This is a genomic window from Bacillus cereus group sp. N24 (assembly GCF_016483345.1).
In the GTDB taxonomy this organism is placed as follows: Bacteria; Bacillota; Bacilli; order Bacillales; family Bacillaceae_G; genus Bacillus_A; species Bacillus_A toyonensis.
The window spans coordinates 346,027-402,381 of sequence record NZ_JAEHCA010000002.1; the positions used below are offsets into that span (position 1 = coordinate 346,027).

A 56,355-nucleotide genomic window follows, 5' to 3' on the forward strand; every position below is an offset into this window, starting at 1 on the left:
TACTGGCATTTTACGTGTATGCCCTACTGATATCGTTGCAATCGCTATCTAATTCTGTTCTTTATCCTCGATAGTAAGCTAATAAGATTTACTTTTCTTATAGAAAAAACCTGAGACCGATTTCAAATCGACTCAGGTTTTTTTATGATTATATGCTTTTAACTAATTCAACAACTTCTTCAGCAGTTGACATTGTTAATGCTTTTTCTGCTAATGTTTCCATTTCTGCTTTTGACAACTTGCTTAGTTGTGTTCTTGCAGGAAGGATAGATGTTGCACTCATACTGAACTCATCTAAGCCTAATCCTAATAATAATGGGATAGCAAGTGAATCTCCCGCCATCTCACCACACATACCAGCCCATTTGCCCTCTTTATGAGCAGCATCGATAACCATTTTTACAAGACATAAAATAGATGGGTTATATGGTTGGTATAAGTAAGCTACACGCTCGTTCATACGGTCTGCAGCCATTGTGTATTGGATTAAGTCATTTGTTCCGATAGAGAAGAAATCAACTTCTTTTGCGAATTGATCTGCTAATACTGCTGAAGCTGGAATTTCAACCATCATACCCACTTCAATAGAATCAGAAACAGTTGTACCCGCTTCTACAAGCTTTGCTTTCTCTTCTAATAAGATCGCTTTCGCTTGACGGAACTCATCAAGAGTTGCAATCATTGGGAACATAATTTTTAAGTTACCGTATACGCTAGCACGAAGTAATGCACGAAGTTGTGTACGGAACACATCTTGTTCATCAAGACATAAGCGAATTGCACGGTATCCTAAGAATGGGTTCATTTCTTTTGGTAAATGTAAGTATGGAAGCTCTTTATCTCCACCGATGTCAAGTGTACGAACAACGACAGGTTGACCTTCTTTTACACCTTGAAGAACTGCTTTATACGCCTCGAACTGCTCTTCTTCTGTTGGAAGATTGTCACGGCCCATGTATAAGAATTCTGTACGGTATAAACCAACGCCTTCTCCGCCATTATCGATAATACCTTGTACATCATTTGGTGTTCCGATATTAGCAACAAGCTCAACGTGATGTCCATCGCTTGTTACAGTAGCTTGGTCTTTTAATTTTGCCCATATTGCTTTTTGCTCTTCAAATTTCGCTTTCTTTTCTTCAAAAGAACGAAGAGTTTCTTCCGATGGGTTTACAATTACTTCTCCATCTAAACCATCGATGATTACGATATCGCCGTTTTGGATTTTCTCCATAACAACTTTCGTACCAACAACTGCAGGAATTTCCATAGAACGAGCCATAATTGCAGAGTGAGATGTACGTCCACCGATATCAGTCGTGAAACCTTTTGCATACTTACGGTTTAACTGAGCTGTATCAGATGGTGTTAAATCTTCAGCAATAATGATTACTTCTTCAGAAATTGTACCAGGGTTTGAGAAGTTAATTCCTAGTAAATGTGCAAGAACGCGTTTTGTTACGTCACGAATGTCCGCAGCACGTTCTTTCATATATTCGTTATCCATGTTTTCAAACATAGAAATAAACATTGATGCAACTTCATCCATTGCAAATTCAGCATTTACTTTTTCGCTATTTACTTTATCTTTTACCGGATTTACTAGTTCTGGATCATTTAATACTAATAAATGTGCTTCAAAGATCGCAGCTTTATCAGCACCCAGCTCAGCAAAAGCGTGGTCCTTAATTGCTTCTAATTCAGTTTTTGCTTTCTCAAGCGCAGCGTCTAAGCGTGCAATTTCAGCAGCTTCGTTTGTAATTGATTTCTTTTCAATGTTAAATTCAGGATTCTCAAGTCTGAAAGCCTTTGCAATAGCAATCCCACTTGATGCAGCGATCCCTTGAATATTAAGAGTCATTATTCTCCTAATCCTTCGTTTTTCATAGTTTCTTCGATAGCTGCTAGTGCTTGAGCTGCATCATCACCATTTGCAGTGATTTTAATTTCTGCGTTTTGTTGAATGCCTAAAGACATAACGCCCATGATTGATTTTAAGTTAACGTTTTTTCCGTTATACTCTAAGTTAATGTCAGAACCAAATTTGCTTGCAGTGTTTACAAGTAGAGTTGCTGGACGTGCATGAATTCCTGAGTCGCTAGTTACTTTAAAGATTTTTTCCATGATAATTTATCTCCTTTAAATTACAGTTTTTTTAGTTGTATAGACGTGAGTACTACATCATCTATTGTATATAATAGGCGATGTTCGGTCAACCACATCGCCTATTATAATTATAAACATTTTGCGTCAAATTCCTACTGAATGTCAATAATAGCGTTTTCGCCCTTCTTAACATTTCCATCTTTTTTCAATTCGACTTGTTGCCCTTGTTGTAAATTTGTAAATACAATTGGCGTAATAATAGATGGTGCATTTTCTTTTACGAATGCAAGATCTACTTTTAATAATGGCTGTCCTTGTTTCACTTTGTCGCCTTGCGCTACAAGTGCCTCAAATCCTTCACCATTTAATTTTACAGTATCAATACCAAAGTGAATTAATATCTCTTTTCCACCCTCAGATTGAATACCAATCGCATGCTTTGTAGGGAATACATTGACGATCTCACCATTAACTGGAGAAACTACTGTTCCTTCTGTTGGCTCGATTGCAAATCCGTCTCCCATCATTTTTCCTGAGAATACTTGATCAGGTACTTCTGTAATCGGTAAGATTTTCCCTTCAATTGGTGATACGATTGTTTCATTTTCATCAACTTTTTGAGGAGTTTCTTCTACCTTTACAGGCTCTTCTTTTTCAATATGAGGTGTACGACCTGACATAATATCATGAATTTGTGATTTTAATGTGTCAGATTTTGGTCCGAAAATAGCTTGAATGTTATTTCCAACTTCAAGTACACCAGCCGCTCCAAGTTCTTTTAAGCGGTCTTTGTTTACATTCTTTTGTTCGTTAACTTGAACACGTAAACGAGTAATACAAGCATCTAAAGAAGCAATGTTTTCTTTACCACCAAGTGCTACTAATACTTCTCGAGGAAGTTCACCTGCTTCTGTTTTTCCTGCGCCGTCATTCGCATTTGCTACTTCACGACCAGGTGTTTTTAAATTCCATTTACGGATTGCAAAGCGGAATCCGAAGTAGTAAATAACTGCTAGTACAAGACCAACAATAATTACCCACCACCATGCTGTACGGCCTGGTAATACACCGAATAACATAAAGTCGATTAAACCACCAGAGAATGTCATACCAATTTTAACACCTAAAATTTGCATTGTCATAAATGATAGACCAGCAAATACAGCGTGAATTCCGAATAATACTGGTGCTACGAATAAGAATGAAAATTCAAGTGGTTCTGTAATACCTGTTAAGAAAGATGTTAATGCAGCAGAACCTAAAATACCAGCTGCTAATTTTTTATTTTCTGGACGTGCTTCATGGTACATTGCTAAAGCTGCTGCTGGAAGACCGAACATCATGAACGGATACTTACCAGTTGTAAATGTACCTGCTGTTAATTCTACACCATCTTTTAACTGTGCCATAAAGATTTTTTGGTCACCGCGGATTAATTCGCCAGCCGCATTTGTGTACTGACCAAATTCGAACCAGAACGGTGAATAGAAAATGTGATGTAATCCAAATGGAATTAATGAACGTTCAATTAAACCAAAAATAAATGCTGCTAATGTTCTATTCGCATCAATCATTTGATGTGAGAACGTATTTAAGCCACCTTGAATGTATGGCCAAATGAAGCACATGATAATACCTACTACTAAAGAGAATGTTGCAGTTGCGATCGGTACGAAACGCTTACCTGCAAAGAAACCTAAGTATGAAGGTAATTCAATATTGAAGTATTTATTATAGCAATATGCCGCTACTATACCGACGATAATACCACCAAATACTCCTGTTTGTAGCGTTGGAATTCCTAATACATTCGCATATGCTGGATCTGCAAATCCAATTTTCACTGGGTCTGCTCCAGAACTTGTTACTTTTACTAACTTATCTACTTCTAAGAACACACTCATCGTTTTGTTCATAATTAGGTAGCCAACGAATGCTGCTAAACCAGCTACTCCGTCTCCACCCGCTAAACCAATTGCTACCCCAACTGCGAATAATAATGCAAGGTTAGCGAAAATAATATCACCAGATTGTTCCATAATTTTTGCAACCATTACGAACCAATCTGCTTTTAAAGCAGGAATAACATTTGTTAACTGTGGATTTTGAAATGCATTACCAAATCCAAGTAAAATACCTGCTGCCGGTAAAATCGCTACTGGAAGCATTAACGCTTTCCCGACTTTTTGAAGAACACCAAAGATCTTCTTAAACATGGAAACCCTTCCTCTCTTATCTATATTGATACCTTCCGACAAACGCCAAAAAGGCATGAGGAAAAAAAGATAGAACGATAGCTATACAAAGGGTAGTATATCCCTTTCTCTAGCTTACATTCCTGGCTTTTCTCCACTCATGCCTGATCGAATCAGTAACACGTGTCAAAAATAGGTTTACGTATAAGTTCACTATAATTAAGGCAAACGTTTTCGTTACTTACCTTAATGTGTTTGTCGAAATTTGTATAACTTTGCAATAGTTATTATACATAACTATTGTAAGCGATTCAATGATTTTTTTTAACGTTTTCATTTTAGACAAAAATATATGTCTTTTTACACATGCTCCGCTTTCACTAATCGTTGCAAGTGCATTGTTAAATAAATACTTTCAGCTTCATATACAGGCAATTGCAATTCTTTTTGCATGACCTTAACTAGCTTCCAGGCTAAATTATAACAGACGGGATATTCTGCCTTTAATAAATCAGCAAAGCTTTGTGATTCCTCAACTTTTTCTCCCTTTTTCACCCGTTCAATAGCATATTGCAAATGACGAATAAGGCGCAAATAGTGAATACTTTCTTGGTCTAATGTAATTTGTAAGCTTGTTTCAATTAAAGATACAAGTTGTGCGATGAGACGGGAGTTTTGATTAACTGAAGATAAATCTGAATTTGTAAGTGAACTGTAAATATGGAGTGCAATAAAACCAATTTCTCCTTCTGGCAATGTAATTTGCAAACGAGAATTTAAAAGGTCTACAACACCTTCAGCAATTTCATATTCTTCTGGATACAGCATTTTCGTTTCAACCAGAAAAGGATTATCTATTGTAAGTCCTTGTTTTAACCGCTTAACTGCAAAAGAAATATGATCTGTTAAAGCGATGTGAATATGTTCATTTAATGGCGATTTTGCCTTGTCTTGAATGTAGAACATAATGTCATTCATTAATTCAATTAATTTTTCACTCACATGCGGCACTAACAGTTTGTATTGTTCTCGATCACGTTCATTTTTTAAAACAAACATTTTTTCAATTTGTTCTTGCTCCAATACATCTTTCGCTTTTTTTCCAAATCCAATTCCTTTACCAATCACTACTACTTCCTCGTGTTCAGGATGGCTAGCAATGATGACATTATTATTTAAAACTTTTTTAATTTCTAGATAATTACTCATATAACACCACCCTCGTACTTAAATAGCCTGCTTTTATGTTACAGAATATTCTTCTTTGTCGTCAATGTAAAACATCTACCATTTAATAAAAATTCATTTTTTAGACATGTTTGTATATGATGCGTATAATGTAAGGGCAACTGTACATAGAAAGGAGATTGCAACATGATTAAAATGTTTGTAAGTGATATTGATGGAACAATGATGCAACACGGAGGTTTTATCGACGAACAAGATGTTATCGCTTTGCGCAGCTTAGCTGAACAAAATGTAATTCTTTGTTTCGCTTCTGGAAGACTTGATAATGAAATTGCAGACTTAATGAGAGCGGTTAATACAAATTTCCATCGTATTAGTGTAAATGGTGTTTTTGTATATACACATGAAAATAAGAAGCTATTATCTGCAACTTTCGATTCCAGCATTCTTCCAGATTTGTTAGCTATGACAAATGAAGACCCTTATTTCCGTTATGTAAGTGATGAACATAACTACTACATTGAAGAAAAAACACCGTTTATTCATGAACTTGAACAACAAGTAACGATGACTTCTGTTGAAGAACCTAATCTATTACAGAAAATTGATGATACAATTTTTCCAAATAAAATTTCTGTCGGTGGAACGAAGGAAAGCTTACAACTCCTTCAGAAAAAAATTGATGAAAAATTTCATGGGAAAGTTAGCACCTTCATTTCAGCAGAACAATGTTTAGATGTAATGCCACCTAATATTAGTAAAGGTTCTGCTATTTCTATTTTATTAAAAGAATTCCAAATACAACCAGAGGAAATTGCTTGCATAGGGGATTCTTATAATGATATTCCAATGTTCTCTTTAACTCCTCACAGTTTTGCTATGTCTCAAGCAGATGACGCAGTAAAAGAGCACGCTCACTATGTAGTAAATACGGTTAAAGATGCTGTTAACCACGTAATTACTCATAATAAAAATACGACTCACTCCTTATAAGGATGAGTCGTATTTTTATTTCTTTACATGTTAAACACTTTAAAATTCACTGTACTTTACAAACTGAAATATATTATTTGTTACGTGCGATGTTTGTAATAAATTTATAACGATCCCCACGATAAATACATTTCACATACTCTAACGGTATCTCACCTTCTGAATATGACCATTGGCGCATTACAAGCACAGGCGCCTTTTTAGGAATATGCAGATGTTCAGCTTCATTATCCGTTGCAATGGAAGCTTCAATTGATTGAGTAGCGCTAACAAGCTTAAAGCCCAGTTTTTTCTCTAAATGTTCATATAAAGATTGTTGCAATATTTCTTCGTTAATATCTTTTACAAGAGCTGGCGACAAATATGTCGTCTCAAAAGCAATCGGTTCATCATCAGCTAAGCGAATACGCCTCACTTCATAAACCGACTCCCCCTCCTGTATTCTCAACCGGTCTGCTATTTTCGCAGTAGCTGGAACGAGGCGGAAACTAAGTAATTGACTACTTGGGTTCATCCCGCGAGAAATCATATCTTCTGTGAATCCCGTCATTCCTTGCAATTTTTGTTCCACTTTCGGAAGTTGGACAAACGTTCCAATTCCACGTTTCCGATATAAATAGCCTTGTTCCACTAAATTATTAATCGCCTGTCTGATTGTCATACGACTCACTTCGAACTTATCACAAAGTTCATTCTCAGATGGGATTTTGTCTCCCGGCTTCCATTCGCCGTCCTCAATTAGCTGTTTCACCCACTCTTGAATCTGATAATAGATCGGAAATGGTGAATACTTGTCGATGTTCATCAGCAATCGCCTCACTGCATAAAGATAGAGCTTCTTGATCAGCGATTACGGTTACATTCGGATGACGTTGTAAAACTGTAGCAGGACACGCTTCACTATATTCACCTTGCAATAACTCTTTAAGTGCTTCTGCCTTTTTAGGCCCCATAGCAACAAGTAGAATTTGTTTTGCTTTCATAATGCTTCCAATTCCCATTGTAATCGCATGAGTTGGCACATCTTCTTCTTTTTCGAAGAAACGAAGGTTTGCTTGGCGTGTAGATTCTGTTAATTCAACAATGTTAGTTGGAGAATTAAATGCTGTTCCTGGCTCGTTAAATCCGATGTGACCGTTTTCACCGATTCCAAGAATCTGTAGGTCAACTGGGTTAGCAGCTAGAATGCTCTCGTAACGTGTGCACTCTTCCTCTAAATCACTTGCCATCCCGTTTGGTACATAAGTTTGTTTAAATGGAAGATAATCAAACAACTGTTCTTGCATGAAATAGTGATAGCTGTTTTTATCTTCGTGTGGTAAATTTACGTACTCATCTAAGTTTACAGTGGTTACATGACTTGTATCAAGTTTATTTTTTCGCATTTCTGCATAAATACCTAATGGAGAGCTTCCTGTAGCCATTCCTAATGTTGGATTTTCTTTTGATTTTACAACTTCTTCAATTAATTTATAACCTGCTTCTGCTAATTCTTCTGGAGTTTTTACAACAAGAATATTCATTTAATTACTTCCCTTCCTTCATATGAATTCCTAAACGAACGGTATCATATACATGTAAATTTTCAGTCATCACAACAAAGTCTGCATCTTTCCCTACCGCTAACGCACCTTTATTATTTAATCCAAACTCTTCTGCCTGGTTAACTGATGTCATACGTACTGCGTCTTCGATTGAACATCCTGTAAATTCAATTACATTTCGGAAAGCTTGATCCATTTTTAGAATACTACCAGCTAACGTTCCATCTTCTAATCGAGCACTACCATCTTTTACATGTACTGGCTGTCCGCCAAGTTCATATAATCCATCTTCAAGACCTTTTGCTCGCATTGCGTCAGTAATGACACTTACTTTTTTCGGTCCTTTTAATTTATATGCTAATTTCACCATATCAGGGTGAATATGAATGCCATCTGTAATTACTTCAACCATTACATCTGGATTTAATAACACATGACCAACAACTCCTGGTTCACGGTGATGTAATCCACGCATTTGATTGTACAAATGTGTTGCATGTGTAATGTTTCTATTTTTTAGTTGCGCATCAATTGCATCTGTATGCCCCATTGTGCCAACAACACCAGTTTCAGCAAGATACTGTTCAAACTCTAATGCTCCTTCTTCCTCTGGTGCATATGTTACTAACTTAATTAAATTACCGCTTGCTTCCTGCCATTGTTTAAACTGTTCAATATTCGCAGGAACGATATGTTCTAGTGGTTGTGCACCTGCACGTTTTTTTGAAACATACGGTCCTTCTAAATGAATATATTCGAAATGTGCTCCTTTTTCTTTCGCTTCCTTTGCAGCACTTAGTGCCGCTTCTATTGCTTCTGGAGCTTGTGTCATTGTTGTCGGGAAGTAAGTTGTAACCCCTTCTTTTAACATTTCTTTACCTAGAGTTACTAATCCATCGCTATTTGCATCCATCGCATCAATATCGTATCCACCATGAATATGAACATCAATCATACCTGGAATTACAATCTTCCCTGTAGCATCAATAACAGTTTCATCTTCTTGTGGTACATATTGAGCCATCAAACCAATTTCTTTAATTGTTTCTGCGTAACGAATAAATCCGTTTCCCACTACTTCTTGACCTGTGTAAATTTTGGCATTGATGACAATTTGCGTTTTCATTTTCATCGACCCTTTCCCATAAACTTTCCTACTTGTTCTTATTACCTTATTCGCCTAATTCCATCTTAATATACGCACGAGTAGTTGTCTATACATTCTAATGAAATTTCCATTTTGTTTAACGAAACATATATTATAATTACGTCTCTCGTAATTATAATATATGTTATTCATTTTTTCCAAAAAGGGACGGTCTCCATCTCTAATGTATGAATTACTTCAATAATGGCATTAATCCACTAGACCCTATCATAATATGTTCCCCATCTGTATTCACTTCTACAGTGCGTTTATTTGTTCCATATATCATTATACCGTGCCGTTTCAATCTCCTTAATACACTTTGGTGAGGATGGCCATACGGATTGCTACTCCCATACGAAAGAATAGCGAACTGTGGTTCTACTTTTTTTATAAACGTTTCACTTGTTGAAGTATATGAGCCATGATGCCCAACTTTTAATATATCTGCATGTACATCAAATTGCTTTAATATCTCATGTTCCGTCCGTACATCAGCATCGCCCATCAATAAAAAGTCAGCCTTTCCATATCGAACCTTTAAAACAATTGAGGATTCATTATTTTCATCTTTCGATTTCCCATTGTTTAATACCTGTATAGAAACATGTGGATCTAGCGGTATATATTGTCCTTCCTTTACCGAAACAAAAGGTATTCCCCTTTTCTTAATATTATTTCGATACGTATGATATGTAAAAGAGCTATATGTTTTTCCACTATCTAGTATAAGTGAGACCGGCATTTGCTCTACAATCGGAATTAGTCCACCAATATGATCCATATCAGGATGCGTACTAACAATAACATCTAAATGGTTTATCCCTTTTTCGATTAGTTTTTGAATGATAACCTCTCCTGCTTCATAAGGTCCTCCATCAATTAACATTGTTTGTCCATTTGGCAATACAATAAGTGTTGCATCACCTTGTCCAACTTTTAAAAAGTTCACTTGCATTTTACTAAGATGTTGCCGCTGCATATGTAAAGGAGACGTAGCATGAATAGACATCATATATCTTTTAGCCGAGGTACTATTTAAAGAAAAACATAATAAAACAGAAATTAACAACAAAATACTTCGTATACCCTTCATAACTCGTCTCCTTTTTTTCACTTAGTATGGCACGGGATATAATTGATATACAAAAAAAGCTTAGCAAAATGCTAAGCTTTTATTTTGATATTTCTTGTAAAGAACCGAAGAATAAATCTGCTTCATTCATTTGTTCACTCTCTTCAGAAAGTAGCGGTAAATCATCTAATGTTTTCAATCCAAATGTGTCCAAAAATTCTTTTGTCGTTCCATATAAAATAGGACGCCCTGGACCTTCTGCTCGGCCAGTTTCTTTTATAAGTAAGTGTGAAACTAACGTTTGTAGTGCCTTGTCCGTTTTTACCCCTCGAATCTCTTCCATTTCTGTCCTTGTAATCGGTTGACGATATGCAACGATCGCTAACGTTTCAAGAGCAGCTTGAGAGAGTGAGGCAGCTGTTGGGATATCTATTAATTTCTGATAGTACGAAGCATGTTCTTTCTTTGTAGCAAAGCGATATACTTTTGCATATTGTACAATTTGCAAACCGCGATGTGCACCTTCATATTCTTTTTGCATTTCTTCTAAAATATCTATTACTTCATTCACTTCAATTTCAAGAACTTTCGCTATTTGTTCTGGATAAATCCCTTCATCACCAGAAACAAACAAAAGCCCTTCAATGATTGATTTTTGTTCTTTTCTATCCATTGTCCGAGCTCCTTCCTCCTATTTTCTCATTAAAAATACACATCAAAAAACCGAATCACAATCAATGCGTTCGGTTCAATATTTCTTTTCTTGTTCCAAACGATTCATTAAAACGTAACATGAGATAAACTGTTTCTCTATCCCATTTCCCATACAAGCTCTATGCGGATTTATTAGAACTCGATACAAAAATTTCATCAAAATTATGTTCTTGCTCAATGCTAATTTGTTGTTTTTTCATAAGCTCAAGAACCGCTAAAAATGTTACAACCATTATTTCACGTTCTTCATCAGCAAACAAATCATAAAAACTTTGACGGCCACCTTTTATTTCTAACTGTTTTAGAATATCAGTCATTCTTTGTTCAATTGGTATTTCTTGACGAGTAACTCGTGCTGTTACAGGTTTCTTTGCTTTTTTACGGCGCATTAATTTTTGAAATGCCGCTAGCATATCATATAACGTAACATCAAGAGGTAAGCTTGTCTCCTCTTCTTGTTGCAACGATGTAAAATCAATTGGCGGACGTGTATATAGCTGTGCTCTTTCTTGTTCTCTTTCTTTTAACTCAGTAGCAACTTGCTTATATTTCTTATATTCAATTAACCTCTCCATCAATTCTTGACGAGGGTCATCTATAAAGTCATCACCATTATCAAGTACATCTTCTTCATGTTTCGGCAACAACATTTTACTTTTAATTTGCAATAACGTTGCAGCCATTACTAAATACTCACTTGCAACATCTAATTGTAGTTCTTTCATCGTATGGACATAAGACAAATATTGTTCTGTAATATCCGCTACAGGAATATTATATATATCAATTTCATAACGATGTATTAAATGTAACAATAGATCTAAAGGCCCTTCAAAAGCCTCTACTTTAAAATTATACTGCACAAAGCATCCCACCACATTTTTTCTATAACAACATAAGTATAGAGCATACTCATGTTCTATCCAACCTTTTTAAGAAATTTAATTAAAAATAGACCTATGCCTATGTCATCATGCCCACAGCTTCATATGATAACAGTGTAGTAAGAACAATGTAGGAGGTCAAAAAACTATGGGTCACGTTGATTGCGGTTTTAGCGGTGGGTTCGCATTACTTGTTGTACTGTTTATTTTACTAATTATTGTAGGGGCAGCTTGCTTCTGCTAACATGAACAATAAACGACTAGGGAAAATCCCCTAGTCGTTTATTGTTCATATTTCTATGATACACTTGTATTTATAATCGTTAGATAGGGGCGAAAAATATGTATCCTACCGAATACATACAATTTTTAATTCATTTTCACGGAGACTATGACTATTTTGAATGTCACGAAATATTGGAAGAGTATTGGAAAACCAAACCGAGAGGAAATCGTGATGATTACTTAGTCGGTCTCATTCAAGTGGCAGTTTCTTTATACCACCAAAGACGCACTAACTGGAATGGCGCCACAAAGATGATGAAAAGTGCAATCACAATTTTAGAAAAAAACAGTGCACTTTTACAACGTTTAGGAATCAATCAAGCGCAACTTCTACCCTTACTCAATGAAAGAGTGCAATCTATACAAAAAAAAGAAAGTTTTGTACCGTTATTTTTACCATTATCGGACACATCATTGGAAAAGAAATGTATGCAGTTATGTCAGAAACAAAACCTTCCGTGGAAAGATATGAACGCTACTCCTAGTGAATATATCCTACACAAGCACACATTACGTGATCGAACAGAAGTCATCACTGAACGCAAAGAACAATTACAAAAAAGAAAGCAGAGATAATAAACTACTTATCCCTGCTTTCATGAATGTATATTTTGTTCAAGCCCTTTACACTTTTCGCAAAAACTAGCTGTTTGCTCATTTCCGCAAATTGTAAACTCAAGAAATTTGCTCTTTAACTCTTGAACCATCATCGTCCCAATTCCCATATGACGATGAGACGGGTTCACACTCAAATGCTGAATTTCTAATACTTGATTCTCTTTTTTTACAATCCCCATTATTCCAACAAAATCTTCATTTTGCTTCCACAAATACAATTGCCAATCCTCTTTCGCTTCATACTCTTTCATTGTCAATTGTAATGTTTTCACATCTTTTTCAGTTGGCATAAACGAAAGAAGCCCCATTGCAATTTTTTCATAACTTTTTTTAAAACGAATTAACATAACCCTTATCCCTTCTTACAAAAGTTACAAACTATGAATCCCCTCAATCACTCTTTTCATATCACATTCATTTTACAATATTTTCAACAGAGTGAGAAGAGCCTAAAACAACTTGATAATCATACAAAGCGAAAAGAAGAAAGTCAAATATATGTTTCAGTACTATTTCTTTCTAAGTAGATTTTAATAAAAGACAATGCTATATGATAGTTAAAAGTAACATCCGCTACTCATTACCGCTTCATTATTAGTCACCATAGAGCAACTTAATTCTAGCAAAATTAATATAATAAAAAATGTTTATTGAAACATATAATCTAGTGTATTCTATGTAATTTGTTAAAAGTTTGTTCTCATAAGTCATATATTTTAGCAACAATTACAGTACAGTTTGTATCATGTACTGTAAAGAAAATACTCATTCCTATTTAAAAAATAAAAAAGAGAGCAAAAGCTCCCTTTTTCCATAACTTACTCTTCCCAAACTTTAACTTCTTTCATCACATCGCCTTGACGCATGTTTAATACTGTTTCAATACCGCTTGTCGCTTTACCAAATACAGTATGTACGCCATCTAAATGCGGTTGTGGCTCATGAACAACAAAGAATTGGCTACCACCTGTGTTACGGCCAGCATGTGCCATAGAAAGTGATCCTACAAGGTGTCTATGAGGATTTCCATCCGTCTCACATGGGATAGAGTAACCTGGGCCACCTGCACCTGTTCCTGTTGGGTCTCCACCTTGGCTTACGAAGCCAGGAATAACGCGGTGGAATGTCACACCATCATAAAATCCTTGCTCTGCTAATTTTTTAAAGTTTTCTACTGTTTTCGGTGCTTCTTCTGGGAAAAATTCCAATTCGATTTTTTCACCATTTTCCATTAATATGTATCCTAAAGTTTTCATATGTATATGTCTCCTTTCAAGTATCTCAGCACTATATTACCACATTCATGACTAGAAACAAAAAAGAATCCGACAATCTACATACTTCTTTTTCGAAATGTGGACAAAGCTAGGTGACAAATAAGAAATATATACTATAATAACTGTGTTGCCCGAAAATTTTAGAAAGAGAAAGGGAGCGATTTTTCGTGAAAACGAAATTACTAGCTCTGCTATTAGCTGTAACGGTATTTATGATGCCAACAGCTTCATTTGCAGACATCATTGAGGGAGAATCAATTGTTACACTAGGAGAAAACTTATCTGAACAACAAAAACAAGATCTGTTAAAAGAAATGAAAGCACCGAAAGATGCTACAATTATTACTGTGTCTAATGCGGAAGAACATAAATTTCTAGAAGGAATTGTTCCAAAAGCACAAATTGGTACGCGAGCAATTTCCTCTTCTATGATTACATACACAAAGCCAGGATCTGGTCTCATTGTACGTTCAAAAAACATTAATTCAATAACAGATGCAATGTACACAAACGCACTTATTACAGCAGGTGTGAAAGATGCAGAGATTCAAATTACTGCACCATTTAAAGTTTCAGGAACTGCTGCTTTAACAGGTTTAATGAAGGCCTATGAAACAACATCGAACAAAGCAATTCCTGAGGAAGTAAAAAAAGTAGCCAATGAAGAGATGGTGCAAACGGCCCAGCTCGGCGATAAAATTGGTGAAGAAAAAGCAGTTCAACTTGTTGCAAAAATTAAAGAAGAGATTGCAAAAGAGCAGCCAAAAACAACGGAAGATTTACGTTCATTAATTAAAAAAATTGCTGATCAACTCGGCATTACATTAACGGATGAACAGTTGGATAACTTAGTAGCGTTATTTGATAAAATGAAAAATCTTAATATCGATTGGAATCAAGTTGGCAGTCAGTTAAATAAAGCAAAAGAACACGTTTCTGCCTTTTTAGGGTCTGAAGAAGGGCAAAGTTTCCTAGATAAAGTTAAAGATTTCTTCTCAAGTATCATTGATTTTGTTAAATCTTTATTCAAGTAAAAAGAAGCTCGTCAGTGACGAGCTTCTTTTTTATACAAGTAACGGTAATTTCATAACAGCTTCTTCAACCGAACGAACAACATAATTTGCTTTCTCCTTCACATATGGATGAGCATGATGAAGAGTAAATGAATGCGGGGTTACTTCAAACATTGAAATGTCATTAAAAGAATCTCCAATGCAGGCAACTTCATTTGCTTCAATTTTTAAATGTTCCATTAGTCGCCTTAAAGCACTCCCCTTACTTACACCCCTTGGCATAATATCAACATAACGTTTACCTGATATAAAAACTTCCGCTTCACTGTGAAACGTATTTCGTAACTCTTGATCTAATGCTACAATTTTCTCTTCTTCTCCAAATACAAATAATTTCGCTGGATGTACAGTCTTACCAAATTCTTCTTCTAACGCTTCTATTTCAGCAATATGTACCCCCATATACTCTTCAAAAGTATGATGATTTTCATTTTTTCTTTTTGTATATCGCTGCTCATTTGCACAAACAATATCTGCTAGTCCTTTGTTATGTATATATCGATATATTTCCTGGGCAACACTATCTTCAAAACTTGATTCATGAAATATTTTACCGTCCGGCAGTAACATTGTCGCCCCATTTAAACCTGTTGTGTAATACGGGAATGAAAACTTTTTTACGACTTCATCAATTCGGTGAGTAAAGCGGCCAGAGGCAAAACAAATATTTGTCCCTTTTTCAGCTAGCCAACAAAGTGCACGTTCATCTTCTTTTTGCATATCATTCACATTGTAAACGAGCGTGTCATCTAAATCACTTACAAATAATTTAATCATGTCCTCTTCCCCTTTCATACACAATATCTACTCTAAGTGTACACAAAAAATGTTTGGTTTTTGTTAAAAAAAAAATAAATTTTCAATAAAAAAATAAACGGGAGCATAATCCCGTTTATTTTTGTCTTCTTACATTTTGAGGTCGCACAATACTAGGACGCACTTTTAAACTAGACATAGTTGGTCGGAGTAAAATTTTCGTTAACGCGCCCCAATCAAATGGTAGAAACGGCCATAAATACGGTGTTTGTAAACTTTTTATAGACGTTAAAAATAAAATCAATATCGTCATTCCAATTACAAACCCTATCTCATGGAAGAGACCTGTTAAAATAATTACAAACAATTTCCCAACCTTATTTCCTAGTCCTAATTCATAGCTCGGTGTTGCATATGCCCCAATCATCGAAACAGCTACATATAAAATAACTTCTGGTACAAACAACCCTACATCAATGGCAATTTGACCAATTAATATAGCAGAAATTAACCCCGCCGCAGACGATAACGACGTCGGAGTGTGAATGGCAGCCATTCTTAAAAACTCAAGTCCGACCTCTGCCATTAACACTTGTAATAAAATTGGTAAATGCGTCATCTTAGTCGGTCCAATAAAAGCAAGATTCGGTGGCAAAAGAGTTGGATCAAATACAAATACTAACCAAAATGGTAATAAAAATAACGAGAAAATAACACCTAAAAAACGTACCCAACGTAAAAATGTACCTACAGCTGGATTTTGTCTAAATTCTTCTGCATGCTGTAAATGGTGGAAATATGTTGTTGGAGTGATCATAGCACTTGGTGATGTATCAACCAGTACTAACACATGTCCTTCTAACAAATGGTTCGCTGCTACATCTGGCCTTTCTGTGTAGCGAATAAGCGGGAATGGATTATAACCTTGTTTGACTACAAATTCTTCCACCGTTTTATCCGCCATCGTAATCCCATCTACTTCAATATTATTTAATTCTTGTTTTATAATCTTCACTAAATCTGGATTTGCAACATCTTGTACATATGTAATACAAATATCGGTTTGTGATCTATCCCCTACTCGAACCATTTCATTTCGAAGACGTGGGTCGCGAATCCTTCTACGAATTAACGCTGTATTTACAACGATATTTTCAACAAAACCATCCCTTGCACCACGTACTACCTTTTCTGTATCTGGTTCTGTCGGTGTCCGCCCCGGATAACTACGAACATCAATTGCAAAAGCTTCCGTTTCACCTTCCACAAATATAACAATAAGCCCTGATAATACTTGGAGCATTACTTCATCCATCGTTTTTACTTTACTTACTTGTTGATGAATTAAACGATTCTCTAAAAGCTTTACTGTATCTTCTTCTACATCCCTTATTTCATTTGTATCCACCGCTTCTTCTAAAATAGGGATAATATAATTCGTATCACAAAGTCCATTTACAAATAACACACCAATTTCTTTGTTTAAAATTTGAAATTTACGAATACCAACATCATATGTGACACCCAATCCAACAGTTTGCTTTAAGTAATTTTCATTATCACTTAAAAAAGACGAAATCGGGATATTCACTTTTTTAGGCTTCGTCATAAAACCCACTCCTTTCCAAAATTAATTGAATTGCTTTTCTAGTAATAGGTGATCCTCTCTCCCATTCATCATTTCCACACATCTTACCAATATCACCGACCCCCACAATGACTGGAACATTCAAATCATCTAAACAATAAATCGTATCCCCACTAATCCTGCCAATTTCACCATCTGGAAGTCCAAATTTATCAACACCGTATTCTGTTAAATTCCCATTCCGATCTACGCTTACATCTACACGCGCCCATTCCCAATGATGTGTATTAGATGCTACCGCTAAAATACCAAGTACATCAATTTGTTTATGTGTGGCTACATATTTTAAAGCCTTTTCACCAGATCCTTCTCCAATAAATCCACTGTCATCAAACATGACAAATACAGGGTCATATGGCGTTTGCATAATAAGCTCAACAACTTTCTTCCCTGTCAATTTGGTTGGATTACTTTGCGATGCTGAAATACACCTGCCCCCAAATTCCTTTGTTAACAGCTCAATTGTCCGCTTTGCATATTCATCTCCATCTGTTACCAAAACAACCCTTCGTCTCATTTGATTTATCCTTTCGGTTTACATATAAGTGCTACAAAAAATGAAAATAATATAGCTGCGGAAATGCCCGCAGACGTTAAACTAAACATGCCGATACCAATTCCTAAATACCCATGTTTTTCCGCCGCATGCATTGCTCCGTGTAATAGTGAATGTCCAAAACTTGTAATAGGGACTGTTGCTCCAGCACCTGCAAATTTTATAAGCTTATCATACAATCCGAATCCGTCTAAAATGGCTCCGACAACTACAAAACTTGCCATTAAATGGGCCGGTGTTAACTTTGCAAAATCTAACAATACTTGTCCAATTACACAAATCGCTCCTCCTACAAGAAATGCATATACAAAATCCACAATTCACTCTCCTTTAACTCTTTCAAACACAACACCATGCGCAATTGTTGGAATCGTTTCCTTTTGTTGCATCATCATTGGGCTCAATAAAGCCCCCGTTGCAACGACAAAAATGCGTTGTAAATTCCCTTTTTGCATTTCACGTAATAAGTGGCCGTATGTGACAACAGCGGAACAAGCACAACCACTGCCACCTGCAAACACTTCTTCTTGATTTGAATCATAAATCATTAATCCACAATCATTGTATATATGCCCAAGGTCATAACCTTCCTCAAGTAAAAGTTGTTTTGCAATTGGTGTCCCAACAGCCGATAAATCACCAGTAACAATCAAATCATAATCAGCTGCGCTTCTTCCTAAATCTTCAAAATGCTGTTGGATTGTATGAGCAGCAGCTGGTGCCATTGCCGATCCCATATCTAAAGGGTTCATAATTCCTAAATCTTGCACTTTTCCAATCGTAGCTGCCGTAATTTTAATTGCACTTTTTTCTTTGCTAATTAATATGGATCCTGCACCTGTAACAGTTGAATTTGCGGTTTCTGGCTTTTGTCCCCCATACTCTGTTGGATAACGAAATTGCCTTTCAGCCGTTGCATTATGACTACTCACCGTAGCTAAGACACGATTCGCAAATCCACCGTCTATAAATGCTGATCCAACTGCTAAAGTTTCCATTGACGTCGCACAAGCGCTAAACATTCCTAAAAAAGGAATCCCCCACTGACGCGCAACATAATTCGCTGTCACTGTTTGATTTAATAAATCGCCCGCTAAAAAGAAATCAATTTGTGATGTTTTTATATTCCCTTTTTGCACTGCTTGTTGCATTGAGTCTGACATTAATTTTCGTTCAGCAAGTTCCCAGTTTTCCTCTCCACAATGCAAGTCATTATATGAAATATCAAAACATTTTCCAAGAGGGCCTTCAGCTTCTTTCGGACCGACAGCAGTACCCGTTGCATTTACGTAAATATCATTTTGAAATACCCACGTTTGTTTTCCTGTCAACCTCATACTCGCCCCTCCTTTAAGACATAAAAATTTTAAAAGTATATCTTATTAATCCGATAATATATGCTCCAACAACGCCAAACACGATAACACTTCCTGCAAGCTTAAACATGTTTGTAGCAATCCCTAGAACAATCCCCTCACTCTTATGTTCTAGCGCAGCGCTCGCCATAGAATTTGCAAATCCTGTAACTGGTACTGCCGATCCTGCTCCAGCAAATTGACCGATTTTATCATATACACCACATCCTGTTAAAATCGCCGACAATAAAACAAGAGTTGCAACTGTCGGATTTCCTGCCTCTTGTTCACTAAAGTGAAAATAATGTATATAAAATTTCATCAATATTTCTCCGACTGTACAAATGAGCCCACCTACAAGAAATGCCTTCACACAATTTAGCAAATAGTTTGGCTTTGGATGGTACTCCTTCACTTTATTTATGTAATCATCTTTCAGTTTTCGGTTTGTCATTTATATATTGCCTCCTACTTTACGAAATAAATCCAGTGAAACAATGAGCCTATTACTTTGCCAAGTACAAGAGCAACGAGTAAAACAACAATTTTCCCCTCTACCCCGACTCGTTTCGCTAAAATAGGTAAAACATTTAATACTTCCGTTAATGCCGCAGCAAGCATTCCAATGAATGTGCCACAAAATAAACCTAATATTACAAGCCAATATTGCGATGTTTGAAATGTAATGTTTTTCAAACTACACCAAGCCCCAGTTAAAGTCCCCGCAATGACAGCCCACTCAAAATATTGAATATGCTTTCCACTTCTCGTTAATTGAGCTAAACGAGGGATTATACCAAGTACAGCTAAAAAGGCAACATATCCGCTACCTACTGCAATCCCGCCAGCTAAACCAATTAATATAACAAACCCATATTCAATCATCGGCAAGCTGTTTCGTGTTATCCTTGTTTTCATTAACAATTACATATTGATCAAGTGACTGTTGATATTGAAACATCTCAACTTCTAACGGACTCGGCTCTTCATTAATTCGCTTTTGAAATACATGATTAAAAAATAAAACCATACCTAATCCAAGACCTACTGAATAGGGAACTTGAAATAATAGTGGTTGCTCCTTAAACTCTCCAGTAATCATGTAATATAACCGCTGGTGTACTTGTTGCATACTTACATCCTCATGGAAATAAATGATCGCAAGGGCCGCCCCAATGAACAACAACAACCATACAAGCCCAAAGAAAATTGGGGGCACTTTCTTTTTTTCATATATAATTTCAACAAGAGTTTGTCCAGAACCTAGTAAATTAATTTGTACATGAGATGCTTTTTGTTGAATAATTTCAATTACTTTCATAACATCAATTACAACATGCGTCTTATCATGTGCTGTTACGTTGTAAACTATTTCATTTTGTAAAGACTCAACTACAAAAGAATCTCCTGCAAGTTGAGCGACATCACTCAGCTTTATTTCATACGCAGGAGAAATTTTTAAACGATTGCGCATTTTAATATAGATCGTTCCTTCCAATTTTCATTCACCCCTTCACTCTTCCTCGTAGTTGTAGTATGGTTATTGAATTTTTTTCTAATACAATTTTTTCATAAAAAAACATCTGTACCGTTTCGGTACAGATGTTTTTAGCTTATGCCTTTTTCTTAAATAAATTTGCGATACTTAATGTAAGTCCTCCCCAAATGACTACGATACCAGTAACCATCATCATAATCGCTGATCCACTCATCATGAAACACCTCGATCTTTCCATTCTTTTTCAAGCTGGGCAGAATCTGAATGTATTTGTGCATTCCATTTTTTCAAACCAATAACTAGTGCGACTAGAAGGAATGCTGCCGCTATCGACCAACCATATGTTACAACAAATTCCGTCGGATAATCTCCGTAGTTTTTTTTAATATTTTGGATTACACCATCAATTAACATATACCCTAACATGAGTGGAGTAATAACGAGTAAACTCACTCTCCAAAACGTTCCTAATTTTATATCAGATACAAAGTTAGCATGATTTTGGTAAATAGGTAGACGGCGCAAGATAAGACCTATCGTAACCACTTCAGCTAGTGCAATTGTAATTAATCCAAAATTATTAGCGAAATAATCAACAACGTCTAGAAACATAAGCCCACCACGTGTTGCAAAAACAAGAGAAACTAACACGAGAAGTGTTCCCATAATTCCAATCGTCTTTTGACGACTCAAACTAAATTTTTCAGATACAGCCGCAAAGCATACTTCCGCAAGTGAAATGAGTGATGTAATTCCAGCAACAGTTAGCGATAAGAAAAATAATACTCCAAATAACGGTGACATCGGTAATTCATTAATAATTTGTGGGAATACTACAAACGCAAGCCCTACGCCAGCACTCGCAACTTTATCAACTGGTACCCCCATGTTATTTGCCATAAATCCAAGAGCAGCAAAAACTCCAATTCCGGCTAATAATTCAAATCCTGAATTTGCAAACCCTGTAATAAAAGCATTATTTGTTGTATCTGAGTTTTTCGGTAAATAACTAGAATACGTAATCATAATTCCGAATGCTAGAGATAAACTAAAGAAAATTTGTCCATAAGCAGCAAGCCATACTTTCCCATCAAAAATACGACTCCAGTCTGGTTTAAAGAAGGCATCTAACCCTTGCATCGCACCTTCCATCGTCACTGCACGAACAACGATAATTAAAAACATAACAACTAATAAAGGAATAAAAATGCGATTAACAACTTCGATTCCTTTTTTAACACCTTTGAATGCAACGCCAAGCACAATAATCCAAACGAGAGCTAACGGAATTAATACTTCTGGCACAAGCCCCCCAAATTGCCCTGGTTTATCTGCAACATGTAAATATTCTTTAAATAAAAATGATTGCGTGTCTTTCCCCCACGCTCCAGTAATTGCAAAATACGTATACGAAATAGACCAAGCGATAATTACTGCATAATATGTTGAAACGATAAATGTTACACACATTTGCCACCATCCAATAAATTCAGCACGTGGATGAATACGGAAGAATGTAAGTGGTGCAGAACCACGATGACGATGCCCAAGAGCGAATTCGAATGCTAGCAATGAAATACCAGTCGTTAATAATGCAAATAAGTACGGTAAAAAGAATGCACCTCCTCCATTTTCATACGCTGTATAAGGAAAACGCCATATGTTTCCTAATCCAACGGCTGAGCCGACCGCTGCGAAAATAAATCCAGCCCTCGTTCCCCATTGTTGCCTCGTTTCCATGTTTCCTTCCCCCTTTATGACAAGTTCATACTTGGATTATATTTTAAATTAACTAAATTATCAATAAATTCTGTTAATTTTTGAGAAAATTAACAACTCCCTCCTATTAAAGTCATAAAAAAATCGAATAGACAGTTATTCATCTATTCGATCTTTCATCTGTTTTAATATTTTCTTTTCAAGTCTTGAAACTTGTACTTGCGAAATACCTATGCGCTCTGCTACTTCTGATTGGGTTTGATCTTTATAATAGCGCAAATATACAATAAGACGTTCTCGTTCATCTAATTCTCTAATTGCTTCTTTTAAAGCTATTTTATCAAACCATTTCGTTTCAGATTGATCTGCAATTTGATCTAAAATAGTAATAGGGTCTCCATCATTTTCATACACGGTTTCATGTATCGATGAAGGAGGACGACTCGCTTCTTGCGCCAGAACAACTTCTTCAGGCGTTAGTTCTAGCGCCTCTGCTACTTCATTAATCGTTGGAGCCCTTCCGAATTCTTTCGAAAGCTCGTCTCTCATCTTTCGAATTTTGTTGCCTGTTTCTTTTAAAGATCTACTTACTTTCACTGATCCATCGTCACGTAAAAATCGTTGAATTTCTCCAATAATCATTGGAACTGCATATGTTGAAAATTTCACGTCGAAAGATAAATCAAATTTATCTACCGATTTTAAGAGCCCAATACATCCAATTTGAAATAGATCGTCTGGTTCGTATCCTCGATTCAAAAAACGCTGTACAACCGACCATACTAGACGCATATTACTTTGAACAATCGTATCTCTTGCTTGTTGATCTCCACCTTGACTTTTTTGAATTAACGCTTTTAGCTCGTGGTCCTTTAACTGAGGTTTCTTCTTCTCATTTTTGACCTCTATGTCCATAGGCTATTCTCCTTAATTGCATAGAGCGTTACTATTTGATAAGTATTTTGTCAAATGGATTGTTGTCCCGAAAGATTCGTTTGAAATAACTTCTACTTCATCCATAAAATTTTCCATGATAGTAAATCCCATTCCGGAACGCTCTAATTCAGGTTTAGTTGTAAAAAGGGGTTGTCTTGCCTCATCTAAATTAAAGATGCCAATCCCTTCATCTCGAATCGTGAGTTTCACCATTGCCTCTTCCAAAATTACAGAAATATAAACAGTACCTTCTGCATTTCCTTCGTATCCATGAATAATTGCATTTGTAACCGCTTCTGACACAACAGTTTTAATCTCCGTTAGCTCATCCATCGTTGGATCTAGTTGCGCAATGAATGCTGCCACTGTAACGCGAGCGAATGATTCATTTTGACTTAATGCTGAAAATTGAAGGTTCATTTCATTTCTCATTTATGCCACCCCCAACGTCGCGAGCGCGTGCGCTTCACTTTCTTCTAAGCGAACAATTTTGAATAAGCCCGACATTTCAAATAAACGCTTAACAGGCGGTGAAATTGCACAAACAACCATTTCTCCACCTAATCCCTTTACATGCTTATATCGGCCTAATATCACACCTAAACCAGAACTATCCATAAATGATAAGTTCTCTAGGCTCAAAACAATGTGATGAACACCATGTGTCTCAATCATATCTGTCACTTTCGTTCGCAACTCTTCAGCAGTATGATGATCTAATTCACCCGCTAGTCTCACACATAGGACGTCACGTTTTACTTCTAATTGCATGGAAAGACTCACACGATTTCCTCCTTATGCTCAAACTTTACTCATTTACATACATAAAGATTTTCGTGATACAACATAAGAATCCTTCCTACTGACAAAAGAAGAACTATTTCGCCATAAAGTGAAACCATTCAACAATTATTTACTTACATACGAATAGAAAAGCGGCAAAATGTTTGCCGCTATTTTGATGTTGAAAACATCCCAAAACTTCTTTTAAATAACTCCCACCAGCTTGCTGCAGCAACATTTTCTTTTGCTACGATTGTTTGTTTTAATAAAACCTCTTTATCTTTTTTAATAACAAGCGTGCCAAGTGCATCACCTTTTTTAATCGGTGCTTTCACTTTCTTTTCAGCAATTACTTCTTGCTTTACTTTGTCCATATTTTCGCCCTTCTTCATAAGAAGAGACACATTATCTGATGCAACTAAATCTACTTTTTCTTTTTTACCTTTTCCTACTTGTACAGTCTTAATTTTTTCACCGCGCGTATACATTTTCTTCGTCATATATTGACCAAATGCATAATCAAGAAGCTTCGTCACTTGATTGTTCCGTTCTTTAGATGTAGGTGCTCCCATAACAACTGAAATAACACGCATGCCATTTTTTTCAGCCGATGCTGTTAAGCAATATTTTGCTTCTGTTGTAAAGCCCGTTTTTACACCATCTACTCCAGGATAAAAACGCACTAACTTATTCGTATTGACGAGCCAAAACTTCTTATCCGTATCTTCTCGTAAATAATCTTCGTATTTACCTGTGTATTTGCGGATAAGTGGATACTTCATCAATTCTCTCGCCATTATAGCCATATCATTTGCTGTAGAATAATGATCTTTAGCCGGGAGACCTGTCGGGTTTTGAAAATGTGTATTTTTCAACCCTAAATCTTTCGCTTTTTTGTTCATCATATTTACAAATCCTTCTTCTGAACCAGCGATATGCTCTGCTACTGCAACAGATGCATCATTTCCAGATGCAATGGCAATACCTTTTAGCATTTCATTTACGGTCATCTCTTCCCCAGGTTCTAAAAAGATTTGTGATCCACCCATTGAAGCTGCATGTTCACTTGCTCTAACTTTATCGTTTAGTTTTAGTTTTCCTTTTTCAACTTGTTCCATAATTAATAGCATTGTCATAATCTTTGTCATACTAGCAGGTGGTAACTTTTCATTCGGATTTTTATCAAATAAAACTTTACCTGTATCTTGCTCAATTACGATTGCTGACGATGCTTGCTCCGCTAACTTCGGCGCGGTTTCTTCTGTTTTCTCCTGCTTCGTTTTCTCAGATTGTGCAAAACTAACTGAAGTACCAGAAAGCAATAACATGAAACAAACAAGTATTCCAAAAACTCGCTTCATGACTAACCCTCCATTCTATATCAGACCTATTTTTTCCAATTTATTATTTTTTAATACCATATTTTTCTATTTTTTTCAGTTGACAAATACATTCATATCCTATATTGTATTAAGTGCATTACGCATAGTAGTACACTTAATACATATGAGGAAGGAGACATTGCTCTTGCATATTCAACTTGATCCAAGAAGCAACACTCCGATATGGGAACAAATTGTTCAAAATATAAAAGAACTCGTATTAAAAAACATGTTAGCTCCAAGTGATAAACTTCCTTCTGTACGCGAGCTCGCTTCATTACTTGTTATAAATCCAAATACAGTGAGTAAAGCGTATCAAGAATTAGAGCGACAAGGGATTATTGAAACGTTACGAGGAAAAGGAACATTTGTATCCCAATCGATTACCCCAACATTAGACGAAAGGAAAATCGCTATGGTTGAAAAGCAATTTCATCAATTATTACTAGAAGCCTCTTATCTTGGGATTACGAAAGATAAAATTCATGATTGGATAGATTCATACTATAAAGAGATTGGAGGAAATATGGATGCTAAAAGTGACAAGTTTGAAGAAAACAATTGATAATCAAACGATTTTAGACGATGTTTCTTTCACATTACAAAAAGGTAGTATCGTCGGATTACTCGGAAGAAACGGTGCGGGGAAAACAACTTTATTACGAACGATGATCGGCATTTTAGACCCAGATGAAGGCACAATTACATATGAAGATACAGATATTCATATGCATCCTGAAATGAAACAAAAGGTCGTATATGTCCCAGATTCTACTAACATACTGAACGGATATACAGTAAAAGAAATCGTGAAATTTTATAAAGCAGTTTATACAGCATTTGATGAATCATATTTCTACGAACTGCTTGAACGTTTTAACTTACCAAACAAGCGGATTCGTAGTTACTCAAAAGGAATGAAAGCGCTGCTTGCGATCATTTTAGCCGTTGCTACAAAAGCAGAGTATATCATTTTAGATGAACCGACAAATGGGCTCGATCCTATCGTTAAAAGACAGATTTTGCAGTTTCTCGTTGGAGAAGTTGCAGAAAAAGAGATTACCATTTTCATCTCAACTCATCATTTAGATGAAGTGGAACAAATTGCAGATACAATCATTATGTTAAAAGGCCATACCGTGGTATCTATTACTTCACTTGATGATGCAAAATCACGATTTGCAAAAATACAAGTAGCTTATGAACGGTCATTACCTCAAAAACTAGAAAACTTAAGCAATATTAAAATATTAAATCAAACAGGAAAAGTATTTACCATCTTAATTGAGGGAAATGTGGCAGCTACATTAGAAAAGTTTCATAAAGAACAGCCACTGCTCATTGAGGAATTAACCATGTCGCTCGAAGATATTTTTATCACAACGTTTGAGGAGGATTCGCATGTTTCATAAAGCTTTATGGATGAGGCAATGGAAGCAAGGAAAATATATAATTCTATTATTTTGGTTAATTAGTTTATATCAACTACCTTATAAATATTATCAAGAAGCGCAAATGCAGCTAAAACAATCACAAATGAAGTTTGGTGACTATGCATATTACTACTCCTACTATTTTCAGACATCTGATGGTGCCGTCTTCTTTCAAGGAGCTACTCTTATTGCACTTGCTTGTCTTTTAATTGGATGGGAACGTAACAATCAATCAACTGATTTTCTATTCTCGATGCCTTTTAAACGAAAAGATATTTTTTTAACAAAATGGTGGCTTGGTGTTTTGAATATTATTACAGTGCAAATTGTTTGCTGGATTAGCATGTACGGAATAAAGAACATGTCGTTTCACAATGAGCATCAAATCTTTACTCCGTTCTATAGTTACTTTCTATATGCTACGGTTGTACTTATCGCTATTTATACATTCACCTTATTTATCGGAACCATTACTGGACATATATTCTCTCAAAGTAGTTTAACTATCATTCTATTATTTTTACCATACGGTTTGGGATTGTTAATTTCCGGATTCATTTATTCCCATACACAATGGTCTTTAGATGCAATGGGAGAAATAGAGAACCATACTCATGAGTACTTACAACATATAGGTATCATTTCACCATTAGAATCTTTTTCTATTACTTATGATTACCACCCAATAGAAACATTTGATGACTATGGCAATAAACTTTCTAGTGTACCACAGGACAATCCAATGGAGCATACTTCTGTACCTTCTCCTTGGACACTATTAACACCATTTGCTTACATCATTATCTTTTTATCAATGGCAACCTTTCTATACACACGTACACCGAACGAACAAAACGGAAAAATACTATTGTTTCCTAACTTGCAAAAATGGTTCATGATTTGCACTGTTCTATGCTTCGGACTGCTTGGCGGTAGAATATTAGGCGGACGAGATGCACTACTGTCTTATTATGTTGGATTTTTCCTATTTGCTATCATAAGTTACTTCATTTTTACACGTCTATTAAAATTGAAGTTTGCTTTTGTAGGGAAATAAATATGCATTAAGGTGGTGGATACATGTTTCAAAAAGCATTATAGATGTGAGACTATAAACACGGAACAATGGCATTAATAGAAGCTGACGAAAAAAGTCATACAATGACAAAAGAAAGATGTTAGGAATTATTTAACTCTTATATGAACTAAATAAAAAAGGCATTGCACAAGAGCAATGCTTTTTTATTATATATATCCCGATCTAAATAAAAAGGTTATTTCACATTCTCTCTTCTTTTCCCATACTCTTTTTCTTGCTTCGTTCCAAATCCGTCACCATTTGCTACGATTTGATCTGTTGGAGCAACTATACTTTCAGCAATTCTCCATTCTCCCCCTTGTTGAATAAACACTTGCATAAAATAATTCATTCCATTTAACTGATACGGATTTTCTTTTTTCACTTCATAACGAGCTGCAACATAATACACTTGAACATTTTCAGCCTCAAACTTAGAAATATATTGTGATAATCTCGGGATGTATTGTGATGCTTTCTGAAGTGGAAGTTGTTTTACTTTTACAAGAGAAGACTTTGTCACATTGCTTATCGTATCTTCATGCCGCATGTTATCACTATGATGAAATAAAATGGCATTCTGCATAGAACGAATCCATAGTTTTGAATATAAAACAGGTTGCTTATTTGAAATATGTTGTAATTCTTTTTGAACGACATGAATTGGCGTTGCGGCATCCACGAACTTATTAAAGCAGAACATACTTCCAATCATAATGAAAAGCGTAAAAATACGTTTCATAATTTTTCACTCCGATTCTTTTTAATTAAAGTATTGGAGTTTCAAAATATTTTTATTCAAAAGAAAAAGGATAGGAAAGCTTTCGCTTCCTATCCTCATTTATTATAATACGCGACCAAATAATTCTAATACCATTTCTATTTCTTGGTCGCTCCAACCTTTAAATCTCTCTTTATAGTATTCCTTACGCACAGCTTCAAGTTTTTCAGTTACTTCTCTTCCGTGTTCTGTAATTTCTAAGTACACGATACGACGGTCTGAATTTGAACGCTTTCTTTCTACAAACCCTTTTCGTACGAGACGATCTGTAACAGCTGTAATATGACTGGAGGTTACGTTTACTTCACTCGCAATTTGCGAAGCCATCTGTGGACTGTTTAAAAATAACGCACGTAATACAGAAAATTCATTATATGGCATATGTTCTGCAAAGCGTGTATTAATATCATTTTGTAATAAACGTATCATCTTTCGAAATGATGCGGATAAATCTAAAATCAGTGTTTCTCTTTTTTCGTTCACTAGCCTCGTCCCTTTTTTATCATATTTACACATATTATAATCTATAAATACCTATGTTGTATATGCTTTCTTTCCTCAACATTCTCATTTATGTAACTTTTTTCATATAAATTTCTTTTTTGTTCACACATATACATATAAAAAGGATGGTGATGGAAAATGCAGGGTGGAATGAATCCTTATTTACACAACGTACGCACAGCTAATGCTGGTAAAGAAGCGACTATTACTGTACAAGGTGAAGGTGTTGTCAAAGCGAAACCAAATGTTGTTCTATTAACACTTGGCATTCGAACTGATAGTAAAAATGTGAAACAAGCGCAAGAAGAAAATGCAGTACAATCAAAACAATTGCTGGATGCACTTAAACAGCTTGGTATTGCTGATAAAGATATAGAAACGATTTCTTATACGATCACTCCTCAATACGAGTATGTAAATGATAAAGCGTTACTACAAGGATATCGTGTGGAACATTTGTATGAAATTACCGTTTTAAATGTACAAAAAGCAGGGGAAGTATATGATATAGCCGTTTCAAATGGAGCAAATTTAGCAAAAGGTTTACGTTTTCGAATATCTCATCCAAATAAATATTATGAGCAAGCTCTTATTCAGGCTCTGCATCAAGCGGTAGAAAAAGCTCGTGCTATTGCGAGTACATACAATTTAAATATTAATCCTGTCCCCCTCTCACTCGTTGAAGAATCTGCTCAATTACCACGGGAGATTGCTTCCTATGCTACTTTGCATGCGCAAACAGCTCCACCTATTCAATCGGGAGAATTAGAAATCATTTCAACTATACGGGCTATTTTTACGTATTTATAAATAATTTCGTTTATAAGTAAACGTTATCATTTTCGTTGTTGTAAAAACATGATGTTCTGATATAATAAAGGACGGTGAGCTCTTACAAAAGAGATATCACGGGTGGGAGAGGGATATGAAAAAGAAGGTTTAACATGAAAGGAATACTTGAAAGAACATTTAAATTAGGCTTACACGAAACATCACCAAAACAAGAAGTTTTAGCTGGAGTTACGTCATTTTTCACAATCGTATATATTATGATTGTAAATGCGTCAATCTTATCAGATGCCGGCATTCCACTTGAGGCTGGAATTTTAGCAACTGTTTTCAGTTCATTTGTCGGATGTCTGCTCATGGCATTTTGGGCAAATGCACCTGCTATTCTTGTCCCAGGTATGGGTGTAAATGCATTCTTCACGTACACAGCTGTGCATACGCTCGGTTTAACTTGGCAAGAAGCATTAGCAGCTGTCTTTATCTCTGGTATTATTTTTGCAATTGCTGCGTTTACACCAATTGCTCGCGTGCTTTCAGTATCGATTCCAAAGTCATTAAAGGAAGCTATTACTGTCGGTATCGGATTGTTTTTAGCATTTATCGGATTGCAAAAAGGTGGTTTAGTCGTTTCGAATCCAAATACTGCTGTTGCAATGGGGAAATTAAGTAATCCTGTCGTTCTTGCGACATTGCTTACTCTTATCGTTGCACTTGTATTATTTATTCGTAACGTACGTGGAAACTTTTTATGGACGATTGCAATAGGAACTGGTATTGCATGGCTATTTGGTCTTGTTGATACGAGTCAAATGGGAAATAGTTCATTCTCATTCGCTAATTACGGCGATGTGTTTGGAGCTATGTCATTTGGGAAACTTTCTTCCTTACCGTTTTGGATTGCAACATTCTCCTTAAGCATGGTGCTTATTTTTGAGAACATGGGACTTCTGCACGGTTTATTAGAAGATGACCGCAAATTCCCACGTGCTTACCAAGCCAATGCGATTTCAGCAATGACATGTGGTCTATTTGGCACAAGTCCTACCGTTTCAACAGTAGAGAGTGCCGCAGGTATTACTGCAGGCGGAAAGACAGGTCTGACGTCTATCGTTACTGGGATGTTATTCTTTGCATCACTGTTCGCTCTTCCGTTTGTCAAATTAATTCCTGATAGTGCCATTGCACCAATCTTAATTATTATTGGCGGTCTGATGATTACAAGCATTCAACAAATTCCTCTGAACGACTTTTCAGAAGGATTTCCAGCGTTTTTAATTATCGTTATGATCCCGCTCACATATAGTATCGCTGATGGCATTGCGTTCGGATTTATTGCTTACCCTATCTTAAAAGTTGCACTTGGAAAGCGTAAAGAAGTCGCACCATCTATGTATATCGTTACATGCTTATTCTTAGCCATGTTTGTATTACATGCTATTGGTTAAATAAAAAAACACCGAGGTGAATACCTCGGTGTTTTTTACTTAAACCATCCTTTTTTATAAAACCAGGCCATCATTCCGCCACCAATTAACGCCATTAACAACAAACAAATAAAATAACTATACTTCCCACCAAGCTCTGGCATATGTGAAAAGTTCATTCCATATACTCCTGCAATAAATGTTAGTGGCATGAAAATAGTAGAGAAAACAGTTAATGTTTTCATAATGTTATTCATATGATGTGAGTTTAATGAAAAGTAGCTATCCCGAATATCTGCCGTCAACTCTCGGCTCGCTTCAATCATTTCAGTTAATTTAAGCAAATGGTCATGTATATCTTTAAAGTAAATCTCATGATCACTTATGCCGTAAAAACGAGTTGAATTTAAAATACGATACAATAAATCACGCATCGGAATAATTGTCCGCCTTAGCTTAGATAAATCCGCACGTATATCAAATACCTCTTCTAACACGCTTCCTGCTGTCTCACCCGTTAAATTATCATCAATCGCATTTAAATGGTCTTCAATGTAATACACAGGTGCGAAATAGTCATCTACAATTTGGTCAATAATTGTATGTGCCACATGCAAAGGACCTTTCTTAATACGTTTCTTTTCGCCAAGTGTTTTCCATACTCTTTCGATTGCATTGTTATGAGAAAAATGGAAAGAAACAATATAACGATCACTAATAAATAAATCGATTTCATGCGGTTCTAATCCATCCTCACCAAATCCATGGAGAACTAAAAAATTATATCCATCATAAAAATCAACTTTTGGCCTCTGTACATATTCTATACAGTCTTCAATTGCAAGGGGATGGAACTTAAAATGGTCTTGCAAAATATATGTATACTCTTCTTTCGTTGGCTTATATAAATCTAGCCAATACCATACAATATGGTCTTTCGTTGTTTCTTCTAGCGAAACGTCATATAATACTTCATCTGTTTTTGTTACTGCACATATTCTAATCATAATTTCACCCATTATTATTATAAACAAAAAATAGTAAAAAAAGCCAAGGAGAAATCTCCTCAGCCTTTTTTTATCCCGTATTAACGTGCAGTAAGACCCCTACCTCAACATTCAGCGAAAGCAAAGAAGTTAGGTCTGGGATCAACTGCTCGTAAACGCCCGGTTAGTGAAGGGTAATAATCAGTGGGGATAAAGCCCACACTGATTAAAGTTTCACTTTATTACTTCGTTACAATTCCGTGTACTAAAGTTGGTGCATCTACGTGTTCTTTAGAGATTTTCATGTTCTCATAAATTTTCGCTTTTACATCTTCAACATTTTCACGGTTTGCGTAAATCGTAACAAGGGAGTCACCTTTTTTCACGCTATCCCCTACTTTTTTACGAAGCATTAAGCCAACTGCTAAATCAATTTCAGATTCTTTCGTTGCACGTCCTGCTCCTAAAAGCATTGCTGCTGTTCCGATTTCATCTGCAACGATTTCCGATACATAACCGTCTTCTTTCGCTTCTACTTCAATTTTAAATTGTGCTTGTGGCAATTTAGAAGGATCATCAACAACAGATGCATCTCCGCCTTGTGCTGATAAAAACGTTTTAAATGATTCTAACGCTTTACCGTTGTTCATTACTTCAATTAACCTTTCACGCGCATCTTCTAAAGATGAAGCTTGCCCAGCAAGGTATACCATTTGACTTCCAAGTGTTAAACATAACTCTTCTAAATCTTTCGGTCCCTTACCTTGTAATGTATCAATTGCTTCTTGTACTTCTAATGCGTTACCAATAGCCTCACCAAGTGGTTGACTCATATCAGAAATAACAGCCATCGTATTACGGCCAACGTTATTACCGATACGTACCATTGCTTCTGCTAAACGTTTTGCATCTTCATCTGTTTTCATAAATGCACCTGCTCCAGTTTTCACATCAAGAACAATTGCATCTGCACCAGCAGCAATTTTTTTACTCATAATCGAGCTTGCAATAAGCGGAATTGAGTTTACTGTTGCCGTTACATCACGAAGTGCATACAATTTTTTATCAGCAGGTGTTAAGTTTCCACTTTGACCGATAACAGCAATTTTATTTTCATTTACAAGACGCATGAATTCATCATTTTCAATTTCCACATGGAATCCTGGCACTGCTTCTAATTTATCAATTGTGCCACCAGTATGTCCTAAACCACGCCCAGACATTTTCGCAACTGGTACACCTAAAGCAGCTACTAATGGACCTAATACAAGTGTCGTTGTATCACCAACTCCACCTGTTGAATGCTTATCTACTTTTACCCCTTCAATGGCTGATAAGTCAATTGTATCACCGCTATTTACCATTGCCATCGTTAAATCTGCACGTTCTTGATCATTCATATCTTGGAAGAAAATTGCCATTGCAAGTGAACTTACTTGATAATCAGGAATATCACCATTTGTATATCCTTCAACAATAAAGTTAATTTCTTCTGTCGTTAATGCTTGTCCATCACGTTTTTTTGCAATTAGGTCCACCATTCTCATTGTGAGGTCACCCCTTCATTTGTTTTACGATAGCTTTTACTAATGCTAAGAAGTTTGCTTTAACACGTTCTGTCGTTTCAATTACTTCATCATGGTGAAGTGGCTGATCTAAAATACCAGCTGCCATGTTTGAAATACAAGAAATACCTAGTACTTTCATACCAGCATGACGAGCTACAATTACTTCAGGTACTGTTGACATACCAACTGCATCTCCGCCAAGTGTACGAAGCATACGAATTTCAGCAGGTGTTTCATATACAGGACCTGTCATTCCAACGTATACACCTTCTTGTACTTTAATGTTTAAGTCTGCTGCAACTTGTTTCGCCATTTCGCGAAGTTCTGTCGTATATGATGTAGACATATCAGGGAAACGTACACCCATTTCAGAATCATTTGGTCCGATTAATGGATTCGTACCCATGAAGTTAATGTGATCTGAAATTAACATAAGGTCACCTGGCTCGAATGATGTATTTACACCACCAGCCGCGTTCGTTACAACCACAGTTTCTACACCTAGCTCTTTCATAACACGAACTGGGAATGTTACTTTTTGCATGTCATATCCTTCGTAGAAATGGAAACGTCCTTGCATTGCTACTACTGTTACACCTTGAAGTGTACCGAATACTAATTGACCTGCATGTCCTTCTACAGTTGATACTGGGAATTCAGGAATTTCGCTGTAAGGCACTGTTACCGCATTTTCGATTTCATCTGCTAATACACCTAGTCCAGATCCAAGGATTAGTCCTACTTGTGGTGTTTCTTGAAATTTTTCTTTTAAGTATGAAGCTGATTTTGTAATAAGTTCACGATTCATTTGTTTATCCCCCTATTTCTTTAGCTCATTTAAGAAGCTTGTTCCGTATTCTGGCATTTTCACACCGAAGTTTTCTGCTACAGTTGCACCAATATCAGCAAATGTTTGACGAAGTGGTAACTCTTGTCCGCCTTCTTTCATGCTTGGGCTATATGCTAATAACGGTACATATTCACGTGTATGATCAGTACCAGGATGTACTGGATCATTACCATGGTCTGCTGTAATTAATAATAAATCATCTTCTTTTAGTTTTTCGAATACTTCTGGAAGACATGCATCATATTCTTGCAGTGCTTCTCCATATCCTTGTGGATCACGGCGGTGGCCAAATAATGCATCAAAGTCAACTAAGTTTAAGAAGCTAAGACCCGTAAAGTCCATGTTTAATGTATCTACAAGCTTATCCATTCCATCCATATTAGACTTCGTACGAAGTGATTCCGTTACCCCTTCACCATCATAAATATCAGAGATTTTACCGATAGCAATAACATCATAGTCGCTATCTTTTAATTCATTCATTACTGTGCGACCAAATGGTTTTAATGCATAGTCATGACGATTTGGTGTACGTGTGAATTTCCCTGGTTCTCCAACGAATGGGCGAGCGATAACACGACCTACCATGTACTTCTCATCTAATGTTAATTCACGTGCAATTTTACAAATTTTATATAATTCATCAAGTGGTACTACTTCTTCGTGTGCTGCAATTTGTAGTACGCTATCTGCAGAAGTGTAAACAATTAAAGAGCCTGTTTCCATTTGCTCTTGACCAAGTTCATCAAGAATCTCAGTTCCAGAAGCTGGCTTATTACCGATAATTTTACGGCCTGTTTTTTCTTCTAATTCATCAAGTAATTCTTTCGGGAATCCTTCAGGGAACACTTGGAATGGTGTATCAATGTAAAGGCCCATGATTTCCCAGTGTCCTGTCATTGTATCTTTACCAGTAGATTTTTCTTGCATCTTTGTGTAATATCCAAGTGGTTTCTCTACTTTAGAAATACCTTTCATTTCACGAATGTTACCAAGACCCAATTTCACCATGTTTGGCATTTGTAATCCATTCATATGTTCAGCAATGTGACCAATTGTGTCAGAACCTAGATCACCAAATTGTTCAGCATCTGGTGCTTCACCGATTCCTACAGAGTCCATTACGACTAGGAATATACGTTTATATTTATTCATAACTGCGACCTCCTATAAGTTCAGTTCTACTTCTTGTAGTATGTTCAAAACGCTATAAAGTGAAACTGTTATTCATAAGAATTCTCTTTCCTTCTCATTGTCAAACAGTACTTCTTTAAATCATTCTCTAACCTATTTCGTTTTACTTGAAACGACTCAAAAACATTTCTAGTTTTTTCTAAGTCAGATGTCAGACATCTGATATTGATATCATAACATGTTTACGCTTTCTTTTTAATACATTTTCGTAGAATTTCTTATTTTATTCACACTTCTATTGTAATCCATTCTGCGAAGAAGTGCTAATTATTTTATGATTTATTTCTTCATATAAAAATAAAAAGTAGCTCTAAAGAGCTACTTTTTATTTTACTTCTACTGTTTCTTCTTTATGTTCATGCAGTTCGCCTTTTCTTACATGTACTTTCACTTTGTAAGCACCGTTTTCTTTGAAAGTATGTTTACTTTCATACTCTCCTTTATTCCCTTCTTTTGCTGGAATAAATTCGTGCTTTTCAACGCCATCTTTCCAAATCTCAAGTTGCACTTCAGCACCAGTTAACGCTTCTTCTTTTTGCTTTAAATGAACTTTCATCGTTGATTCAGCATTTGCTTTTATGTCACCAGCCATAAGATGAATCATTGTGTCACTTTTATGATCACCATGTGCCTCTTCTTTTTTCGCATCTTCTACTTTCGCATTCCCTACAGCAACTTTGTGTTCTTCCATAACGTGCATATCACGTGCATTTGTATGAGGAATAATGTGGTATACTCCATCAGTTTCAAATATTTTCTCTACAGCATAAACACCTTTCCCTTTATGCTTACCATCTAACATCTCGTGTTTCTCGTCGCCATCTTTCCAAATCTCAAACTTTACGTCATCAGCATCCGTTACTTTTTCTTTTCCTTGTGTAACAAGTGCTTGTACTTCTGTTTTTTCACCAGGCTTAATTTCTTTCGGATTCGTTTGAAATGCTACTTTTATAGCTTCAAGCTTCTTTTCTTTTTTCGGTTCTTCTTTGTTTGTATTACAGCCAGCTAAAGCTAGCATCGCGATAAATAACGTCATAATAAGTTTTTTCATCATCATTTCCTCCTTCATACTTTCTTTAGTATAGAGGAAAAACATTGTAATATTCCAGTCTTCTGCTGAAAACAATATACGAAATGTTTGTGAAGTTTCTGTGAAACGGTTTACTCTTCTTAATCTATGAAAAAAGAGCATAGTAACTATGCTCTCGGATGAAACTGTTTATATACATCTTTTAATCTAGCTTTTGAAACGTGCGTATAAATTTGCGTCGTTGAAATATCTGCATGTCCAAGCATTTCTTGTACAGCACGTAAATCTGCCCCATTTTCTAATAAATGCGTAGCAAAAGAATGACGTAACGTATGAGGTGTAAGTTCTTTTTCAATATTCGCTTCTTTCGCTAATCGTTTTAATATTTTCCAAAAACCTTGCCTTGATAATCGATTACCGTGATGGTTTAAAAATAGTGCATCTACTACTTTTTTACCCATCAATTCTCTTCTTCCTTTTTCAATGTACTTTTGAATCGCTTCTGTCGCTAAACTTCCTAATGGAATAATTCTTTCTTTATTCCCTTTCCCAATGCAGCGAACAAATCCCATCGTTAAATGTACATCTTCTAAATTTAAAGCAATTAATTCTGAAACACGAAGTCCTGTTGCATACAATAACTCTAGCATTGCCTTATCACGAATCCCAAAAGCACTCGTCATTTTTGGTGTCTGCAGTAACGCCTCTACTTCATCGATTGATAATACTTTTGGTAACTTTCGTTCTCCTTGCGGCGTTTCGATATGTACTGATGGGTCGTGCTCTACCGCTCTTTCACGAAGTAAAAATTGATGAAATGAACGAATTGATGCAATATGACGTGCTAATGTTTTCGAAGATTTTCCGTTTTCTTTTAAATACTGCAAAAAGTTAACAATATGCAAACGTGTCACTTCATGAAAGGTTTTCATCTGTTCTACATTTTGCAAATACTTTACATAGCTTTTTAAATCACGTTCATAAGATACTACTGTATTTTTCGCTAATCCCTTTTCGACAATCATATAATGAATAAAATCTTTTAATTGATCTTCCAATCTACACTACTCCCCATTTTCATAGAAAAACATCATTCTATTTACGAAAGCATCCTTTGCCGGTTCTTCATTCCCTGATACTTTTTCTACAGTCTCTTCTTTTGGCTTTTCATAACGATGATAGCTTTCGTATTCTTCATTTATCCATAGTATAGCGAAATAAAACAAAATCGTACAACTTGTAAATAATAAAAATACTTTTATTCCATCAAAAGTTAATTTTAAAGCTCGGCGCATTGTAAATTCCTCCAAAATATAAGTTATTACAACATATGCCAAGCTTTCACCAATTTATACCTTATTCAAATAAAAAACCTCTTCCTAGATAAATAGGAAAAGGTTATTTTTCATCCGTTTCATTTTCTTGACAGTTTTTACAAATCCCATGGAATGTTAAACGATGATCTTTCACCTTAAAGCTCCAGTCTCGTTCTACTTTCCTTTCCACTTCACCAAGTAAATCTTCTTGTATTTCTTGTACAGCACCACATTGTGTACAAATCAAATGATGGTGGAAACGCTGCGCACCTTCTTGGCGTAAGTCATAGCGTGAAACACCGTCTCCGAAGTTAATCTTATCGACAACTTTTAACTCAGATAATAACTCTAAAGTTCGATAGACGGTTGCTAATCCGATCTCTGGCGACTTTTCTTTTACAAGGAGGTAAACATCTTCTGCGCTTAAATGATCTTCTTCATTTTCTAGCAGCACACGAACTGTTGCTTCACGTTGCGGTGTTAATTTATAGCTCGCTGCATGTAATTGCTTCTTAATTCGTTCAATTCTTTCTTCCATTCGGTACTACTCCCTCCTCGCCACTCTTACACCATTATATCAGAAGAAGGGCTTCTGTCAAAAGAAAAACAATAAAAACAAATTGATAATTATTCTCAAAAAGTATTTATTTTTTGTTAATAGCCTCAACAACTTCTTTCATTAAAACTGGTGATGCATATGCTTCAACGCTAGAAGCAAGAGCTAACACCACTCCGATCACTAGAAAGAAGCATGTGTAACGAATTAATAATGGTAATAGTGGCTCGGTTATTTTCCTAATAAACTGATGCCTAATCATACGTAAGGAAAAGCTTGCAGCAATTGTTGTCATAACGAGAAAGACTGGAATGATAATTAAATTTTGCGGCAATACAGATACAAATGCTAATAATAATCCATTCCATCCGTGCTGACTTACTAAAAAACCTACTGTAAATCCAACAACTACTCCTTTTACAAATAATAAAATAAAAATGAGGGGCAACCCAATAATTGAAATCCCTAAAATCCAAATAAAGCCGATATATTTTAATTGCGAAAAGTAACTTTCTCGAAACATTTCGCCTGCAACAGCAAATTCTCCTTTAGAAACTTGTCCAAAAAAACGTTGTAAATAAAATGATAAATCTTGCTTTTGATTCATTTGTAAACTATTCACAAGAATAGCTCCAAATATTACTCCCATCAATAATAAAACAGCATTAAATATATATAATGAAGAGTTTTCCTGTATGTGAGACATTACGCGGTTTTGCCAAGTTTTTCGCCACATTTTTCTTCCCTCCGTTCACACTCTTACTAAAAATGTATGAAAGAAAGAAAAAAAGTATGACGAATTAACATTGAAATTCCGCTCTACTTTGCTAAACTAAAAAGTAGAGAATAGGAGGGATTTCTCTTGAAACCATTATTATTAGATTTTCCAACATTATTTCAAACTGAACGCTTACAAGTTCGCAAGCCGTTTCCAGGTGATGGTGCAGAAGTATATGAAGCAATCCAAGCTTCTCTAGAAGACTTAGTACCATGGATGTCAATTAACGCTGAGACAGAAGAGAGTGCTGAAGAAATCGTTCGTAACGCTCACGGGCAGTTTTTACTTCGTGAAACACTTGATTTTCACTTATACGATAAAGTATCTGGTACATTCATCGGAGCTATTACGCTCAAGCCTGAAAACTGGGATATTCCAAAGTTTTCACTTCATTTTTGGCTCCATAGTGCTTATACAAAACAAGGCTATATGACTGAAGCTGTTAAAGGTGCCATTCAATTTGCCTTTGATAAGCTAGGTGCTAGAAGGATTGAAATTCGTACTGATGCAACAAATGCCAATGCATGTAACTTAGCAGAACGTTTAGAATTTATTCTAGAAGGTACAATGGAAAATGATTTCCTTGCGCCAGATGGTAGCTTACGTGATGCACGTGTATATGCAAAAATTAATTAAAAAACACTCGCCTTTGGCGAGTGTTTTATTTTTGTAATTGTAAATATTGCACAGCGAACATCGTCTTCGCATCATGGATACGAAGGTCTTTCATAAGATCAATCGCTTCTTCTAATGATACTTCCATCAATTCCACAAACTCATCTTCATCTAAAGCTGCTTTATTTTCTTTTTTTGTCAAACCTGTCGCTTTATATACATATAAAATTTCATCTGCAAATCCTGGAGATGTATAGAAAGAAGTAATGAGCTCCATATTTTCACATACATATCCTGTTTCTTCTTCTAATTCACGAACTGCTGTCACCTCTGGCTTTTCCCCAGGTTCTAACTTCCCAGCAGGAATTTCAATAATCGCCTTCTCAAGCGCTTTACGGTACTGCTCAACAAGCACAATTTTCCCCTCATCAGTAATAGCAATAATAGCAACTGCACCAGGGTGATTTACGATTTCACGTTTACTCATTTCTCCATTTGGTAATACTACATCATCAACACGAACTTTTATAACTCTACCATCAAAAATCGGCTCAGTTTTTACCGTTCTCTCTGCAAGATTACTCATACTATTTCATCTCCCTGTTCTATTTCCTATTCTTTCTTCATACATTTTACCACATTGAAAGGAGCGTGATAGAAATGAAAGTTTATATTTTACCAAATCGCATCACGTTAGTCGGCAAAGCATGGCAAATTCGCCATAAACTAAAACAATATGGCAAAGAGTATACAACCGTACAAGAGTGGATTACAGCGAATAAAAAGTAAACGTTTGTCAACCTCTTTTCCCTTTCGTACAATAAAGGAAAGGAGGTTGACTTATGAAAAAACGTCAATTAGGAAACTCAGATTTATTTGTGACAGAAATGGGACTTGGCTGTATGTCTCTCGGCACATCTGAAACAGAAGCTATGCGCATTATCGATGAAGCAATCGATTTAGGAATCAATTTTTTTGACACAGCGGATTTATATGATTATGGATTAAACGAAGAATTTGTTGGAAAAGCATTGAAGGGAAAACGAGACCAAATTGTTCTTACAACAAAGGTTGGAAATCGATGGACAGAAGAAAAAAACGGCTGGTCTTGGGACCCTTCTAAATCCTACATAAAAGCCGAAGTAAAAGAAAGTTTACGTAGACTTCAAACTGATTACATTGACCTTTATCAACTTCATGGCGGAACGCTGGAAGATCCGATCGATGAAACTATTGAAGCTTTTGAAGAGTTGAAAAAAGAAGGTATTATTCGCCATTACGGTATTTCTTCTATACGTCCAAATGTCATCCGTGAGTATGCAAAACGCTCAAATATCGTTAGTGTACTAATGGAATATAGCCCTTTAAATCGTCGTCCTGAAGAATGGTTCCCACTCCTTAATGAACACCAAATTAGTGTCATTGCCCGCGGACCACTTGCGAAAGGAATTTTAACTGACAACAATGCAAGAAAGATAGAAAGAGTAAAAGAAAAGGACTATCTCTCTTATTCTTACGATGAATTAAATACTACACTCGGGAGTGTAAAAGAAGTTATCGGAGAAAAATCTTTAACAGGAACAGCTATTCACTATTGCTTACATAACGAAACTGTTGCAGCTGTTATACCTGGTGCGAGCTCTATTCAACAATTAAAGGTAAATGTACACGCCTGCCAACAGTTACCTTTAACAAAAGAAGAATATATACAACTTCAAAAAATCGTTAAGCATGATTCATATGCCTTGCACCGTTAAAATTTCGATTTACTGATAAAAACAGATGACTGCCCCCAACATTAAACATTAGGAGGCAGTCTTTTTTATAACGTATCATATTTGTCTGGATTCGTTCCTACATGTAAATTGCGATTTAACGTATTAATTTGATTCATCTCTTCTTCAGTTAATGAGAAATCAAAGATAGTAAAATTCTCCTGAATACGAGATGGTGTCACAGATTTAGGAATCGTTACTATCCCACTTTGAATATCCCATCGTAATATAACTTGTGCGGGTGTTTTTTCATATTTGTTAGCAATCCCCTGAATAATTGGGTGCTCGAATACTTCGCCGCCCCTCATTAACGGACTCCACGCTTCCATTTGAATTTGCTCACCTTCACAGAAATTACGCAATTCAAATTGTGTTAACATCGGATGAAGTTCCACTTGGTTTACCATAGGCTTCACTTTACAATTTGGTAATAATAGTTCTAAATGATGTTTATGAAAATTAGAAACACCAATCGCGCGTACTTTACCTTCTTCATACAATTTTTCTAAAGCTCGGTACGTTTCAACATACTTCCCTCTAATTGGCCAGTGGATTAAATATAAATCTACATAGTCCATCTGTAATTTCTTTAAGCTGTTTTCAAATGCTTCGAGTGTCTCCTCGTATCCTTGATCGTCGTTCCAAACTTTTGTTGTAATAAATATGTCTTCTCTCGGAATTCCTGATTCACGAACCGCCTCACCGACACCGCTTTCATTTTCATATACAGCTGCTGTATCAATTGAACGGTATCCAACTTCTAACGCTGTTTTTACTGCTTGCTTTACTTCGTCGCCTTCTTTCGCTTTATAGACGCCTAGACCAATCATCGGCATTTTCACGCCATTATGAAGTGTAGTTGTTGGAATATGCACAGTCGTTCTCCCTTTCATTGTTACATTTTATAAACCACTACTTTATTTCAACAAGATTCATCCAAAAAGTCAAAATATACGTACAGTTGACATAATAATTTTATACACTAAAAATACGAACTCAATTATTTACATTTCCTTTTCTCCATTCTTTTGCTTTTTCATCAATATTACGTACAAAATCGTTTTTCCCTTCCGTATATAACGTGCCATCATATGTATATTTTTCGGCTAGTTCTCTCTTTAAAACTGCATACGCCTTTGCTTCTTCACAATGCGCCATCATATAATCACGAAACGCTAAATGCCTTACTATCTCAGGATTCCCTTTTTCAAACACGTGTAAATGATACGAGCGTTTTTCCTCCGTTCCATGAATAAAATAACGGCGTCTTGAAATACCATTTTCTCCTTTTACGATGTAACCAAGCTCTTTAAATCTTTCATTCCAACGATCTACACGATCGATACTTTCTACCTCCATAATCATATCGATAATAGGTTTAGCTGCTAGTCCTGGCACTGATGTACTGCCAATATGATGAATCTCCACTGTTTCTGGCAGCACAGACTTCAATCTTTCGGCTTCCATTTGAAATTTTTCAATCCAATGATTTTCATATGGTACGACTACAATTTTTCTCATTTTAACTCCCCTTTTCTTACAAGCTCGTCAAAAAAATGATCAGCGATATACACTGATCATTTTCGTTATTATTTAAAGTCTTTCCAAGTAAGATTACTTTCACTTAACAGTTCTTCAAATGATTTATTCTTTTCACGTTCTTTTTGCTCTTGACGCTTTCTTTCCAGTTCTGCTGCCTCTTTTTTCTCTTCTCTCACTTGTAACTCTTTTTTCTTATTTTTTAATTGTTGCATGAGTGAATCATTTAATTGATCACCTAATGTAAGTGATTCTTTCTTCGGTTGGTTCATTTGAGATTGTCTTTGCACTTGCCTTTGTTTCTTTTTCTTCATACCGCTCACCTTTTACTTTTTTCTCCATTATAGAGGATACATGCTGAAATCGACAATAAAAAAGGTTCATTACTCTATTATTCATTATTTGTAAATTTGTTAATTTTTTAAAAAAACTAAATTTTTATATAGATATAATCCTATGAATCTATTAAAATTATGTCGTATGATGTCAGATTATAAAAAAAGGAGAAATGAATTATGTGGAAAAAAATTATTCCCGCTGTCGCAGTTTTAAGCACCATTACTTTTTCAAGTGTATTCGCCGCTCCCCCATCTCAGACTCCAGCCGAACAAAACCGTTACATAGACGTACAAATGCTTGGCATTAATGATTTCCATGGACAACTAGATACTGTTAAAAAAATTAATAATAAAGAAGCTGGTGGCGCTGATTACTTAGCCACTTATTTAAAAGAACGTAAAAAACAAAACCCTAATACACTTCTCGTACATGCTGGCGATATTGTCGGAGCTAGTCCACCAGTTTCAGCATTGTTACAAGACGAACCAACGATTGAATTTTTAAATGACTTAAAATTTGATGTAGGTACAATCGGAAACCATGAATTTGATGAAGGCATCGATGAAATGAAACGACTCATTTACGGTGGTTACCACGAAAAAACAGGGAATTTCAAAGGAGCAAACTTCCCTTATGTCGCTGCAAACTTCTATAACAAATCAACTGGTCGCTTATTCTTACCACCATTTACTGTAAAAATGGTAGATGGTGTTCCTGTAGGATTCATTGGTGTCGTTACAACTGATACACCAAATGTCGTTATGCCTACTATGCTTAAAAATGTACAGATCACTGACGAAGTGGAAGCGATTAATAAATCAACGCAACAATTAAAGCGTCTCGGTGTTAAATCCATCGTCGTCCTTGCACATGTTGGCGGAACGACAGATGAGTCTGGTATAACAAATGGCGACCTTAACCGAATTGCAAATGAAGCTGATCCAGAAGTTGATGTTATTTTCGGTGGGCATAGTCATACGTATGTAAATGGTACTGTTAATAATAAACTTATCGTACAAGCGAACTCTTACGGGATGGCTTTCTCAGACGTAGATGTAACAATTGACCGTAAAACAAAAGATATCGTAAAGAAAAAAGCTGAAGTTGTTACAACATACCATGAAGGTGTCGAACCTGATAAACAAGTAAAACAAAAGTTAGATCAATATAAAGAAAAAATCGCACCTCTTGTAAATGAAGTAGTCGGAAAATCTACAGCACCTATTGACCGTAAACAAAACGATGCTGGTGAATCTACACTTGGTAATTTAGTTGCCGATGCACAGCGCCAAACGATGCAAACTCAAATCGCACTTATGAATCCTGGTGGCATTCGTAATGACTTAGACGCTGGTGATATTACATGGGGCGAATTGTACGGCATTCAACCTTTTGGAAATCAGTTGATTAAAGCAGATTTAACAGGTCAAGATATTCGTGATATTTTAAATCAACAATGGCAAAAAGGAACAACGAGAATGCTGCAAATTTCAGGTATTCAATATACTTGGGATGCAAGCAAACCAAACGGTGAAAAGGTTACGAATATACGCTTAACAAATGGAGAAGAATTATCTCCATCTAAAACGTATAGCGTAGTTGCAAATGCTTTCTTAGCTTCTGGTGGTGATGGATTCGTATCATTTAAAAATGGTAAAAATGCAGAGACTGGTCCAAATGACTTTGAAGCACTAGTCGATTATGTAAAACAAGTAAAAGAGCCAATTCAACCAACTATTGATGGTAGAATTCAAAAAATAAATTAAGACGCTCGAAATAAGCAGTCTGTACTTTTCATTGCAAAGGATATGCACTTATCCTTTATTCTAGCCGTAATATACATGAAACAAAGAAAAGGATACTCGTTCTTATAATGAACACAGTATCCTTTTCTTCAATTATCAAAATGTGATGTGTTGTTAAAGTCATATTGCTGTAAAAATTGTTGTAACGCCTCTTCTACAAGTTTAGATTTTTGAATCCCTTTTGATTCTGATATGATGTCTAATCTTGCTAATATTTCTTTATTAATATAGAAGGTACGTTTCTTTTTTTCTGTACTTTTACTCATAATTGGTGCACTTATTTCTTCTCTCTTTCTTAATAATTCATAAATGCTTTGTAATTGCTCATAAATTAATACTTGATAATCTGTTTTCGCATATTGAAGGGCGGTCGCTTCTTGGAGTTGTAAGTGACGTGGTTCTTCTCCATCTCCTACAAAAATACGTTTCTTCCGTTCTCCATCATATTCGTATCCAATCCACCTTAATTTCTTCGATAATGTATACGGACTTATTTCAAGGCGCTTTGCTATAATAGCGATGGATTCACGTCTATTTAAACAATCTATAATTTCTCCAATCGTCACAATTTCCCCTCCTCCCATGTTGAAATGACACTAGCATGGTATGTTACAATGATTTTCTAACAGTATATGCAAAATGAATAGCCTGTGCGATTCATACGATTTCAGAAAAGGAGGTTTTCAATATGCTTTTTCGTAGCTGTACCCCACAGTTCTATAATGAAAATAAACAACTCATTCCTAATAGTATTGCTACGATGGAAAGCGTTATGATTAACAACCGAAAACAATTCCTCCTCATGCGTGGTCAAAACGTAGAACAGCCTATTTTATTATGCTGTCACGGCGGACCTGGCATGGCACAAATCGGATTTATTCGCCATTTCCAAAAAGAATTAGAGAAGCACTTTATCGTTATTAATTGGGATCAACGCGGGGCAGGTAAATCCTTTTCAATGAAAGATTTCGGAGCAAATTTCACAATCGAACAATTCGTTTCCGATGCAAAAGAAGTGATTCAATATGTACTTAAAAGGTTCAACAAACAAAAACTATTTCTCGCTGGTCATTCTTGGGGAAGTATTATTGGGCTTAACATAGCACATCAATATCCAAAATATATCGAGGCTTACATCGGTATAGGGCAAATTGTACATATGAAACAAAATGAAGAATTGCTATATCAACATTTAATTCATTCTGCCAAAAAACATGATCATAAAAAAGCATTAGCTTCCCTTTTAAAATTAGGCAAACCACCATTTTTAGATACGAGACGTCTTATTATTCAAAGAAAGTGGCTTGGCACATTTGGAGGCGCAATCCAAAACGGATCTTCCTTTTCTTTCATACGAAAAGGTTTCTTTTCTCCTGAGTATACGCTATTAGATTGGTTCAAGTTTCTCGCAGGGAATTTAAAATCTGGCGTTTTATGGGAAGAAATGCTGACAATCGATTTCTTTTCGTCTATTTCAAGTTTATCTATTCCCGTATATTTTTGTTCTGGTCGCTATGATTATCAAACTCCGTATGCACTCGTTCAAGAATATTGTGATGTTATTGAAGCACCCATAAAGAAAATGATTTGGTTTCCAAATTCAGCACATTCTCCTGATCTAGAAGAACCAGAACTATTTGCTAATTCTTTACAATCCATCAAACAAGAGCTATCTTTTCATCATTAAATACAAAAGGCTCTTTTACATTTCATAGAAAACATTTTATAATAATACGTCGCAAGTATTATGTATAAATATAGCAAACTGCTTCATATTCACTTGCCTTAACAGAATAAAAATTAGGGAGATTATATCTATTATGAACGCTGTACTCGTCGCAGTAGCAGTCATGCTATTGCTTAGTTTGTTACGTGTCCAAGTCATTGTCGCCATTATTATTGGAGCTCTAACAGGCGGACTTATCGGCGGACTCGGTATTTCAGAAACAATTAACACTTTTACAACTGGTCTTGGAAACAGTGCCCCTATCGCATTAAGCTATGCAATGCTTGGCGGTTTCGCTATTTCTCTTTCTAAAACAGGACTTCCAGATGCCATGATTCAAACCGCATTAAAATGGATTGGCAACGAACAAGACACAAAAAAACAAGTTTATTCTAAAATACTGATTTTATTCATCATTTTAACAATGGCTTGTTTCTCACAAAATGTTATCCCTGTTCATATCGCTTTCATCCCAATCTTAATTCCTGCACTTTTAAAAGTATTAAACGAGCTGAAAGTAGATCGTAGACTTGTCACATGTATTATTACATTCGGGTTAATTACACCTTATATGTGGATCCCTGCCGGATTCGGAAAAATTTATCATGACGTATTGCAAACAAATGCTGCCCAAAGCGGCCTTACATTTGATGTCGCGCTTATCCCAAAAGCGATGACTATTCCAGCAATCGGGATGATTATCGGATTATGTGTAGCGGTATTCATTACGTACCGAAAACCTCGTACGTATGAAACAGAACAAATTCATACCGCCGAAAGTGAAATCGTTCCCTATACAAAGCGGAGCATCACTTTCGGATTATTATCTATCATAGCTACATTAACAGTTCAATTAGCAACAGAATCAATGATTTTCGGTGCCTTAGCGGGGATTATTGTCTTATCAATTAGTGGTAGTCTCCCCCTTAAAGAAGCAGATGCAATATTAACAAGTGGAATGCGTATGATGTCCTTTATCGGATTTGTTATGATTTCTGCCGCTGGATTTGGCGCTGTTCTTCGAAAAACAGGACATGTTGAATCACTTGTGCAAACGAGTGCACATTTCATCGGAAATAACAAACCGCTTGCTGCATTTCTTATGCTCGTTATCGGACTTCTCGTTACGATGGGAATTGGTTCATCCTTTTCAACCATCCCTATCTTAACAACAATTTTTGTACCCCTTTGCATTCAGCTTGGATTTAGTCCAATGGCTACAATTGCAATTATCGGTACAGCAGGAGCGCTAGGTGATGCAGGATCTCCAGCATCTGATAGTACACTTGGACCAACATCAGGTTTAAACGCTGACGGTCAACACCATCATATATGGGATACATGTGTACCGACTTTTCTGCATTATAATATACCGTTACTTATATTTGGCTTTATTGCCGCAATTACATTGTAAAAGGTGCGTATAAAACGCACCTTTTACTTTTTCATTTTCCCTTTTAATTGTTGAAAAGCTATTTTCGCTTCTTCTTCGACGTAATTTTCAATTGCTGGTAGTGATGGACCTATCCATTCACTCTCGATACTCCCATTCGGTCCAATAATTTTTAATTTTTCTGGTATATGTATATTTAGAAATTTGGCTGCTCGAATTAACTCGGTAGCAACCTTATCACTTGAAGCTACAATTCCATCTATATACGGATGAGTTTGCAATAATGTAATAAACTGTTTATTCGTATACCTTTGTACACATGCTTCTCGATAAGAGATCCCTTCATCCCAAACAGCGTCTAAAAATCCTGATATACGCTCTTCCATTTCTTCACTTTCTTCCCCCTCACCGAAATAAGCAAGAAAGTGACATGCTTTCTCTTTTAATAAAGAAACAGCCCTCTGTCCACTTTCATAATGATTTGTAAGAGGTTGTTTTTCCTCCATCACAACAAATGGGAATTCGATTTTCCCTAGACTTTTAAAAACTGATTTTGTCAAAATAACACCTGCAACGTTATTTTGCTTCAACATATGTATGTATCTATCTTTATTCTCTATATTACAAACGATTATTTGATAGCCTTCTTTATATGCTATTTCCTCAATACAATGTAGCAAAGTGATGTTTAATGGGTTACATAAATTCTCTACAAGTAATGCAATGATTGTTGAATTCTCTTTAAATAATGGCTTTGCTGCACTGTTTGGCCTATAACGTAATTCCTCAATTGCTTCCTTTACTTGTTTTACTGTTTCGTCATGAACGTATCCTTTTTCATTAATAACTCGTGAAACGGTTGCGACTGAAACACCTGCCAATTTTGCAACATCACGTATAGTTGCCACATCGTCACCCCTTAATATGGTAATAGATTACAATTTTAAGGTAACTTAAATTACAGTATTCGTCAAGATTAATAACTTATATTTCTGAAAATTGTTACATCATTTCAATAAACGATACTCCATCTGAATTTCATGTAAAATCGGGATATTATCATATCCAATGCGCGGAATTTCTTGCTTTATTTTTCGCGCCTCTTCTACTGCATTTACATATAAATTTGTCATCATGAAATTACGTTTTTGATAAAAGCGTAACGCGTTCATATTATCATTTGTTGTAATGAGCCAAACTCCTTGGCACTGTGCTTCTTGAGCAACTTGCAATACGCAATCCACAAGCTTCGTCCCGATCCCCTTCCTTTCTTCAAAACTATCTAACGATACAATTTCACACAAATTCCCAGTCACTTCATACGTTATAATTCCGATTATTCTGTCATCTAAAAACGCAACAAATCCTGGTAGCTCTTCTAACTGATGCCCCTTACCACGCGAAACCATCAATGAGCTCCCCCAGTTTTCACACATGAACATTCGGATTTTTTCTTTCATTGTTGATGTAATTTTTTTTATATGCACCATTTCCTATTTCTCTCCTTTTCTATCCTTGTGATACAATGTAAGTGTATCACATGTAACGGTATTTGGAGGATGAGGTAAAGTATGAAACGTTTTTTTGCAGCATTGTTTACTATACTAGGTGCGATAACTGCCCTTGGGATTTTCTTTACAAATAAAGTGATGTACTTGAAGAAAAAAACAGAGGAAGAAGTTCTAGAAAGAGAATCGAAAAAACATTTTCGTATAGAAGATTTTGACGCTCTTCATAAAGAAGAAATTCATATCCCTTCGCAATTCGGATATGATCTTCATGGATATTACATTCCTGCAGGTCATTCCAACAAGTTTATGGTTTTTTGTCACGGCGTAACTGTAAACAAAATGAACTCTGTAAAATATGCAAACTTATTTTTAAGCAGAGGATATAATGTCCTTATTTATGATCATCGTCGTCATGGTAAAACCGGAGGAAAAACAACAAGCTATGGATACTATGAAAAACATGATTTAAAATCAGTAGTTGACTGGCTAAAAAGTCGTTTTGGCACAAATATAATACTCGGTATTCATGGTGAATCTATGGGCGCTGCAACACTACTTCAATACGCAGGACTTGTAGAAGATGGTGCTGATTTCTATATTGCAGATTGTCCTTTTTCTGATTTCTATGGGCAATTACAGCACCGCTTAAAGGTTGAATTCCATTTACCCAAATGGCCTTTATTACCATTAGCAAATGCTTTTTTAAAAGTTCGTGACGGGTATACAATTCGTGAAGTTTCACCAATCGACTGTATAAAAAACATTAACAATCCCGTTCTCTTTATTCATAGTAAAGATGACGATTATATTTTAGCCGATATGACAAAAGCTCTATATGAAGCAAAAGAAAATAATAAACAACTTTATATTGCAGAACACGGTGCACACGCTTGCTCTTATAACGAAAATAAAGAGGAGTATGAAGCAGCTCTTGATCAATTTTTGAACACATACGTAAAAGAAACAAAAAACAGGCTTGCATAAGCCTGTTTTTTTCATTGCGATAAAACGTCTGTAACTTGTTCCATGTTTTCAGAAATCCATTGCACAGCTTCATCTAGCGTTGGAAATTCTGTCGTTTGAAACGTTACCTCATCTTGAAGTAACCAAACATCCTTCGCTTCTTGTCCTACACCGGCAATCGACCAGTGCAATAAACTATATGGATGATTATCATTCAAAAATGATGCCCACGTGCGCTCATTTGCAATATTTCGTAATGTAAGTAATTGTTTATCCATCTTTCGTCACCTTACTCTAGTCAGTTATAAAAAACATTATAACACTCTCTTCTCTCCCAAAGAAAGTGCTCTTTTTATCCCGCGTTAACGGGCAGTGAGACTCCCATCTCAAAATTCAGCTGAAGCAAAGAAGTTAGGCGGGAGATTAACTGCCCGTAATCGCCCGATTGGTGAAGGCTAATAATCAGTGGAATGAACCCCCTCCACTAATTAAAGTTTCACTTTATATTGTCAAGTGCTTCCCTTGATTATATGATGAAATTAAGCGTTTGGGAAGGAGGGATAGCGTTGGCAAAAGTACAAATTAAAGTAAATGATAATGGCTCTTTTCGCGTTACAGGGGACGTGGAATTAGTCGACTCACAAGGGAATGTATTCCCAGCAAAACCAGCATTTTCTTTATGCCGTTGTGGTTTATCAAAAAATATGCCTTATTGCGATGCTTCGCATAAAGGTAAATTCGAATCTGTTGTTAGAGCACCAGAGGCAAAGTAATTTTGTATGTGACATGCACATTTTTTGTGCATGTTTTTTCTTTTAATCAAAGTCTGGATATTCCTTTTCCTAACAACATTTCTAACACTTTTGTCTCCATTTCAATCTCCATGTATTTTCACGCAATTCTTCACATTCAAATATTTTTTGCTAGCCTTTTTTCTTTTTTGTGCTATAATTTGACCAAACAGCATCCTTCGGGGTCGGGTGAAATTCCCAACCGGCGGTGATGAAGTGAAAACTTCTAAGTCCGTGACCCGTTTTCAACTCGAAAACGGTGGATCTAGTGAAACTCTAGGGCCGACAGTATAGTCTGGATGGGAGAAGGATATGTTTCTAGTTTTTTATATAGTGAATACACTTTTATTTCAGTATGCATATTTTTATACATTCATTTTGAATTTATATATATATGTTTAGTTTTCTATACTCATTTTTTATACTGAAATAAAAAAGAGACAACTAGCGTTTAAAAAATTCGATATTTTGCTAGGTTTTTTCCTTATGCAAAAATGTCAATCATCGCTAAGTTTCTTTCCTGTACTTTCGTATTCGAACTATAATTCTAGAAATCACGTCTCCCAAACCCCAAGGATATTAAATCCTTGGGGTTTTTTGATTTTTTTAGGAGAGGTGAAGAGAATGACTGATCAAGAATATATGAGGATTGCCTTGCAATTAGCTAAGGGGACATCAGGACAAACGAGTCCGAATCCTATGGTTGGTGCTGTTGTTGTAAAAGATGGAAACATCGTCGGAATGGGCGCTCATTTACGTGCTGGTGAAGAACACGCGGAAGTTCATGCCCTTCATATGGCTGGTGAGAAAGCCAAAAACGCTACCGTCTATGTAACACTTGAGCCGTGTAGCCACTTTGGAAAAACACCACCTTGCTGTGAATTACTCATCGAAAAGGGAGTTAAGCGCATTGTCATTGCTACCCTTGATTGCAACCCGCTCGTTTCTGGTAATGGAAAAAAGAAATTAGAAGAGGCAGGAATCAAAGTAACTACGGGTGTTCTTGAAACGGAAGCAGTTTTATTAAATCGCTACTTTTTTCACTACATGAAAACGAAACGCCCATTTGTCACGATAAAGACCGCGATGAGCTTAGATGGCAAAACAGCCACTGTAACTGGTGAAAGTAAGTGGATTACTGGTGAAGAAGCACGCGCTGACGTTCATCAATATCGCCATACACATGATGCAATTCTTGTTGGAGTGAATACAGTTATAGCCGACAATCCACATTTAACAACAAGAATTCCAAATGGCGGGAAACATTCTATTCGCGTTATTTTAGATACCCATTTACGAACGCCACCATCTTCTCATATCATAACAAATACTTTAGCACCGACATGGATTATTGTAGGTAAGGATGTAAATAAAGAGAAAATAGCTTCTTATGAATCTAAAAATATAGCGATATTCCAAATGAAAACGAAGCAAATTGAAATTCAAGATGTTTTAGATCTACTCGGTGAAAAACAAATCCTGTCTCTCTTCATCGAAGGTGGACAAACTGTTCATGCAAGTTTCTTACAAACAAACAATTTCAATGAAATTGTAACCTATATAAGCCCGAAATTAATTGGCGGGAAAGGTGCTCCTACTCTTTTTGGAGGAAACGGTTTTTCAAAATTACAAGATTCGCTTTCCTTGAAAATTCAAGAGATGAAACAAATTGGCGATGATATCAAAATTGTTGCGACTGCCCGAAATGAGGTGACGAAATGTTTACAGGAATTGTAGAAGAATTAGGAACGATCACAAACATGCAACAAAGCGGAGAAGCGATGAAATTAACGATCCATGCAAATGAAATTTTATCTGATGTCCATTTAGGTGATAGTATCGCGGTTAACGGGATTTGCTTAACTGTAACGAGCTTTACAACTACTTCATTTACAGTTGATGCAATGCCTGAAACGATGAAATCAACATCACTTCGCCTGCTTAAATCACACTCTAAAGTAAATTTAGAGCGGGCCATGGCTGCAAACGGGCGCTTTGGTGGACATTTCGTTTCAGGACATATCGATGGCATCGGGACAATTTTAACTAAAAAACAACATTACAATGCCGTCTATTACAAAATAGCAATTTCCGATGAATTGCTACGCTATTGTTTGCATAAAGGATCCGTTGCTGTTGATGGAACGAGTTTAACGATATTTGATATAGACGAATCTTCCATAACAATTTCACTCATCCCGCACACAGTAAGCGAATCTGTCATCGGAGAAAAGAATGCCGGAGATATCGTAAACATTGAGTGTGACATGATTGGTAAATATATCGAACGCTTTATTTCTAAACCTGTAAAACGAACAGGGTCAATGTCCGAAAGCTTTTTACAAGAAAACGGATTTCTATAAGGGGGAAACATAATGTTTCATCGTATTGAAGAAGCTCTAGAAGATTTAAAACAAGGAAAAGTCGTTATCGTATGCGACGATGAAAACCGAGAAAATGAAGGCGATTTTATCGCTTTAGCAGAGTATATTACGCCAGAAACAATTAATTTTATGATTACACATGGTCGCGGCCTCGTTTGCGTACCGATTACGGAAGGGTACGCAGAGCGCCTACAATTAGAACCAATGGTATCTCATAATACAGATTCACATCATACTGCGTTTACAGTGAGCATTGATCATGTTTCTACAACAACAGGGATTAGCGCTCACGAACGTGCAACTACGATACAAGAATTGTTAAACCCTGCATCTAAAGGTGCTGATTTCAATCGACCTGGACATATCTTTCCATTAATCGCGAAAGAAGGCGGTGTACTTCGCCGTTCAGGTCATACAGAAGCTGCTGTCGATTTAGCAAAACTTTGCGGAGCAGAACCTGCTGGAGTCATTTGCGAGATTATAAATGAGGACGGTACGATGGCACGTGTACCTGATTTACTACAGTGCGCAAAACAATTTGATATAAAAATGATTACGATAGAAGATTTAATTGCTTATCGCCGCCATCATGAAACACTTGTGACAAGAGAAGTGGAAATTACCTTACCTACAGATTTCGGTACTTTCCAAGCAATTGGCTATTCTAACTCATTAGATACGAAAGAACATATTGCGCTCATAAAAGGTGATATTTCAACAGGTGAACCGGTGCTTGTACGTGTTCATTCTGAATGTTTAACAGGAGATGTATTCGGTTCATGTCGCTGTGATTGCGGACCACAACTCCATGCAGCACTTGCTCAAATTGAGCGTGAAGGAAAAGGTGTTCTTCTTTATATGAGACAAGAAGGACGAGGCATCGGGCTTCTTAATAAGCTTCGCGCTTATAAATTGCAGGAAGAAGGATTCGATACTGTAGAAGCAAATGAAAAACTCGGCTTCCCTGCTGACCTTCGTGATTATGGTATCGGCGCTCAAATATTAAAAGATTTAGGCTTACAAAGTTTACGATTATTAACGAATAATCCAAGAAAAATTGCTGGCTTACAAGGTTACGATTTAGAAGTAGTCGAGCGTGTACCGTTGCAAATGCCAACAAAAGAAGAGAATAAAACATATTTACAAACGAAAGTAAACAAATTAGGACATTTATTAAACTTATAATCAAAGGAGAGATTTATTATGGTATTCGAAGGTCATTTAGTTGGTACAGGATTAAAAGTTGGGGTTGTTGTTGGACGTTTTAATGAATTTATTACAAGTAAATTACTTGGCGGCGCTTTAGACGGATTAAAACGTCACGGCGTAGAAGAAAATGATATTGATGTCGCTTGGGTTCCTGGTGCATTTGAAATTCCTTTAATCGCTAAAAAGATGGCCAGTAGCGGAAAGTATGATGCTGTTATTACATTAGGTACTGTAATCCGTGGAGCTACTACACATTACGATTACGTTTGTAATGAAGTAGCAAAAG

67 protein-coding genes and 1 riboswitch (2 of these 68 cut by a window edge) are annotated in these 56,355 nt (G+C 36.1%); of the genes, 22 read left to right on the plus strand and 45 right to left on the minus strand.

Translation table 11 applies throughout. The features are described from left to right. Positions 1-52 carry the 3' end of a DUF3915 family protein gene (locus JDS95_RS04715; protein ID WP_000468019.1) on the plus strand. 311 nt of this gene lie to the left of the window's left edge, so the window shows 52 of its 363 coding nt (coding positions 312-363); its start codon lies beyond the left edge, outside the window; it ends in the stop codon at positions 50-52. 96 nt (positions 53-148) lie between these two features. On the opposite strand, the gene ptsP is transcribed toward JDS95_RS04715, so the two are convergent. The 4 genes from ptsP to glcT form a co-directional block, all read right to left on the minus strand. Beyond that, positions 149-1,861, minus strand: coding sequence for a phosphoenolpyruvate--protein phosphotransferase (gene ptsP, locus JDS95_RS04720; protein WP_000174210.1), 1,713 nt, complete (start codon positions 1,859-1,861; stop codon positions 149-151). Then, the gene (gene ptsH / locus JDS95_RS04725) at positions 1,861-2,124 is read right to left on the minus strand and encodes a phosphocarrier protein HPr (protein WP_000411080.1); all 264 of its coding nucleotides are present in this window, start codon (positions 2,122-2,124) and stop codon (positions 1,861-1,863) included. The genes ptsP and ptsH overlap by 1 nt, the downstream gene beginning before the upstream one ends. A gap of 134 nt (positions 2,125-2,258) precedes the next feature. Further along, positions 2,259-4,322 (minus strand): PTS glucose transporter subunit IIABC, encoded by a 2,064-nt coding sequence (ptsG, locus tag JDS95_RS04730; protein ID WP_000473185.1) that lies wholly within the window; start codon positions 4,320-4,322, stop codon positions 2,259-2,261. Positions 4,323-4,661: 339 nt separating this feature from the next. After that, positions 4,662-5,510 (minus strand): glucose PTS transporter transcription antiterminator GlcT, encoded by an 849-nt coding sequence (glcT, locus tag JDS95_RS04735; RefSeq protein WP_000073862.1) that lies wholly within the window; start codon positions 5,508-5,510, stop codon positions 4,662-4,664. Between the two features lie 165 nt (positions 5,511-5,675). On the opposite strand from glcT, the gene JDS95_RS04740 reads away from it, so the two are divergent. Further along, positions 5,676-6,482 carry a Cof-type HAD-IIB family hydrolase gene (locus JDS95_RS04740; protein ID WP_000594220.1) on the plus strand — a complete coding sequence of 269 codons (807 nt, stop codon included), beginning with the start codon at positions 5,676-5,678 and terminating at the stop codon, positions 6,480-6,482. A 73-nt stretch (positions 6,483-6,555) separates the two neighbouring features. Here JDS95_RS04740 and phnF read toward each other — a convergent pair whose 3' ends face one another. From phnF to scpA, 6 genes are all read right to left on the minus strand, one after another. Next, a complete protein-coding gene (phnF, locus tag JDS95_RS04745) occupies positions 6,556-7,287 on the minus strand; it encodes a phosphonate metabolism transcriptional regulator PhnF (RefSeq protein ID WP_073990542.1) in 732 nt (243 codons plus the stop codon). Then, positions 7,217-8,005 (minus strand): glucosamine-6-phosphate deaminase, encoded by a 789-nt coding sequence (gene nagB / locus JDS95_RS04750; RefSeq protein ID WP_001024200.1) that lies wholly within the window; start codon positions 8,003-8,005, stop codon positions 7,217-7,219. Before nagB ends, phnF begins: the two co-directional genes overlap by 71 nt. 4 nt (positions 8,006-8,009) lie before the next feature. Continuing rightward, positions 8,010-9,152, minus strand: coding sequence for an N-acetylglucosamine-6-phosphate deacetylase (nagA, locus tag JDS95_RS04755; protein ID WP_033660784.1), 1,143 nt, complete (start codon positions 9,150-9,152; stop codon positions 8,010-8,012). 214 nt (positions 9,153-9,366) lie between these two features. Next, positions 9,367-10,269 (minus strand): ComEC/Rec2 family competence protein, encoded by a 903-nt coding sequence (locus JDS95_RS04760; RefSeq protein ID WP_000676375.1) that lies wholly within the window; start codon positions 10,267-10,269, stop codon positions 9,367-9,369. Between the two features lie 79 nt (positions 10,270-10,348). Continuing rightward, complete coding sequence (gene scpB / locus JDS95_RS04765) at positions 10,349-10,921, minus strand: segregation/condensation protein ScpB (protein WP_000375175.1); 573 nt, start codon at positions 10,919-10,921, stop codon at positions 10,349-10,351. A gap of 160 nt (positions 10,922-11,081) precedes the next feature. Continuing rightward, complete coding sequence (gene scpA, locus JDS95_RS04770) at positions 11,082-11,825, minus strand: segregation/condensation protein A (RefSeq protein WP_001199750.1); 744 nt, start codon at positions 11,823-11,825, stop codon at positions 11,082-11,084. A 169-nt stretch (positions 11,826-11,994) separates the two neighbouring features. On the opposite strand from scpA, the gene JDS95_RS04775 reads away from it, so the two are divergent. Both JDS95_RS04775 and JDS95_RS04780 read left to right on the plus strand, forming a co-directional pair. Continuing rightward, the gene (locus JDS95_RS04775) at positions 11,995-12,090 is read left to right on the plus strand and encodes a YjcZ family sporulation protein (RefSeq protein ID WP_000510194.1); all 96 of its coding nucleotides are present in this window, start codon (positions 11,995-11,997) and stop codon (positions 12,088-12,090) included. A gap of 98 nt (positions 12,091-12,188) precedes the next feature. Next, complete coding sequence (locus tag JDS95_RS04780; protein WP_000283583.1) at positions 12,189-12,707, plus strand: DUF309 domain-containing protein; 519 nt, start codon at positions 12,189-12,191, stop codon at positions 12,705-12,707. A 20-nt stretch (positions 12,708-12,727) separates the two neighbouring features. On the opposite strand, the gene ribT is transcribed toward JDS95_RS04780, so the two are convergent. Both ribT and JDS95_RS04790 read right to left on the minus strand, forming a co-directional pair. Beyond that, on the minus strand, positions 12,728-13,096 hold the full coding sequence (gene ribT, locus JDS95_RS04785; RefSeq protein ID WP_000908405.1) for a GNAT family N-acetyltransferase RibT: 369 nt from the start codon (positions 13,094-13,096) through the stop codon (positions 12,728-12,730). A 471-nt stretch (positions 13,097-13,567) separates the two neighbouring features. Further along, positions 13,568-14,005 carry a peptidylprolyl isomerase gene (locus JDS95_RS04790; RefSeq protein ID WP_000853789.1) on the minus strand — a complete coding sequence of 146 codons (438 nt, stop codon included), beginning with the start codon at positions 14,003-14,005 and terminating at the stop codon, positions 13,568-13,570. A 188-nt stretch (positions 14,006-14,193) separates the two neighbouring features. Here JDS95_RS04790 and JDS95_RS04795 point away from each other — a divergent pair, with 188 nt between their 5' ends. After that, entirely contained in the window at positions 14,194-15,060 is an 867-nt protein-coding gene (locus tag JDS95_RS04795; RefSeq protein ID WP_000850510.1) for a DUF1002 domain-containing protein, read from the plus strand. A 30-nt stretch (positions 15,061-15,090) separates the two neighbouring features. Here the strand turns inward: JDS95_RS04795 and JDS95_RS04800 are convergent, their stop codons facing one another. From JDS95_RS04800 to dacF, 14 genes are all read right to left on the minus strand, one after another. After that, positions 15,091-15,894 carry a Cof-type HAD-IIB family hydrolase gene (locus JDS95_RS04800; protein ID WP_002044766.1) on the minus strand — a complete coding sequence of 268 codons (804 nt, stop codon included), beginning with the start codon at positions 15,892-15,894 and terminating at the stop codon, positions 15,091-15,093. A 97-nt stretch (positions 15,895-15,991) separates the two neighbouring features. Then, positions 15,992-17,464, minus strand: coding sequence for a spore germination protein SpoVAF (spoVAF, locus tag JDS95_RS04805; RefSeq protein ID WP_000165603.1), 1,473 nt, complete (start codon positions 17,462-17,464; stop codon positions 15,992-15,994). Continuing rightward, on the minus strand, positions 17,451-18,020 hold the full coding sequence (gene spoVAEA, locus JDS95_RS04810; protein WP_001254416.1) for a stage V sporulation protein SpoVABEA: 570 nt from the start codon (positions 18,018-18,020) through the stop codon (positions 17,451-17,453). Before spoVAEA ends, spoVAF begins: the two co-directional genes overlap by 14 nt. 5 nt (positions 18,021-18,025) lie before the next feature. Further along, positions 18,026-18,376 (minus strand): stage V sporulation protein AE, encoded by a 351-nt coding sequence (gene spoVAE, locus JDS95_RS04815; protein ID WP_000348322.1) that lies wholly within the window; start codon positions 18,374-18,376, stop codon positions 18,026-18,028. Positions 18,377-18,379: 3 nt separating this feature from the next. After that, positions 18,380-19,396 carry a stage V sporulation protein AD gene (gene spoVAD / locus JDS95_RS04820; protein ID WP_001241136.1) on the minus strand — a complete coding sequence of 339 codons (1,017 nt, stop codon included), beginning with the start codon at positions 19,394-19,396 and terminating at the stop codon, positions 18,380-18,382. Between the two features lie 13 nt (positions 19,397-19,409). Further along, positions 19,410-19,868, minus strand: a complete 459-nt coding sequence (spoVAC, locus tag JDS95_RS04825) for a stage V sporulation protein AC (protein WP_000184907.1) — start codon at positions 19,866-19,868, stop codon at positions 19,410-19,412. Between the two features lie 14 nt (positions 19,869-19,882). Next, entirely contained in the window at positions 19,883-20,299 is a 417-nt protein-coding gene (gene spoVAB / locus JDS95_RS04830) for a stage V sporulation protein SpoVAB (protein WP_000575192.1), read from the minus strand. Continuing rightward, the gene (locus tag JDS95_RS04835) at positions 20,292-20,912 is read right to left on the minus strand and encodes a stage V sporulation protein AA (RefSeq protein ID WP_000399262.1); all 621 of its coding nucleotides are present in this window, start codon (positions 20,910-20,912) and stop codon (positions 20,292-20,294) included. The genes spoVAB and JDS95_RS04835 overlap by 8 nt, the downstream gene beginning before the upstream one ends. A 115-nt stretch (positions 20,913-21,027) precedes the next feature. After that, on the minus strand, positions 21,028-21,129 hold the full coding sequence (locus tag JDS95_RS04840; RefSeq protein ID WP_242474165.1) for a methionine/alanine import family NSS transporter small subunit: 102 nt from the start codon (positions 21,127-21,129) through the stop codon (positions 21,028-21,030). Further along, positions 21,126-22,652: a sodium-dependent transporter gene (locus JDS95_RS04845; RefSeq protein ID WP_000450075.1), complete on the minus strand. Its 1,527-nt coding sequence runs from the start codon at positions 22,650-22,652 to the stop codon at positions 21,126-21,128. The genes JDS95_RS04840 and JDS95_RS04845 overlap by 4 nt, the downstream gene beginning before the upstream one ends. Before the next feature lie 135 nt (positions 22,653-22,787). Beyond that, a complete protein-coding gene (gene sigF, locus JDS95_RS04850; protein WP_000350732.1) occupies positions 22,788-23,546 on the minus strand; it encodes an RNA polymerase sporulation sigma factor SigF in 759 nt (252 codons plus the stop codon). A 12-nt stretch (positions 23,547-23,558) separates the two neighbouring features. Continuing rightward, the gene (gene spoIIAB / locus JDS95_RS04855) at positions 23,559-23,999 is read right to left on the minus strand and encodes an anti-sigma F factor (RefSeq protein WP_001243394.1); all 441 of its coding nucleotides are present in this window, start codon (positions 23,997-23,999) and stop codon (positions 23,559-23,561) included. After that, on the minus strand, positions 24,000-24,350 hold the full coding sequence (gene spoIIAA / locus JDS95_RS04860; RefSeq protein ID WP_000059133.1) for an anti-sigma F factor antagonist: 351 nt from the start codon (positions 24,348-24,350) through the stop codon (positions 24,000-24,002). 170 nt (positions 24,351-24,520) lie between these two features. Next, a complete protein-coding gene (gene dacF / locus JDS95_RS04865; protein WP_000831988.1) occupies positions 24,521-25,711 on the minus strand; it encodes a serine-type D-Ala-D-Ala carboxypeptidase DacF in 1,191 nt (396 codons plus the stop codon). Positions 25,712-25,877: 166 nt separating this feature from the next. Here dacF and JDS95_RS04870 point away from each other — a divergent pair, with 166 nt between their 5' ends. Genes JDS95_RS04870 through JDS95_RS04880 form a run of 3 tightly spaced genes read left to right on the plus strand, consistent with a single transcriptional unit; the run spans position 25,878 to position 28,222 of the window. After that, entirely contained in the window at positions 25,878-26,297 is a 420-nt protein-coding gene (locus tag JDS95_RS04870) for a GntR family transcriptional regulator (RefSeq protein ID WP_085450649.1), read from the plus strand. Then, positions 26,263-27,144, plus strand: coding sequence for an ABC transporter ATP-binding protein (locus JDS95_RS04875; protein WP_199690302.1), 882 nt, complete (start codon positions 26,263-26,265; stop codon positions 27,142-27,144). The genes JDS95_RS04870 and JDS95_RS04875 overlap by 35 nt, the downstream gene beginning before the upstream one ends. After that, on the plus strand, positions 27,134-28,222 hold the full coding sequence (locus JDS95_RS04880) for an ABC-2 transporter permease (protein ID WP_000468507.1): 1,089 nt from the start codon (positions 27,134-27,136) through the stop codon (positions 28,220-28,222). Before JDS95_RS04875 ends, JDS95_RS04880 begins: the two co-directional genes overlap by 11 nt. 217 nt (positions 28,223-28,439) lie before the next feature. On the opposite strand, the gene JDS95_RS04885 is transcribed toward JDS95_RS04880, so the two are convergent. Then, on the minus strand, positions 28,440-28,985 hold the full coding sequence (locus JDS95_RS04885) for a hypothetical protein (RefSeq protein WP_000821092.1): 546 nt from the start codon (positions 28,983-28,985) through the stop codon (positions 28,440-28,442). Between the two features lie 102 nt (positions 28,986-29,087). Then, positions 29,088-29,507, minus strand: a complete 420-nt coding sequence (locus JDS95_RS04890) for a MarR family winged helix-turn-helix transcriptional regulator (protein WP_001003306.1) — start codon at positions 29,505-29,507, stop codon at positions 29,088-29,090. Between the two features lie 159 nt (positions 29,508-29,666). Between JDS95_RS04890 and JDS95_RS04895 the strand changes: the two genes are divergently transcribed. Beyond that, on the plus strand, positions 29,667-30,338 hold the full coding sequence (locus tag JDS95_RS04895) for an SIMPL domain-containing protein (RefSeq protein WP_001161433.1): 672 nt from the start codon (positions 29,667-29,669) through the stop codon (positions 30,336-30,338). 134 nt (positions 30,339-30,472) lie between these two features. Next, positions 30,473-31,762, plus strand: coding sequence for an NCS2 family permease (locus JDS95_RS04900; RefSeq protein ID WP_000676245.1), 1,290 nt, complete (start codon positions 30,473-30,475; stop codon positions 31,760-31,762). Positions 31,763-31,797: 35 nt separating this feature from the next. Here JDS95_RS04900 and corA read toward each other — a convergent pair whose 3' ends face one another. The 9 genes from corA to spoIIM form a co-directional block, all read right to left on the minus strand. Next, positions 31,798-32,760 carry a magnesium/cobalt transporter CorA gene (corA, locus tag JDS95_RS04905; protein ID WP_002039517.1) on the minus strand — a complete coding sequence of 321 codons (963 nt, stop codon included), beginning with the start codon at positions 32,758-32,760 and terminating at the stop codon, positions 31,798-31,800. Positions 32,761-32,969: 209 nt separating this feature from the next. Continuing rightward, complete coding sequence (locus JDS95_RS04910) at positions 32,970-34,274, minus strand: pyrimidine-nucleoside phosphorylase (RefSeq protein WP_199690303.1); 1,305 nt, start codon at positions 34,272-34,274, stop codon at positions 32,970-32,972. A gap of 7 nt (positions 34,275-34,281) precedes the next feature. Then, on the minus strand, positions 34,282-35,103 hold the full coding sequence (locus JDS95_RS04915; protein ID WP_001078444.1) for a purine-nucleoside phosphorylase: 822 nt from the start codon (positions 35,101-35,103) through the stop codon (positions 34,282-34,284). Between the two features lie 12 nt (positions 35,104-35,115). Beyond that, positions 35,116-36,300, minus strand: a complete 1,185-nt coding sequence (gene deoB, locus JDS95_RS04920; RefSeq protein ID WP_001046075.1) for a phosphopentomutase — start codon at positions 36,298-36,300, stop codon at positions 35,116-35,118. 364 nt (positions 36,301-36,664) lie between these two features. Next, entirely contained in the window at positions 36,665-37,390 is a 726-nt protein-coding gene (locus tag JDS95_RS04925) for a FixH family protein (protein ID WP_000733662.1), read from the minus strand. A gap of 146 nt (positions 37,391-37,536) precedes the next feature. Further along, complete coding sequence (gene xerD / locus JDS95_RS04930; protein ID WP_000390076.1) at positions 37,537-38,427, minus strand: site-specific tyrosine recombinase XerD; 891 nt, start codon at positions 38,425-38,427, stop codon at positions 37,537-37,539. Positions 38,428-38,433: 6 nt separating this feature from the next. Then, complete coding sequence (locus JDS95_RS04935) at positions 38,434-38,664, minus strand: YqzK family protein (protein WP_001250432.1); 231 nt, start codon at positions 38,662-38,664, stop codon at positions 38,434-38,436. 103 nt (positions 38,665-38,767) lie between these two features. Then, a complete protein-coding gene (fur, locus tag JDS95_RS04940; RefSeq protein WP_000392657.1) occupies positions 38,768-39,223 on the minus strand; it encodes a ferric iron uptake transcriptional regulator in 456 nt (151 codons plus the stop codon). A 106-nt stretch (positions 39,224-39,329) separates the two neighbouring features. Next, the gene (spoIIM, locus tag JDS95_RS04945) at positions 39,330-39,977 is read right to left on the minus strand and encodes a stage II sporulation protein M (RefSeq protein ID WP_085450651.1); all 648 of its coding nucleotides are present in this window, start codon (positions 39,975-39,977) and stop codon (positions 39,330-39,332) included. 126 nt (positions 39,978-40,103) lie between these two features. On the opposite strand from spoIIM, the gene JDS95_RS04950 reads away from it, so the two are divergent. After that, positions 40,104-40,655 carry a GNAT family N-acetyltransferase gene (locus tag JDS95_RS04950; protein ID WP_000803496.1) on the plus strand — a complete coding sequence of 184 codons (552 nt, stop codon included), beginning with the start codon at positions 40,104-40,106 and terminating at the stop codon, positions 40,653-40,655. Between the two features lie 25 nt (positions 40,656-40,680). Here the strand turns inward: JDS95_RS04950 and JDS95_RS04955 are convergent, their stop codons facing one another. Beyond that, positions 40,681-41,220 carry an NUDIX domain-containing protein gene (locus tag JDS95_RS04955; RefSeq protein ID WP_000067046.1) on the minus strand — a complete coding sequence of 180 codons (540 nt, stop codon included), beginning with the start codon at positions 41,218-41,220 and terminating at the stop codon, positions 40,681-40,683. Positions 41,221-41,294: 74 nt separating this feature from the next. Between JDS95_RS04955 and mciZ the strand changes: the two genes are divergently transcribed. After that, positions 41,295-41,423, plus strand: a complete 129-nt coding sequence (gene mciZ, locus JDS95_RS04960; protein WP_000870289.1) for a Z-ring formation inhibitor MciZ — start codon at positions 41,295-41,297, stop codon at positions 41,421-41,423. A gap of 53 nt (positions 41,424-41,476) precedes the next feature. Further along, positions 41,477-42,391 (plus strand): aldo/keto reductase, encoded by a 915-nt coding sequence (locus JDS95_RS04965; protein ID WP_000747225.1) that lies wholly within the window; start codon positions 41,477-41,479, stop codon positions 42,389-42,391. A 65-nt stretch (positions 42,392-42,456) separates the two neighbouring features. Here the strand turns inward: JDS95_RS04965 and JDS95_RS04970 are convergent, their stop codons facing one another. The 3 genes from JDS95_RS04970 to JDS95_RS04980 form a co-directional block, all read right to left on the minus strand. Next, positions 42,457-43,284, minus strand: a complete 828-nt coding sequence (locus tag JDS95_RS04970) for an aldo/keto reductase (RefSeq protein ID WP_000547984.1) — start codon at positions 43,282-43,284, stop codon at positions 42,457-42,459. Between the two features lie 121 nt (positions 43,285-43,405). Further along, on the minus strand, positions 43,406-43,930 hold the full coding sequence (locus tag JDS95_RS04975; protein WP_001227192.1) for a GrpB family protein: 525 nt from the start codon (positions 43,928-43,930) through the stop codon (positions 43,406-43,408). A 68-nt stretch (positions 43,931-43,998) separates the two neighbouring features. After that, on the minus strand, positions 43,999-44,262 hold the full coding sequence (locus JDS95_RS04980; protein ID WP_000727568.1) for a YqkE family protein: 264 nt from the start codon (positions 44,260-44,262) through the stop codon (positions 43,999-44,001). A gap of 201 nt (positions 44,263-44,463) precedes the next feature. Here JDS95_RS04980 and JDS95_RS04985 point away from each other — a divergent pair, with 201 nt between their 5' ends. Continuing rightward, complete coding sequence (locus JDS95_RS04985) at positions 44,464-46,053, plus strand: bifunctional metallophosphatase/5'-nucleotidase (protein ID WP_000265571.1); 1,590 nt, start codon at positions 44,464-44,466, stop codon at positions 46,051-46,053. Between the two features lie 128 nt (positions 46,054-46,181). On the opposite strand, the gene JDS95_RS04990 is transcribed toward JDS95_RS04985, so the two are convergent. Then, positions 46,182-46,658 carry a ribbon-helix-helix domain-containing protein gene (locus JDS95_RS04990; protein WP_000151921.1) on the minus strand — a complete coding sequence of 159 codons (477 nt, stop codon included), beginning with the start codon at positions 46,656-46,658 and terminating at the stop codon, positions 46,182-46,184. Positions 46,659-46,780: 122 nt separating this feature from the next. On the opposite strand from JDS95_RS04990, the gene JDS95_RS04995 reads away from it, so the two are divergent. After that, positions 46,781-47,779, plus strand: coding sequence for an alpha/beta fold hydrolase (locus JDS95_RS04995; RefSeq protein WP_000898945.1), 999 nt, complete (start codon positions 46,781-46,783; stop codon positions 47,777-47,779). A 133-nt stretch (positions 47,780-47,912) separates the two neighbouring features. Continuing rightward, a complete protein-coding gene (locus JDS95_RS05000) occupies positions 47,913-49,232 on the plus strand; it encodes a Na+/H+ antiporter family protein (RefSeq protein WP_000994820.1) in 1,320 nt (439 codons plus the stop codon). 23 nt (positions 49,233-49,255) lie between these two features. Here the strand turns inward: JDS95_RS05000 and JDS95_RS05005 are convergent, their stop codons facing one another. After that, on the minus strand, positions 49,256-50,119 hold the full coding sequence (locus JDS95_RS05005) for a LacI family DNA-binding transcriptional regulator (protein ID WP_000201332.1): 864 nt from the start codon (positions 50,117-50,119) through the stop codon (positions 49,256-49,258). Positions 50,120-50,218: 99 nt separating this feature from the next. After that, complete coding sequence (locus tag JDS95_RS05010; RefSeq protein WP_000233394.1) at positions 50,219-50,701, minus strand: GNAT family N-acetyltransferase; 483 nt, start codon at positions 50,699-50,701, stop codon at positions 50,219-50,221. A gap of 81 nt (positions 50,702-50,782) precedes the next feature. Between JDS95_RS05010 and JDS95_RS05015 the strand changes: the two genes are divergently transcribed. After that, entirely contained in the window at positions 50,783-51,706 is a 924-nt protein-coding gene (locus tag JDS95_RS05015; protein WP_000819222.1) for an alpha/beta hydrolase, read from the plus strand. Between the two features lie 11 nt (positions 51,707-51,717). Here the strand turns inward: JDS95_RS05015 and JDS95_RS05020 are convergent, their stop codons facing one another. Continuing rightward, positions 51,718-51,963 carry a DUF2552 family protein gene (locus JDS95_RS05020; RefSeq protein WP_000360799.1) on the minus strand — a complete coding sequence of 82 codons (246 nt, stop codon included), beginning with the start codon at positions 51,961-51,963 and terminating at the stop codon, positions 51,718-51,720. Positions 51,964-52,215: 252 nt separating this feature from the next. Between JDS95_RS05020 and JDS95_RS05025 the strand changes: the two genes are divergently transcribed. The 5 genes from JDS95_RS05025 to ribH all read left to right on the plus strand — a co-directional run. Beyond that, complete coding sequence (locus JDS95_RS05025; RefSeq protein WP_002039507.1) at positions 52,216-52,458, plus strand: CDGSH iron-sulfur domain-containing protein; 243 nt, start codon at positions 52,216-52,218, stop codon at positions 52,456-52,458. Between the two features lie 189 nt (positions 52,459-52,647). Then, positions 52,648-52,791, plus strand: a riboswitch (FMN riboswitch). A 309-nt stretch (positions 52,792-53,100) separates the two neighbouring features. Beyond that, positions 53,101-54,213: a bifunctional diaminohydroxyphosphoribosylaminopyrimidine deaminase/5-amino-6-(5-phosphoribosylamino)uracil reductase RibD gene (gene ribD, locus JDS95_RS05030; protein ID WP_000132005.1), complete on the plus strand. Its 1,113-nt coding sequence runs from the start codon at positions 53,101-53,103 to the stop codon at positions 54,211-54,213. Then, positions 54,195-54,839, plus strand: coding sequence for a riboflavin synthase subunit alpha (gene ribE, locus JDS95_RS05035; RefSeq protein ID WP_000493925.1), 645 nt, complete (start codon positions 54,195-54,197; stop codon positions 54,837-54,839). The genes ribD and ribE overlap by 19 nt, the downstream gene beginning before the upstream one ends. Positions 54,840-54,851: 12 nt before the next feature. Next, on the plus strand, positions 54,852-56,045 hold the full coding sequence (gene ribBA / locus JDS95_RS05040; RefSeq protein WP_000469002.1) for a bifunctional 3,4-dihydroxy-2-butanone 4-phosphate synthase/GTP cyclohydrolase II: 1,194 nt from the start codon (positions 54,852-54,854) through the stop codon (positions 56,043-56,045). A gap of 18 nt (positions 56,046-56,063) precedes the next feature. Next, positions 56,064-56,355: the 5' portion of a 6,7-dimethyl-8-ribityllumazine synthase gene (gene ribH, locus JDS95_RS05045; protein ID WP_000230897.1), read on the plus strand. The gene runs 170 nt beyond the window's last position; the window shows 292 of its 462 coding nt (coding positions 1-292); the start codon lies at positions 56,064-56,066; the stop codon falls past the right edge of the window.

What these genes read in the sequence shown, in the direction of transcription:
- ptsP (WP_000174210.1), bottom strand. Translation starts at nt 1,861, where the DNA reads ATGACTCTTAATATTCAAGGGATCGCTGCATCAAGTGGGATTGCTATT.
- ptsH (WP_000411080.1), bottom strand. Translation starts at nt 2,124, where the DNA reads ATGGAAAAAATCTTTAAAGTAACTAGCGACTCAGGAATTCATGCACGT.
- ptsG (WP_000473185.1), bottom strand. Translation starts at nt 4,322, where the DNA reads ATGTTTAAGAAGATCTTTGGTGTTCTTCAAAAAGTCGGGAAAGCGTTA.
- glcT (WP_000073862.1), bottom strand. Translation starts at nt 5,510, where the DNA reads ATGAGTAATTATCTAGAAATTAAAAAAGTTTTAAATAATAATGTCATC.
- JDS95_RS04740 (WP_000594220.1), top strand. Translation starts at nt 5,676, where the DNA reads ATGATTAAAATGTTTGTAAGTGATATTGATGGAACAATGATGCAACAC.
- phnF (WP_073990542.1), bottom strand. Translation starts at nt 7,287, where the DNA reads ATGAACATCGACAAGTATTCACCATTTCCGATCTATTATCAGATTCAA.
- nagB (WP_001024200.1), bottom strand. Translation starts at nt 8,005, where the DNA reads ATGAATATTCTTGTTGTAAAAACTCCAGAAGAATTAGCAGAAGCAGGT.
- nagA (WP_033660784.1), bottom strand. Translation starts at nt 9,152, where the DNA reads ATGAAAACGCAAATTGTCATCAATGCCAAAATTTACACAGGTCAAGAA.
- JDS95_RS04760 (WP_000676375.1), bottom strand. Translation starts at nt 10,269, where the DNA reads ATGAAGGGTATACGAAGTATTTTGTTGTTAATTTCTGTTTTATTATGT.
- scpB (WP_000375175.1), bottom strand. Translation starts at nt 10,921, where the DNA reads ATGGATAGAAAAGAACAAAAATCAATCATTGAAGGGCTTTTGTTTGTT.
- JDS95_RS04775 (WP_000510194.1), top strand. Translation starts at nt 11,995, where the DNA reads ATGGGTCACGTTGATTGCGGTTTTAGCGGTGGGTTCGCATTACTTGTT.
- JDS95_RS04780 (WP_000283583.1), top strand. Translation starts at nt 12,189, where the DNA reads ATGTATCCTACCGAATACATACAATTTTTAATTCATTTTCACGGAGAC.
- ribT (WP_000908405.1), bottom strand. Translation starts at nt 13,096, where the DNA reads ATGTTAATTCGTTTTAAAAAAAGTTATGAAAAAATTGCAATGGGGCTT.
- JDS95_RS04790 (WP_000853789.1), bottom strand. Translation starts at nt 14,005, where the DNA reads ATGAAAACTTTAGGATACATATTAATGGAAAATGGTGAAAAAATCGAA.
- JDS95_RS04800 (WP_002044766.1), bottom strand. Translation starts at nt 15,894, where the DNA reads ATGAAAGGGGAAGAGGACATGATTAAATTATTTGTAAGTGATTTAGAT.
- spoVAF (WP_000165603.1), bottom strand. Translation starts at nt 17,464, where the DNA reads ATGACGAAGCCTAAAAAAGTGAATATCCCGATTTCGTCTTTTTTAAGT.
- spoVAEA (WP_001254416.1), bottom strand. Translation starts at nt 18,020, where the DNA reads ATGAGACGAAGGGTTGTTTTGGTAACAGATGGAGATGAATATGCAAAG.
- spoVAD (WP_001241136.1), bottom strand. Translation starts at nt 19,396, where the DNA reads ATGAGGTTGACAGGAAAACAAACGTGGGTATTTCAAAATGATATTTAC.
- spoVAC (WP_000184907.1), bottom strand. Translation starts at nt 19,868, where the DNA reads ATGACAAACCGAAAACTGAAAGATGATTACATAAATAAAGTGAAGGAG.
- spoVAB (WP_000575192.1), bottom strand. Translation starts at nt 20,299, where the DNA reads ATGATTGAATATGGGTTTGTTATATTAATTGGTTTAGCTGGCGGGATT.
- JDS95_RS04840 (WP_242474165.1), bottom strand. Translation starts at nt 21,129, where the DNA reads ATGATGAGTGGATCAGCGATTATGATGATGGTTACTGGTATCGTAGTC.
- JDS95_RS04845 (WP_000450075.1), bottom strand. Translation starts at nt 22,652, where the DNA reads ATGGAAACGAGGCAACAATGGGGAACGAGGGCTGGATTTATTTTCGCA.
- sigF (WP_000350732.1), bottom strand. Translation starts at nt 23,546, where the DNA reads ATGGACATAGAGGTCAAAAATGAGAAGAAGAAACCTCAGTTAAAGGAC.
- spoIIAB (WP_001243394.1), bottom strand. Translation starts at nt 23,999, where the DNA reads ATGAGAAATGAAATGAACCTTCAATTTTCAGCATTAAGTCAAAATGAA.
- dacF (WP_000831988.1), bottom strand. Translation starts at nt 25,711, where the DNA reads ATGAAGCGAGTTTTTGGAATACTTGTTTGTTTCATGTTATTGCTTTCT.
- JDS95_RS04875 (WP_199690302.1), top strand. Translation starts at nt 26,263, where the DNA reads ATGCTAAAAGTGACAAGTTTGAAGAAAACAATTGATAATCAAACGATT.
- JDS95_RS04880 (WP_000468507.1), top strand. Translation starts at nt 27,134, where the DNA reads ATGTTTCATAAAGCTTTATGGATGAGGCAATGGAAGCAAGGAAAATAT.
- JDS95_RS04885 (WP_000821092.1), bottom strand. Translation starts at nt 28,985, where the DNA reads ATGAAACGTATTTTTACGCTTTTCATTATGATTGGAAGTATGTTCTGC.
- JDS95_RS04895 (WP_001161433.1), top strand. Translation starts at nt 29,667, where the DNA reads ATGCAGGGTGGAATGAATCCTTATTTACACAACGTACGCACAGCTAAT.
- JDS95_RS04900 (WP_000676245.1), top strand. Translation starts at nt 30,473, where the DNA reads ATGAAAGGAATACTTGAAAGAACATTTAAATTAGGCTTACACGAAACA.
- corA (WP_002039517.1), bottom strand. Translation starts at nt 32,760, where the DNA reads ATGGGTGAAATTATGATTAGAATATGTGCAGTAACAAAAACAGATGAA.
- JDS95_RS04910 (WP_199690303.1), bottom strand. Translation starts at nt 34,274, where the DNA reads ATGAGAATGGTGGACCTAATTGCAAAAAAACGTGATGGACAAGCATTA.
- JDS95_RS04915 (WP_001078444.1), bottom strand. Translation starts at nt 35,103, where the DNA reads ATGAATCGTGAACTTATTACAAAATCAGCTTCATACTTAAAAGAAAAA.
- deoB (WP_001046075.1), bottom strand. Translation starts at nt 36,300, where the DNA reads ATGAATAAATATAAACGTATATTCCTAGTCGTAATGGACTCTGTAGGA.
- JDS95_RS04925 (WP_000733662.1), bottom strand. Translation starts at nt 37,390, where the DNA reads ATGAAAAAACTTATTATGACGTTATTTATCGCGATGCTAGCTTTAGCT.
- JDS95_RS04935 (WP_001250432.1), bottom strand. Translation starts at nt 38,664, where the DNA reads ATGCGCCGAGCTTTAAAATTAACTTTTGATGGAATAAAAGTATTTTTA.
- fur (WP_000392657.1), bottom strand. Translation starts at nt 39,223, where the DNA reads ATGGAAGAAAGAATTGAACGAATTAAGAAGCAATTACATGCAGCGAGC.
- spoIIM (WP_085450651.1), bottom strand. Translation starts at nt 39,977, where the DNA reads ATGTGGCGAAAAACTTGGCAAAACCGCGTAATGTCTCACATACAGGAA.
- JDS95_RS04955 (WP_000067046.1), bottom strand. Translation starts at nt 41,220, where the DNA reads ATGAGTAATCTTGCAGAGAGAACGGTAAAAACTGAGCCGATTTTTGAT.
- mciZ (WP_000870289.1), top strand. Translation starts at nt 41,295, where the DNA reads ATGAAAGTTTATATTTTACCAAATCGCATCACGTTAGTCGGCAAAGCA.
- JDS95_RS04965 (WP_000747225.1), top strand. Translation starts at nt 41,477, where the DNA reads ATGAAAAAACGTCAATTAGGAAACTCAGATTTATTTGTGACAGAAATG.
- JDS95_RS04975 (WP_001227192.1), bottom strand. Translation starts at nt 43,930, where the DNA reads ATGAGAAAAATTGTAGTCGTACCATATGAAAATCATTGGATTGAAAAA.
- JDS95_RS04980 (WP_000727568.1), bottom strand. Translation starts at nt 44,262, where the DNA reads ATGAAGAAAAAGAAACAAAGGCAAGTGCAAAGACAATCTCAAATGAAC.
- JDS95_RS04985 (WP_000265571.1), top strand. Translation starts at nt 44,464, where the DNA reads ATGTGGAAAAAAATTATTCCCGCTGTCGCAGTTTTAAGCACCATTACT.
- JDS95_RS04995 (WP_000898945.1), top strand. Translation starts at nt 46,781, where the DNA reads ATGCTTTTTCGTAGCTGTACCCCACAGTTCTATAATGAAAATAAACAA.
- JDS95_RS05000 (WP_000994820.1), top strand. Translation starts at nt 47,913, where the DNA reads ATGAACGCTGTACTCGTCGCAGTAGCAGTCATGCTATTGCTTAGTTTG.
- JDS95_RS05010 (WP_000233394.1), bottom strand. Translation starts at nt 50,701, where the DNA reads ATGGTGCATATAAAAAAAATTACATCAACAATGAAAGAAAAAATCCGA.
- JDS95_RS05015 (WP_000819222.1), top strand. Translation starts at nt 50,783, where the DNA reads ATGAAACGTTTTTTTGCAGCATTGTTTACTATACTAGGTGCGATAACT.
- JDS95_RS05020 (WP_000360799.1), bottom strand. Translation starts at nt 51,963, where the DNA reads ATGGATAAACAATTACTTACATTACGAAATATTGCAAATGAGCGCACG.
- JDS95_RS05025 (WP_002039507.1), top strand. Translation starts at nt 52,216, where the DNA reads ATGATGAAATTAAGCGTTTGGGAAGGAGGGATAGCGTTGGCAAAAGTA.
- ribD (WP_000132005.1), top strand. Translation starts at nt 53,101, where the DNA reads ATGACTGATCAAGAATATATGAGGATTGCCTTGCAATTAGCTAAGGGG.
- ribE (WP_000493925.1), top strand. Translation starts at nt 54,195, where the DNA reads ATGTTTACAGGAATTGTAGAAGAATTAGGAACGATCACAAACATGCAA.
- ribBA (WP_000469002.1), top strand. Translation starts at nt 54,852, where the DNA reads ATGTTTCATCGTATTGAAGAAGCTCTAGAAGATTTAAAACAAGGAAAA.